This is a genomic window from Pseudoalteromonas aliena (genome assembly GCF_038155085.1).
GTDB classification, from domain to species: domain Bacteria; phylum Pseudomonadota; class Gammaproteobacteria; order Enterobacterales; family Alteromonadaceae; genus Pseudoalteromonas; species Pseudoalteromonas aliena_A.
The window spans coordinates 57,672-115,342 of record NZ_JBAKAU010000001.1; the positions used below are offsets into that span (position 1 = coordinate 57,672).

Here is a 57,671-nt window from a genome sequence, read left to right on the forward strand (position 1 = left end):
TTAATTCGCCTATCGCACGCGGGTTAATTGGTAAGCAAACAGATGATGCTGTAACCATTAAAACGCCAAAAGGCGACGTTGAGTACGAAATCATTGATGTTGAGTATCTTTAATATTTAGCTCACTGCAACGTTTAAATAAAAACCGATGAGACTGCATCGGTTTTTTTATGTCTTGAATAAATCACTATACTAATATCAACTCCAATAAATAGCCGATCTATTTTACTCGCTAAAGCAACCCATTTTTTGTTGTAAATCTCGTAAAGAGAACAACCATTTACATCAATTTACGCCTAGAACTGAATTTTTTTTCGACGTGAAATTTAGAACACATACTTAATGGAGTCGGTATAACAAAGGTATTCATATTGTATAAAGAGTAAACATGATGATATAGGTACATAATCACTTTATACCAATCTGCTTATATATGGGGTCTATTTAACGTTAAGAAAATTACGCTAGAACTAGGCAAAAGTTTTTATATCTAGTTGTTCTAAATAAAAAACTTTTAACGACGTTATAGTGCAATTTAATTCGTTAAATTGATCAAAGATTTATGCAGGTTGGTATTATTAAAAAGGAACACTCAATGGCTAATATACTTTATCCAGCGCCTTTAAAAGTAGGCTCTAAAATTGCTATTTGCTCACTTTCATCTGGTCTAAAAGAAAAGTATCACGGACGATTAGATATAGTGATAGACGGACTAAAACACCGTGGATACGAAGTGATCGAAGGTGAGTTTTTACGCCAGAACAAACCGCGCGAACAACTTAATGCCAAAGCCCATGCAGAGCAGTTAATGGGCTTTTTATTGGATGACGAAATAGCCGCGATTATGCCACCAATGGGCGGTGAGCTTGCAATGGAAGTGCTGCCGTTACTGGATTTTAATGCTATAAAAGCGGCAAAGCCTAAATGGCTGGTAGGCTTTTCTGATGTGAGTACTATTGCCTGTGCATTAACAGCTAAGTGCCAATGGGCTACTCTACATAGCGCAAATTTAATGCAATTACACCCTGATGAAAAAAATCCGTATAGTTTACAAATTTTTGAAACTTTGACCTACGAAGTGGGGAGTAAGTTTGAACAAGGTCCTTCATCTTTACATCAAAAAGTGAAACCCAATTATGCTCAAAACCCTGATGAACTTTTAAACCCTAGTGAGCCTACTTATTGGCAGTGCTTAAACTCTACCGATAAACGTACAATTGAAATGTCAGGTCGCTTATTTGGTGGCTGCCTCGATACTGTAGGTTTATTGCTCGATTCACCTTTTTTAGCATTACACGAATTTAAAAAACACAGCGCGCCAGAAGGGCTAATTTTATATCTCGAAAACTCAGAGCTTACGCCGACGACGGTTGCTCGATTTTTACTTTCACTCAAGCTAGCCGGTATATTTGACGATATTAATGGCCTTATTTTAGGGCGAAGCGAAATCACTCAAAGCAATTACGACGCCTTTGATTACCGCCATGCGCTTGATGTGGCTCTAGGCGGGTGTTTATTTCCGGTAATTTTTGATGCCGATATAGGCCATGTACAACCTAATTTAAATCTGGTAAATGGCGCTTCATGTTCGCTTATTGCTGATATTAATGAAGGTAAAGTACTTAAAGCCTCATTAAATACTGAGCTTTCTTAACTTTTGTTTTTGAATAACTTATAGATACAAGCGTATAATGCGCAGGCCGTAAACGTATAAGTTTACGGTAAATTCTCAGGGCGGGGTGAAATTCCCCACCGGCGGTATGTTTTACTCAATACTTTTTTGACTAAAACGAGCCCGCGAGCGCTTTATTTAATTTATTTTTACAATATTGAAAAAGTTAAATAAAGGTCAAGCAGATCTGGTGAAATGCCAGAGCCGACGGTTAAAGTCCGGATGAAAGAGAATATAGCTTATTACACTACGCCATAAATATCGATTTTTGGCGTGTGTTTTTAATGCTGTTTTTTGGCAAAACATGCAAATTTATTTTGTATGGCTTTGCCATGCCTTTCAGTGTCCTGAATCTATTTATTTTTTATTTGGAATATAATGATGATTCAGTCTTTACTTACTCAATTTGGCGAAAGCCACACCCGTGTAGAAAATGCCATAGCTGCACTGCAACAGGGCCAAGGCGTGCTTGTTGTTGATGACGAAAACCGCGAAAACGAAGGCGACTTTGTATTTTCAGCCGAGCATTTAACTCCCCAACAAATGGCCGAAATGATCCGCGGAGGCAGCGGTATTGTGTGCTTATGCATGGGTGATGAGCGCATTAAACAGTTAGACCTCCCGCAAATGGTAACTAACAACACCAGCCAAAATAACACAGCCTACACAGTAACCATTGAAGCTAAATATGGCGTAACAACCGGTGTATCAGCAGCCGATAGAGTAACCACAATTAAAGCGGCTACCGCCGACAACGCAAAACCGAGCGATTTATCGCGCCCAGGCCATGTATTTGGTTTAAAAGCGCAAACCGGTGGTGTACTTGTACGCCGAGGTCATACCGAGGCATCTGTTGATTTAATGCAGCTGGCAGGTTTAAAACCGTTTGGTGTTATTTGTGAGCTAACTAATCCTGATGGCACCATGGCGCGTTTACCACAGGTAAGTGACTATGCTAATAAACACAGTATGACCGTGGTATCGATTGAAGACCTAGTGCAGTACATTCAAGCACGCGAACTAAAAGTAAGCTAGTTCAACGGGTTATTTTGATTTAATTATAAGGCCCAACCATAAAGTTGGGCTTTTGCTATGTAAAAATGAATTTATACTTCAGTTATAAAAAAGGTTTAAACCTCTGCTAGCTAAATTAAACGAAAGGAATTACATTCATTTCAGTTTAAGTTCTGCCTTGGCTCAACGTTACTTCAATCGTTTTGCTTGTGAGTTGTTTAGACTTGCTACCACCTATTTAAACTTTGTACTATTCGTGGAATTATCGAGTACATAAATTGGCTTTGCTAAAGCTAAATGCAATTAAAGTAACTTTAGGAGGTCCTATGTGGGATGAAAGGTATAGCACTGAGCAATACGCTTATGGCAAAGAGCCAAATGAATTTTTAGCCCAGCAATATCAAAAATTACCCAAGGGCAAAGTAATAAGCTTAGCAGAAGGCGAAGGCCGTAACGCAGTCTTTTTAGCAAAAATGGGTTATGACGTTACTGCAATTGATGGCTCTAAAGTAGGGCTTGAAAAAGCGGCAAAGCTTGCCAAAGAGCACAATGTAAACATTGAGCTTATTCATGCCGATTTAGCAGAGTTTGATTTTGGCGAGGAAAAATGGGATGCGGTCGTGTCTATTTATTGCCCTTTACCAAGCGCAGTTCGCTCAGCGGTATATAAACGCGCTGTAAAAGGTTTAAAGCCAAGTGGGGTATTTTTACTTGAGGCCTACACGCCCGAGCAGGTAAATTATAATACCGGAGGCGGACCAAGTGCAGATACTAAAACATCAAAAAGCAATTTAGAAGATGATTTAAAAGGCCTCAGCTTTTTGCATCTAGAAGAATTAAAGAGAGAAGTGTTTGAGGGCTCATACCACACAGGTTTAGCATCGGTCTTGCAAGCAATTGCTAAAAAATAAAGTGTATCTGAGAGCATAGCGATAATAATAGGTCGCTTTCAAAAAAATAAATTGTTAAACCTGCTGCCTAAAATAACAATGGAGAAATCAATGCAAATAGACGACATTAGAGTGTTTGTGCCGTGTAAAAACTATCAACTATCGTGTGACTTTTATCAGGCGCTGGGCTTTAATGTTGAGCCGGCATCAGTTGATTTAAGTATTGCAACATCAGGTGAATGTAGTTTGTTTTTACAACGTTACTACAACCAAGAATTTGCTGAAAATTTAATGCTACAAGTGTGCGTATTAAACATTAACGAAGCCTTTGACACTATTAGTAAATTAACTCACTTTGATATTCGCTTTGAAGGAATAAAACAAGAGCCGTGGGGTAAAGTGATTTATTTATGGGGTCCATCTGGTGAGCTATTACATATTACAGAGCTTAATTAACCAGAACTTACATAACCAAAATTTAGGTTAGTTAACTTAAATAATGCCACTCATTTTAAGCTGGTGGCATTACCTTATTAGCTTATATTAACTTAGCTTTTCATTAAAAAATGCTAAGGTACGCTGCCATGCAAGTTCTGCTTTTTGCTCATCATAGCGCCCAGTAGAGTCGTTATGAAAACCATGGTTAGCACCTTCGTACATATGCATTGTGTACTCAACATTGTTTGCTTTTAGGCTTTTTTCATAATCAGGCCATGTAGCGTTAACGCGTTTATCAAGCTCTCCTAATTGAATCATTAAAGGCGCTTTTATGTTTTTGTGCAGTGACTCACTTGCAGGAGTGCCATAAAAAGGCACGCCAGCGCTAAGCAAATCACTATCAACCGCCGCTAAATAATTAACAATATAACCCCCAAAACAAAAGCCCACAGCCCCTAGTTTGCCGTTACTATTTGAATGATTCTTTAAAAAGTGAGCGGCGGCTACAAAGTCATTTTGAATTTTAGCTCTGTTCATAGTTTTTTGCATTGCACGGCCTTCATCGTCATTACCCGGGTAGCCACCAAGCGGGAAGAGTGCATCGGGGGCAAAGGCAATAAAGCCTTTTTTGGCTAAGCGCCTTGCTACATCTTTTACGTAAGGGTTTAACCCTCGGTTTTCGTGAATAACTAATACAACAGGCAGTTTACCTTCAATTGTGCTGGGTACTGCTAAGTAACCTTTGCCTTTACCATGGCCGTTTGGCGAATCAAATTCTTCGTAGGTGGCTTTAATATCGTCATCATTAAACGATACTTGCTCTGCAAACGCATAATTGGGCAGCAGGGCACTGGTTAGTACACTCATTGAAAAACCAAGTGCAGCTAACCCGCCAAGTTTTTTCATAAATGTACGTCTGTCCATTAAGCCGTGGGCGTATTCGTCGTACCAATCAAAGGCTTCTTGCGGGATGTGTTCAGAGGGAGATGTATTCATGGCTGTTCCTTAACTTTATTATGTATATTTATTATTTAAATACCATAACGTATTAGGGATAAAAAACGAGCAGTTTATCTCTTTATTTATCGAACCTTTTTAATGTATAAAATTAGTTATTGAGTTTTAGCTCACCTGCCTGATAACCCTTCATCTACACCCATTAAAAAATCAAGCCCCACAAACGCGAATGATATAGCAATGGCGCCTAATAGCATTAAGTTACGGTTATTCTTTTTGTAGCCAATTGTAGTTAACACGGCAAAAGCAATAAATAGAATAATTTGTACCAGTGGCATAGTTACATCCTTTTATGTGTGGGAGTCCATATAAGTGCCAAACTTACCAGCTTAAAATAATTGATTTAATGATAAAAAGCTCGGAAATCCCGAGCTTTTTTAGTAAGTTACCTAAGTGACTTATTACTCCATAGCGTCGTTGGCTACCGCGTATTTAGGGTCTTCAACAATGTTAACTTCAACTAAATCACCGGCTTTTTGTAATAACTTGGTAGACTCTGGGCTTAAGTGGCGTAAATATAACGTTTTACCTAATGCTTTATAACGTATGCTTAAACCATGTATAGCTTCAATACCTGATTGGTCGCACACTCTGGCCTTGGCAAAGTCTATACATACTTTTTGTGGGTCGTTATGTGGGTTAAACCCTTCTTTAAACGAGGTTATAGAGCCAAAAAATAAGTTGCCTGCTACTTGGTAAGTTTTTTGTGTTTGAGACTCATCACTGCATTGAATACGAATTTCTTTTGCAGAATTCCACGCATAAACTAAGGCTGAAATAATAATACCTATGCCTACTGCAACGGCTAATTCGAGTAATACGGTAATGGTTGATACCACAATAATGATAAATATTTCAGACTTTGGAACGCGGCCAAATAAGCGTAAAGATGACCATTCAAAGGTTGCAATAACCACCATAAACATAACGCCAATTAATGACGCTACAGGGATCATTTCAATTAAGCTTGGAAAAAACGAAATAAATACCAGCATAAATAAAGCGGTAGCAATGCCCGCTGCACGTCCTCGTCCGCCTGAGTTTAAACAGACCATGCTTTGGCCAATCATAGCGCAGCCACACATGCCACCAAATAAACCGCTTAAAATATTGCCCGAGCCTTGTGCCACAGATTCGCGATTACCTTGGCCGCGGGTTTGTGTTATTTCATCAATAAGCGAAAGGGTCATAAGCGTTTCAATTAAACCAACTGATGAAAAAATAAGCGCAAGCATTAGCACGGTAATTAGCGCATCGAGGGAGTCGCTATTGGTAAAATCCCAGCTAATTTGCGGAAAGTGAAAACTAGGTAATGCACCTTTTAAACTACCATCAAGCGGATCGGCAGTCTCTTTTAATCCTTCAGCTATTTTTTGCGCTTCGTTAGCGTTCCATTTAGCCATAATTTGCGCATCAGTTTGGCGCTCTAATGCTATATTTTGCGCAGCTTCACTGTATTGTCCATGAGGAATTTGATTTTTTACCGCAGCAAAGTTTTCAGTAATGATTTCTTTTTCAATCATTGAAGTACGCTGCGTGTGCACAACTTCACTAACAAGTTTTGACTCAAGCGGCGTAAATGTAACTAGGGCTGTACATGCGGTAATAGCAGCAAGGGGCGCAGGAATTGCTTTGGTATAGCGTGGTAAAAAATACGCAATAGCCATGGTTCACGCTATTAACCCCATCATGGTAAGCGTGGCTGGGCTGGTTAGTTGCATCCAATCGCCCGCGTAGGTAAACATATCGTGTTGCTTATCGTATACCACGCGAATGTTTTCTTTAAATTGCCCAAACTGCGCCATACCAATTACTATGGCTAAGCCGTTTACAAAGCCAAGCATTACAGGGTGAGGTAACAGCCTTATAAATTTGCCCATTTTAAGCGCGCCAAATATAACCTGTAGCAAACCGGTTAACACCACAGCAGCCAGTAAATACTCTAGTCCAAACATGATAATAAACGCGGTGGTTACTACGGCCATTGAGTCCGCCGCGCCCGAAATCATAGCAGGACGGCCGCCAAAAACGGCGGTAATAAAACCAATAAAGAACGAGCCATACAGCCCCATCATTGGGTCAATACCGGCAACAAAGGTAAACGCAACGGCTTCGGGAATGAGTGTTAGCACAGCGGTTAAGCCTGCTAAAACGTCATTTTTTAAATTAGCGCTGCGCTTGCTTATCAAATCAAACATAGAGTTCCTCGGGTGCATAAATAAACTACATGCCATGGCGTTTTAAGCGAATAGCAGTGTGTATTGGTGTTTTAAAATTTACGTGTATAGGGCGTGTTGATCTTTGCGGATTGAAATTTGTTCAATCTAGGGGCGATCAAATCGCGGCGCGAGGTTTGTAACCTAGTGGGCTAAGTAAAAACCGAGCAACAAAGAGTTTATCGCCCCTAGGCAGAACCCAAAGGGCAGCGTATGTTTGGCATTTATGCTACGTTATCGCCTATTTATGGGGAGTAACTACACTTCATAGGCTCTGCCTTGCCTAAAAACCAAACATACTGCTGCAAATTCAAACGCCAAAGGTCAACACGCCCTCGTTATTAGAGCTAAGTGGAAGGCACTTAACTATTAAGCGGCTCAAAACCATTGCGGTGTGAGCTAATGCTAAGCAATAAAACTATTACGCGTTAGCTGTGCTGTAAATTGAGGGCTCATAATACGCTGATAAACATAAAATAATTATATACAATTTATTTGAAACACTTTATAAAAACTATTAATAATGCAGGGCAATATGCAGGAAAATAAAAAGCTCGGCGTATTAGGCCGAGCTTTTTTGGTTGGGATATTACTTAATTTAGCTATTAGTAGGCGCTGGTTGGGCATCTACTAGTGGTGGCTTGCCACGCATTTTACGTATTAATCGCTTAGCGTCTTCTAGTGCTACGTATTGGCAAGGTATAAGTATTAAGGTAATTACCGTGGCAAATAGCACACCAAAGGCCAGCGATACAGCCATAGGTATTACAATTTGTGCCTGCAAACTCGTTTCCATAATAATAGGTAATACGCCAATAAAGGTGGTCACTGAGGTCAGTAATATAGCTCTAAAGCGCTTTGCACCTGCTTGCATAACAGCTTCTTTTATAGGCACACCCTCAGCACGCGCTTTATTTACAAAATCAACCATAACGAGGGAGTCGTTGACTACAATACCGGCTACCGCAATTATGCCAAACATTGAAAGGCCGCTCATGGTCATTCCTAATACCATATGGCCGAACATTGCACCGACCACACCAAATGGAATGACCGACATAATAATTAATGGTTGTGAGTATGAGCGAAGAGGAATGGCTAATAACGCAAATATAATCATCAGCGATATGGCAAAGTCGCGTAACTGCTCATCAGCGCTGTCCATTTCTTCTTGCACGCGTCCTGCTACATTACTGGTAACACCAGGGTAATTTTGTAAAAGGGTTGGTAAATACTCGTCAGTGATTTCTTTTACAATGGCAAAAGGTTCAACTTTATCAGTATTAATGGCTGCCCATACATTGACTGTTCTGTTTGCATTTTCACGACGAATTCTGTTTACACCATCTACAATGTTGATTTGTGCAACTTCGCTCAACGGAACCTCAGCACCTGTTGGTGTAATGATTCGTGTACTGTGTATGTTACTGATAGAGTTACGTTCGTTTTCAGGGTAGCGGATCATGACTTTAATTTCTTCGCCTTCGCGTAAAATACGCTGTGCTTCTAATCCGTAGTAACTAAAGCTTACTTGCGATGCAACATCGGCAAGTGTAAGTCCCATGCTGTAGGCGAGTGGTTTTAAATCAAGCTGTACTTCGTCGGTAGCACTTTGTAGTGAGTCGTTAACATCGCCTACACCTTCCATGCTTTGTAATTTAGTTTTTAATAACGCAGCAACTTCTTTTAGTTTGTCAGTATCCTTGCCTTGAAGTCTAAAACTTACGTCGCCGTCATCTCGTCCACCGCCAAATAAGTTATCTTCAATAGTTAACGTTTTAACTCCCGGCAGTGGTGGCATTTTTTCACGCCATAATGAGCTTAATGTAAAGGTATCGATAGGGCGTTTATCAGGTTCAATGAGTACAGCCATTAACTGTGCAGTCGTACGTCCACGAAGGCTTACCGACAGGTCACGAATCATTTTTTGACCGTATTGTGCTTCAAGCTCTTCATCTACACTAAGTAGTACCGCTTCAATTTTTTTAGCTGTTTCAAGTGTTGCATGCTCAGACGATTCAAGATTCATTTCGACAACAATACGAGGAAAGTCATGTTGTATTTTAGGGTTTGGTACAAATTTTACTAAACCGCCTGCAAACATGCCTGCACTCACTATTAATATACATAAAAAACCTATAATTACGGTATAACGATAATGTATACAATGGCCTATAAAAGGCGTGTAGTAGTTTTGAACAAACGATTTAAGACCTTTATCAACAACCATACGTACCTTGTGTAATGGGTTTTTAGGATTAGGTTTACGTGGGTTCATTGCAGCAATATGAGCCGGTAAAATAAGTTTTGATTCGATTAACGAGAAAATCAAACACAGGATAATAACGACACCAATCGCTTTAGATAATGCTGCGCCTGGGCCTGATGCCATAGCTTGTGGTAAAAAAGCGGCTATGGTAGTTAGTACGCCAAATGTAGCGGGCATTGCAACACGTTTAACACCACGGATTACGTTATCGAGTGAGTGACCGTTTTTTTCTATTTCGGCACTGGCTGATTCACCCACGACGATGGCATCGTCCACTACAATTCCGAGTACAATTATAAAGGCGAATAACGACACCATGTTAATGGTGATATCTAAAAAACCTATCGGCATGAACAAAAAGGCACCCAGAAAAGACACCGGTAAACCCATCATTACCCAAAATGCCAATCTAAGAGGTAAAAATAATGCTAATACCAGCATAACTAAAACACCACCCCATACCATGTTGTCGATCATCATATCGAGACGACCTTGCAGGTAGTAGGTTAAATCAACCATAGGTGTTAGTTTTACGCCTTGTGGTAATTTAGATTCTTTTTCGGCCATGTAATTTTTAAGTATTTTGGCAACGTCGGTAATGTCTTGATCTTTAGATGCTGCAATATCAAACATTAACGAGTTTTTACCATTGTACTTTGAATATAATAAGCCTTCTTCAAAACCATCATTAATTGTGGCTACATCGCCTAAATATATTTGTGCGCCATCAGCAAGGGTAATTAAAGGCAACTTTTCAAACTCATTACCTTTATATGCTTGTTTTTCAACACGCATAGAAATATAACCATTATCTGAACGAATTTGCCCTGCCGACATATTAGTTGAGAAGTTTCTTACTGCGTTTGACACATCTCTAAATGTTAGGCCGTATTCACGCAGTTTGTCGGGGCTAATTTCAATGCCTATTTCATAATTTAAGCCGCTAAAAAAGCTGACTAGATTAACACCCGATAAGGAAAGTAATTCATCTTCTATATCGGTACCTAGTTCTTTTAGTTGTGCATAGGTCATATCCCCATATAGCGCAATAAACATCACTTCTTGTTGAAACTTATCACGTTGAATTATTGGCCTTTCCATACCCGCAGGAAACGAGTTGATAGAATCTACTTGGGCTTTTATTTCGTCTAAAGCTTCTTGAAGGTCGTATTTTTCTTCAATTTCAACCCATGCTTGTGCATAACCTCGGTTAGAGTAGGTTATAAAGCGTTTAATGCCCTCTAATCCCTCAAGGTTTTCTTCAATTTTTATTGTAATGCCTTCTTCAACCTCTTGCGGGGCTGCGCCTGGGTATACCGCTTGAATACTTACCCAATTATTTTCAAGTTGTGGAAATGCCTGTTTACGAATTGTCAGCGCCGTTAAAAGCCCGCCAATAAGTATAAAAATCATAATTAGGTTTGCCGCAACTGGGTTACGTGCAAACCAAGCAATTAAGCCTTTTTCTGAGGTACTCATGGCGTATCCTCTTTAAGTGCTAACTGAGTTACATCGCTTTTAGGCTCAATGCCTTCTAGCTTAACCGCCATGCCTTCTGTTGGGTATTCAAGGGCAGAGATAATAAGTTGCTCGCCACTGTTTAACCCTTGGTCGGCTATTACCATGCCGTTTTGTTCACGTACAATATTAAGCGTTTTAAAGCTAAGGGTTTGATTGTCGTTTAAAATAGCAATTTTGTTATTTTTAACTAAATGGTGCGGGACAATAATCGCGTTATCGAGAGCTCGCCCTTCAATCGTGGCGTTAATGTACGAACCAAAACGAAGTGGCTTAGTGTTATCAGCATACGGGGTAGGTAACTGCGCAACTAGATAGCTCATACGGCTAGTTTGATCAACAATCCCTTCACTACGTACCACTTTGGCTTGCCACGTAGTTTGCTTGCCGGCAAATTCAGCGCTGAGCGTAACCAGTGCATCAATACCGCCATTATTTAAGTATTGCAGCTCTTTATCTGCAACCGGTAAACGTACCTCTGCAACTGCTGTCGCGCTAAGCTCACCAAATTTACTGCCTGCACTCACAACAGAGCCTAAGCTAATAGTGCGCTCATTTATAATTGCATCATATGGGGCTTTTATGTACGTACGTTCTAAGTTACGTTTAGTGCGTTTTACACGGGCTTGAGCAGATTTAAAATTTGCCATTTTTTCAGCAAGTTGTGGTTTACGTAAATAAAGCTCCGAAGCAATCGCATCGCTTGAGTCTGATTTTATACGTTCCCATTCGGCTTTAGCAACGTGAGCTTGTGCACGTTCTATTTCAAGTGCTGAACTTGCTTGTGCAAGGCCTGCTTGTGCTTCAATAAAGTCGGCTTCGTAATCATTTGGATCAATACGTGCTAAAATATCGCCTTGCTTAACAAACGCGCCTTCTACAAATTGCCCGGCTACTGAGATAACTTGCCCGCTTACTTGAGCAACCAGCTCGGTACGGTCTTTAGGTTTTACAACGCCGTACGATTTTACATCAAGAGTTATAGCATCAATGTTTACACTTTTTGCCGCAACCAGCGGGCGAGTGTCTTGCTCTGGTTTTTCTTCTGGTGGCGTTTTCATTGCTGAAAGGCCAATTGCGAGTGCAATCCCGGCAGCTAAAACCGCGATTGGTAGTAAAATTTGTTTTTTAGTAGCCACAAGGCATTCCTTCATATATTTGGTGACAAGGCAATAATACGCAATAAAGTGTTTACAAGGCGTTTGAAGATGTAACAAAGCATTACACATGTGTATTATAAATAAACAATTAGCTATGGTTTAGTGAAAATACATAACAAATTGAATAGTTTTATTAACTGAGGTTATTATGAAAACAGAGCCTATGACGTGTCGTTTAGGCTGCGGTGCGTGTTGCATTGCACCGAGTATTAGCTCCCCAATTCCCGGAATGCCAAATGGTAAAAAAGCCGGAGAGCGCTGTATTCAACTAGATGAGCGTAATTTATGTAAATTATTTGGAGATGAAAGTCGCCCTAAAGTATGTAGCGATTTTAGTGCTACACGTGATGTATGTGGGTCAACTAATGCAGAGGCTCTAGCGCTTATAACCGAGCTTGAGCAATTAACCTAGCTTACGAGGTTAATACACATATATTTACATTTAAGGTAACGCTAAGTACTTAATAAACTCAGATTGGAGTATTAATACTTCAATTAACTAAGGGAATATATGATCAGAGTTGATTATTCACAGTACTCATTAATTGAGCTTGAAGAAGCCATAAAGAGCATAGATAAAGAAAAGTACGTTGAAAATTATCAGGCTCTAATGAATGAGTATTCAAAAAGAGAAAATTACTTAGCTGCTTATAATGAACAAACCGAATCTCAGTTAGAGTCTTGTGAACAAAATATAAAAACAGCAAGTGAATTTGAACGCTTATTAGGAATATTTTTTTTTGGGCTTATTTTTGGTGCTCCAATAGGAGCAGAGGTTGATCCTAATACTTTAACTGGTTCAGATATATTTATCTCTTTGTTATTAATCACTATGTTTGGTGGTTTATTAGCTCATTCAATTAACAATGGCTGGACTTTTGGAGGTAACAATAATTTTTATATTAAAGAAGACCCTATTATGTTTACCGTTGCACAGTTAATTTATGCATGGCTTTTAAGTTTATTTTCCGCTGTTTTTGTACTCGCAGTATTTTCCTAAATTAAATTTATTAGGTACCCACCTATAAGCAGGTACCTAATGAATAAATTCCGAAAGTTTTAATTACCAACTATACGTTGCGCTTAACGTATATTGTTCACCGCGTCCTGGTGTACCTGGTATTTCTTCAAACGACTCATCCCATAAGTTGTCAGCCGCTAAAGTAATAAATAAATTGCTTAACTGAGGCGGGGTTATTTTAAACGTGAGCTGAGTAAAAAATGCGTTATCGTTGCCGTTTCTAAGCGCGTTCTTGTGTTGTGTACGCCATTCGTTGTCTATTCTAAATTCTAAAATATCAGTAGGGTTGTACACAGCGCCAAGTGTTAAACGGTGATCAGGAAAGTTTAACGCGTAAAAACTGGCATCAATATCGGCTGCGCCGTAGTTTTCTGATTTATGTAAATAGGTGTAGCTAGCAATAAGTTTTGCAGTATCAAAGTGCTTCGTAGCTAAAAATTCAAGCCCTGTGGTATCAATATCAACCGGGTTTGCAAAGCGCGCAGATGTGGAGTCAAAATTAAAGGTCCAATCGGTTAAGTTATTATCTTTTCGATAAAAAATAGTCGAGTTTAACTGCCAGCTTTGCTCTTCAAGTAATAAGCCTAGCTCTAAGTTTGAAGTCGTTTCGTGCTCAAGGTTGTAGTTACTTCTAAATAACCCGCCAGAATCGCTGCCGCCAATGGCTGTATAGCCTGCAACTTGGCTCGCCTGCGCGTATGATAAATAAAGAGTTTGCGCTGTGCCGTCACTATTTTGAGTGTTTAAGGTTATATCACCAATAGCTGATACCTTAGCATCATCACGATTTGTATCATCATACGCAGCGCCTAAACGAAAGGTAAGCTGTTGATTCGCTTTTAGCGCCATAGTGTATTCAGGCAATATACTCAGCTTGTAATACTTTCGTGAGGTAAAGTTGTTTTCAAGTGTGGTTGATTCAATCGAGTCATCAATAAATTGTGCTGAGTAATTTATAGCCAGCGCAGCGCTTTGTGCATGGCGACCCGAAAGAGCAAGTGATTTAACCTCGCTTTTATGAAAAGCTTCAAATGCACTAGGATTTTCGCGCGAGTAAATATAGTGATCGTTATGGGTACGATAATAAGCCGAAACTTCAAAATTGCTGCTTTTAGCATAGCTTTGCTTGTGATTAAGCATCCAAAGGCGGGTTTCTAAATCTTCAGTTTCGTTAACGCCAAAAGGGGTGTACAAATTAGGCCAACCAAAAAACTTATCTTGTGAGCCATAAAATAAATCGGTTTGGCTGTGCTCGCTTGCTAATTGCACGCGTGCTGAAGCGCGCGAAAAGTCATGATCGCCATTATCAATAGTGCCATCACTTTGCGAATGAGAATACTCACCTTCAAAGCCCAGGGTATAGTTAGCTAAGCTATTAAGTTGTGTGTTTTTAGCAGCGTGAATACTTTGCAGGTTAAAGTCGTTTGTGCCAGTACCAAGCGATACACTACCGCCAGTAATAATTGGTTTCCAATCAAATGAAACCGTACCTACAGTGCTGTTCATACCGTACAGTGCATTATCGGCACCGGTTAAAACATCTGGGCCGCTGAGCATTTGTGGTGCAATGGGGATTTCAGCAAAATAATGACCAGATTGCGGGTCAAGTAGAGTAGTGCTTCCGACCCTAAAACCGGTGTTTTCAAAAATCCCACCGCGTATAGTTACATCGGCTTGCGCCTCAGCCATATTACGCGATTGAAGGTCAACACGGGGGTCATATTCTAAATTAGAAATAGGCGAATCAAATGTACCCACAGGCAGTTTATTCGCAGTAGGTGAGGCTTCAACCGTTATTTGCTCGATTGAAGACTCATCAGGTAGCGTATTAGCATAAGCAAATGGGGTAACGCTGCATAAAAGTGCAGGTAATATAATGTGTGGTGTGCGATTCATGTGTTTCTCGTCGTTTTTTATTTGTAACTGCGGTTACAATTAATTTTAAAGCCCACATTTGAGCATGATAAAATAGCTAAATATAACAGCAGTCATTTTGTGCGCGATTGTACATTAATTTGTTAATCACTGCATTTGATAACCATTTACACTTCACTTATTAGGTAACATTTATAATGGATACTAAAGAACATAATACTATTTACTTTGCTGGTGGCTGTCTGTGGGGCGTACAAGAATTTTTAAAGCACTTACCAGGCGTTGTTAGCACACAGGCAGGGCGCGCCAATGGTACAAGTAAAACGACAGACGGCGACTATGATGGTTATGCTGAATGCGTAAAGGTAATTTTTGACCTAAAAGTCTTAACCCTAAATACGCTGTTTGGCTACTTTTTTGAAATTATCGACCCATATAGCATTAATAAACAAGGCGACGACGTAGGCCCTAAATATCGCACTGCCATTTATAGCAAAAGCCAAGATCATTTAAAGGTCGCTAGCAATTATATAAACAAGCGCAGTGATGCCGATAAAATTGTGGTAGGGGTAGAGCTGCTAACTAACTACGTGCCAAGCAATCCTGAGCATCAAGACCGATTAACTAATCACCCCGATGATTATTGCCACATACCGCTTGAGCTTTTATATAAATATAAAACATAAGATACGTAGGCGGGAGTTTACCTCGCGCATTTATATGTATTTATTTAAAACCGCGCGGCATAAAGCCCCGCCTACAATATAAAATGGTGAGGTATGTAGGCGGGAGTTTACCTCGCGCATTTATATGCATTTATTTAAAACCACGCGGCATAAAGCCCCGCCTGCGATATAAAATGGTGAGATACGTAGGCGGGAGTTCACCTCGCGCTATTTTTATTTCCATATGTTACCCCTAACCGTGATATTCCTTTTCCACAAAAAAAGCTCACATACTGTGAGCTTTTTAAAAACTAACTTTAAACTTACTGCTGTTTTTGCGGCGGGAAGTTGCTTAAAATTTCGCTCACTGTTTTATTAATTGATGCTTCACGTTGCTCCGGCGATTGATTTTTCTTTAATCGACCTTCTTTTGCGCCGCGCCATACTAGCTGATTTGATTCACGGTCTACAATATCAATAATCAACGTACCCACTTCGTATTCACGTGCGGTTGTATCGCGTTGAAAACCGGTACCCCAATAACCCCAATGTGGGCGGTAGTTTATATTGAAGTTGTCTACTTCAAGCTCTTTATCTACCGATGCATGATAGTTAACAAGTACATCAGCTTGCGCTGCATCAACTAATCTCATACCTAGTGTTTGGCTAAGCTCTGCGTTAACGGCAGTGCGAACACGTTTTTCCATTAGGCCATTAATTTGATAGTTATTTGTGTCTTTAGTTAAGCTGGCGTTTTCTACCCAAGCAAATGTTTTAAAATTACTAAAGTTGGCTGATTTATCGTAATCCCAATCAGGGGTTTGTGTGCAGGCTGTAAGAAGTGCTAGTGCTGCAACAAGAAGTATATTTTTCATTACGTTTGCTCCAATAAAATGCATTAATTCAAAATAACACACATAGTTTAAATGTGTATCATTTAAACGTCCTAAATATTAGTTTAATAGCCGAGCCTTAATGGCCAATTAACTGTGTTCAACTTCAATCCAATCTTTTTCATCGACCCAGTTTTGTGCGCCGTCTTTTACTGAACGAATAGGCACAATGTAGTCACAACTTATTTGTGGCTTAACTGAGGCAAATATAGGCACAAAACCAAAGCTTAGGGCGGTTTCTATAATTGCTTTTTGGTTTTGTGGGTCAATGTCGGCCGCTTCATCTATGTAAATAGGTATACGGTAAAGGTTTTGTTCCTGATCGCTTAATAAGTAACGAATAAACAACATGCCACACAATAACTTAATAGTAATACGTGTGCCGTTTGAACCTGCCGAATCTATTTTTTCAAAGTGCTCTGTTTCACCTGCGCGGTTAACCACTTCAAATCGAATATCAAATAAATCGGTAAGCGTTAAACCCGCTTTATCTGAGGCGAGTTTAATTAAGTGATCTTTCGCTTCGTTTACCGCACTTTCGCTGTACGGTTCTTGGCTAAGTAAATCAAGCGTGTCGCCTTGCTCAAACTGATGCGACGTGCTGATAATGGTATCTATACTATCAACCAGCATTTTGCGGGGTATAACGTTAATTTTAAACGCTTGCAGGTTTGAAATACGGTGCTGGCTTATGCCTTTATTAAAGCTGTTCATTTCGCGGCGAAGGCGGTCTAAATCTTCTCGCAAGCCTTTAATAGTTGCGGCCACTTCGGTAAGCGCAACGCGTGCTTGGCGTTCAACAGCGTCGCGTTCGTTATCAATATTATGAAAGGCGCTTATTAGCTTTTGGTATTTAGTATATTCGTCGTTTTCGTTGTCGAATTTAGTGATACCTGCGTTATACACATGCAAATAGGTGTTGTGTACGTTTATGTCAAAATTACGCAGCTCTTGGCAATCTTTATTAAAGTGATGTACTAGGTCGCTTAAGTTATCAAAATCGACCGTTATATCAATCATGTACGGGGTTACTTTACCGCTGTATAAATCAAGCGTGTGATCAATTCGCTCGCTCTTAACTTGGCGCAGGCGCTCTGTTTGGCGATTAATTTGCTCTTGTTTCGACTTAATTAACGAGCGGCGATCGGCAATTGAACCACTATTTTTTTGAATATCTTGCAGGTAGTCGTCAACTTGTTCGCGCTCAGCTAATAACTGCTCTTTTAGCATGGCTTGCGCTTCAACCGACTGCTGCATTACTTCAAATTGCTCTAAGCGTTTTAGGGCGCTCTCTGCGCTCATAAGTTCATCGTATAACGCGTCTTTTTCTTTTTGTTTATCGGCAACGTTTGCTGCAACATCGCGTTGTTGTTTAAACTCCTTGAGTGAATGCTCAAGTGCACTCAGCTGAGCGGTTAATTGCTCTTTGTTTTCGCCACTTTGCATTTGTACAGGAGAGAGCTTTTTAAGCTTAATGCTCGCGCCTGGTAACGTTAATACGCCACCTTTAACGTTTTCACTCAATAGCGATAAGAATTCCCCAAACGCATCTTCATCATCAATGGTTATATCGCCATTAGTGGTGGTTGCAAACGAGAGAATGTCAGGGTTTAAAATGCGCGATATTTCTTCGACTTCTTTTAACGAGAGGTCTTCGCGCATGCGGGTAAACAAATTAAACTCAAGATTTTTAAGTTGCAGCTTTAAGCTCTTAATTTGTTTTTGTGTTTCGCTAATGCGGTAGTCAAGTGTGTGTAGACTTTGCCCTTGTGCGCTGGTTATAGAGTGCGAAAGCGACTCGTAATCGTGCTTGAGCTGGCCAAGGCTGGTTTTAAGGGTGGCTTTATTTACCAGTTCAAACTCGCTTTTTAGAGCGCTGTAATCTAAAAACCATTGCTCAATTTGGGTTTGTTTGCGCTCTATATCACGCGATTGCTGCACGTATAGGCTTTGCTTTTGCTCAAACTCGTGTTTTTCGTGTTCTATGTCTTCAAGTGCAACACCTAGTTCATTTAGCTGCGCCTCTTGGTAAGTATCAAAGTCAATCAGTGCTTGGTCAATTTTAGGTGCGTACGCCGCTAATTTACCTTTAAGCACGGTCTGATTTTCAAGCATTGATTCAAGTGCGGCTATTGGCTCTTGCATTGACTCAAGGGCTTTTAGTTCGCGTTTTGAGCGATTTACTTTATCAAACGAGCGGCGCCATACTTCGTAAAAGTCGACCTTAGAGTTCGACATATGGCGTTCAAACACACGAAGCATAAAGCGTTTTACGTCGCTTGCGCCTAATTTATGTAAATTAAGAATGCGTCTAAATATTTCTTTATAAATAGAAGAGTCTTGCACATTATTAAGCGGAATCATTTTTAAGTTAATGTCGCCGTCATACGGGGTAGCGCCGCCAGTAAGTAGCGCATTTAGCTCTTGTGCTTTAAGCTCAATAGGGTTGTAATTAAGCTCTTTTAAATGGTTGAACAGCTTGGTAAATTTAATAATGGTTTTACCTTGCGTGTACTGCTCTAAATCAAGCTTTCCTTGATAACAAAAGTACTGATGCGCGTAACCGGCAATTTTACCAAGTCCCGCAACGCCAATCACTACCGAGCCATGAGGTAAGTTAGCCTCTAGTAAAATGTACGACTGATCGGATGAAAAATAAAACTTACGGGTTTCGTCTAAATCGTGTCCGTCCCATTCTGTTAAGCGCAAATCGTTAATAAGCGGAAACTGCAGGGCGTTAATAACCGAGCTTTTACCGGTGTTATTTGGCGCGCAAATAGAGCTGCTTTTATCAAGCGGAATCACACACTTTGCATAGCCTGCGGTGTTAAGTAGGGCGAGTTTACTTAGTCCGTATAGATTTTTCATTCCTCGTCCTCTGTTAAATAGGTTTCTTCGTTTACTTCCATTAGTGCATCTATATAGCGGTGAATTGGCGCTTGTAGCATAAAACCGCCTTCTACTTCGCGGGCTAAACCTAAGCGCACCATGCGCAGGTATACGTCTTTACGCAAATCAGATCCCGAAAATATCTCAAGCTGATCAAACAAATGTTTGTTAATTTGCACCAGCGTTTGCATAAGCTCTAAATCGTTTACGTTGTCAAACAATGCGCGCATTGGGTCTTTACCCGTATTAGCGTAATGCTCAATTAAAATGTAAATGGTGAGCGCAATAGCGCGAGATATTTTGCCCATATTTGGCGTACTTTCGTCGCTAGTAAAATAATAAAAGCCACGGCTGTCGTGTTTTAAATCGTTACCTAAAGCGGTAAATAGGGCGGTGTAGTCTTCTAAGTGTTGGTCAAGCTCTTGCCACATTACGTTGTCTTGTTCGCAAATATGATAACCCGCTACTAATTTTTTATTAATGGCTTGTAGGTGGGTTAGCTCGTCTAAGTTTATGTGTGTCATGGTTTATTTATCTGCCTTTGGAACTGGCTGAGGCTCTGAATTAAATGGATATAAAGAAAAGTGCTGACCGGCAATTTTTACGCGGGCTTTTTCATCGCTTTGAATTATTTTAATATCGCTGTCGCTGACTAATTTTTGGTATAAAAATAGCATTTCGTCGGCATCGAGATCTGGGTAGCTTTCGTCTAAAAATTGCAGCAAGGGCTGCGGCTTTTTGCGCTTTTTATTCAAGCGCTTAGCAAAGCTGGTTTTAACATCGTTGTAGTCAGGAATATTAGGTGTAACAAATGCAGGCACATCTTGTTGGTCTGGCAGTTGGTATTCTTCATGTTCAAATTCAACCAAGCTTGCCATGTAAGCCACAATATGACGTTGTTGGCCAAGTGAATATCGCTGCGCGTCGCTTACAAAATGTGGCTGCACAGCACTTAGCATATTGTCTACGCCATTTTTACGTACAAGCCCAAGTACTTTGGCTGCTTGGCGAGTAATTAAGTTATTACGGCGCAACTCTTCGCGTAGTGGCATAAGCATATCGGCACTTTTACGTAAGCTTTCTCGGCCCATTAAATGCATTTCGAGTATACGGGTACGTAATTGCTCCAGCATACGTTTATCGTTATATGCTTTACCTGAGCGCTCAATGTGCAGTATTTGCTTACTTATTTGCTCTTCAATGAGGATAAAACACGCATGAAACTCACCACGAATATCAACCATTTCAAGCATCGGCTCTATGTATTCATCAAACGCTTCTATTACTGCTTTATAACGCTTTTGCAGCGATTGCACAGCATTATTAGATTTAGCTTGTTCAACAATATTTAAAATTGCGTTTTCGTTGTGTGTATAGAGCTTCATTATTTTACGCACTCGATCATCCATAATGCGGCTGTAGCGGCGTAAGTCGTCAAAGTCTTCTATTTCGCCAGCGTTATCTAGGCGATTACCTAAACGAGCTAGGTCGTCGACTAATACGCTAATTTCTTGCGCTAAGCCCAAATGTTCTTCTTGCAGTAAAAAAGTAGCAAAGTCGGCAATGGCACGATTTATTTCAAGTTGAGAGGATTTAGCCAGTGGAATTAAAATATCTTGGTTTAACAAACGATTTGTTTCTTTGTAAATGCGTTCGTTTGACCATGTTGGCTGCTTTTGCTTAATCGCGTTTTGTACGTCTTTTAGGCTAAAGTCACCCATTTTAAAACGTTTAAATAATAGCGCTAATACATCCCAATGTTCATTTATGGTGTTTAGCAGCTTTTTAGCTGGGATCATAAGAGGTTACAACATCCTAGTATTTTATTGTTGAGTATTTTGTTCATACTCATTTATTACGTATTCTTCTTAAATTCACTTATATATAGTATTCGTTTTTAAGATCATTTAATAATAGTTTTTGCATAGAGGCAGTGCTAAAATTCGCGCCGAAAATAGGCACATGAAATGGAATGTTATTTGTGTGTTCTTTAAAACTATATCAAAGGTTGTTTAACTACCATGGTTTCCTCGATTATTCTAACCCTGATAGCGATTGCATTTTTACTGATCGTTATAGAAGATATTATTCATGTCAATAAAGCCAAAACCACGCTGTTTTTTGGTACGCTTTGCTGGATTCTTCTTTTTATATACCCTCTACACGGGCAAAGCCCTGATACGATTCAACATCTTTTAAATGAAAATATTTTAGAAATTGCCTCATTATGGCTATTTTTAATGGCTGCAATGACCTTTGTAGCGTATTTAAATTCAAAGGGGTTTATAGAAAATATTGTGCACCGTGTTATGCCAAAAAGTATTAGCGAAAAAAAGCTCATGTTTTTGGTGGGTGGTTTTGCATTTTTGTTTTCGTCGATTTCAGACAACGTAACAGCTACGCTTATATCGCTTGCGGTTGTTATGTCGTTAAAACTTGAACCTAAAAAGCTCGTTAAATACGCGACGCTTATTGTGTTTGGGGTTAACTCAGGTGGGGTATCGTTAATAACCGGTGACGTAACCACATTAATGATATTTTTAGATGGCAAAGTAACCATTGCTCATTTATTACTACTTATAGCGCCAGCACTTATAAGTGTTATGTTGCTTGCCGCGTTACTGTCTATAGGTATGAAAGGGCGTATTGAGTTTGCTAGTGCGGGTAAAACCCGAATAGAAAAAACCGACATTACCATTGCTGTTATATTTTTATCTACCGTAGTTAGCACACTTACGCTGAGTGTAATTTACAGCGTACCGCCTCTATTAACCTTTTTGTTTGGCTTATCAGTGATGTTTTTAGTGGCGCAATTTTTAATGCGCAAAAAAGACATAAACAAAGACATAATCGATTTTGTTCGCGATATAGAATACGACACATTATTGTTTTTTGTAGGTGTACTTTTACTTGTAGGCGCACTTAAAGAAATTGGTATGTTGAGTAAATTTACCGACCTATACACGGTAATGGCACCTGAATACGCAAACTATTTAATGGGCATATTATCAGCAGGGGTCGATAACGTACCGCTTACCGCTGCATTATTAAAAGCCGATATAGTAATGAGCCAACAACACTGGTTGTCGTTTACGTATGCAACGGGCGTGGGCGGTTCAATGCTTATTATTGGTTCGGCTGCGGGCATTATTGCCATGAGTAAAGTTAAAGCGCTTACCTTTATGAGCTACTTGCGTTTATCGCTGCATTTATTAATTTGTTACACGGTTGGGTATGCGGGCTCGTATTACATGGGCAGTTTTATTTAACTCATTAATTATTAAATGCTTGACAGCTAGACGTCTAAACGATAACTTTCAAAGCCCCGCTACTTAGTGGGGTTTTGTTTTATTAGCCACTGGTTAATAAAGCATTCAGAAGAGGTGCGATACTTAGGTACTTAATGTTAGGCGACGAAAGCCAATGATCATTAAGGAGGGAAGTACTCGCCGAGGAAAATAATGGTACGTCGTCATTGTTTTTCGGTTTATGGGGCTGAATCCTCAAAACTGTCACCAATATAGGTGGAGAGCTTCTGGCAGTGGACTTATCTTCAAGCATTCCTTTGCCAAGTTCTTCTTGTTTTATTGCGGTTTGGATACCGCGAAAGGAGACTAAATGACTACCCAATCAGCGCCACAAACAGTGCCTCAAACAGAGTTAAGCGCAAAATCAGATTACATCGTTGCCAAATTTGGCGGAACCAGTGTTGCAAATTTTGAAGCGATGAGTCGCTGCAGCGAAATTATTGTTGCAGATAAAAGCGTACGTATTGTTGCCGTGAGCGCCAGTGCCGGCGTAACTAATCACTTAGTTGCACTGTGTAAATCAAGCATTACCTTAAGTGAGCGCCAAGAACACATAAATGGCGTGCTTGCTATTCAACAAACTATTTTAGATGAATTATCGCTAGATGCCGATTTAGCGGTTGGCTTTAACGAAACACTAAAAGCATTTCAAACATTAGCTCAAGAGCCACTAACAACCGACAAGCAACACGACGAGCTACTTAGCTTTGGTGAGCGTTTATCGTCGTATTTGTTTGCTCAAGTGCTGCGTTTACAAGGTTTAAATGCCGATCGCTTTGATGTACGCCAAGTGCTTAAAACCGATAGCCAATTTGGCAAAGCAACGCCTAATGTTGTAGCCACAGCGCAAGCCGCTAAAGAGCATTTAGTTCCGTTATTAGACGCTCAAGTAATTGTGACTCAGGGATTTATTGGCAGTGATGAACACGGTCAAACCACAACGCTTGGACGTGGTGGTTCTGACTACAGCGCTGCATTACTAGCGGAAGCAATTAACGCTAAAAGCGTGCATATTTGGACTGACGTAGTAGGTATTTTTAGTACCGACCCGCGGTTGTGTGCAAAAGCGACGCCTATTGCTCGTTTAAGTTTTGACGAAGCCGCTGAAATGGCAACCTTTGGCGCAAAAGTATTACACCCAGCGACTATTTTACCAGCAAGCCGTAGCCACATTAATGTGTTTGTTGGTTCTAGCCGCGAGCCTGAGCGTGGCGGTACGTGGATTGAGCGCGAAAAATCGCAGCAACCAGGTATACGCGCAGTAACACAGCGTAAAAACCAAATTTTGCTTACGCTTAAAAGCCCAGAAATGCTACTAGCAAGCGGCTTTTTAGCACGCGTGTTTACGCTATTGAGTGAATACAATATATCGGTCGATTTGGTAACCACATCAGAAATCAGCGTAGCTATAACGCTTGATAATGCACAAAACGCCTCGCGCCCAGAACTTGATCAAGAATGCCTAGATAAGCTTGCAGAGTTTTGTCATGTTTCGGTAGAAAACAATCTAACATTGGTGGCACTTATTGGCTCTGAGATTCAATTACGCCAACACGAAATGAACTTAATGAGTGTACTAAAAGACTTTAACATTCGACTAATTTGCCACGGTGCTAGTAAGCACAACCTGTGCTTTTTAGTAGAGCAAACAGAGTCAGATAACGTAGTACAGTCTATTCATAGCCGTTTATTAGAGAACGATTTTGCTGCGTAAATAATTTTACTATTAAGAAGCGGTTATACAAAATCACTTAATAAAAAGCATCGCCAGTCGGTGCTTTTTTTATGCACCACACTTACATCAAAATAAATATTGCTGTCACTGCTATCAGTTACAGTAACGCGATTACTGCTAGCACTCAGCTTTGCACTATGTAATTCGTCAAACACATTGGGGCTCAGCAGTTGTGCAATAGGGCGGCTGGTGGCTTTAGCAAGTGACTCTTTTAAGGTCCAAATTCTAAAAAATGTATCTGCTTGGGTTTGAGTATTCGTGGTTTTGGTAATAAGTGTAATTTCATCATTATGATAAAAATGTTTAGCGAGTTTTTCAAACGGGCGTTTTAAGCTTACTTTTTCAATATCAAAACCAAATTCACTTTTATCAAGATTTAGCGCAGCTCCAACCAAACCATGCGAGTGCGAAATACAGGTATTAATAACATTACCATTTACATGTATTTGCAGTTTTGAGCTTTTCTCGTCAAATTCTGTACTCATTTTATTAAGCGCTATGTGCGCATGTTGTGGCTGCGTTACTTTAATAAGGTGTTTTAGCAATAACCGCGTCGCTAAATATTCTTGCTTAGCTTGCACTCTTTTACGGCGGTTTATAATGGTTAACTCAAATGGGCTTAAGCAATCGGGCAAATTAAAGTCACTAAGCTCAAGTGTTTTAGCATTAAATAATAAAATGCTGTTACTCGCTAAAGACAAATTTGCCAATTGAGTTGAAGTAATACTCAAGGCGTTTTTAAAATAGTGTTCAGTCATAAAAGCCCTAAAGCAAAAGAAGTCGCTGATATTGTGAGCGGTTAACGCCACTAACAAAGGCTGGGTACAATTTTATTACTCAGCTGGCATTAAATATGGTTTAATTCACAACAGTCAAAATAATAACAGATTTGTAGATGTATGGCACAAGTGCGTGATGGGTTTCAAAGCCGACTCGGTTTTGTTTTAGCCGCTGCTGGCGCAGCAGTGGGTTTGGGTAATATTTGGGGTTTTCCTACGCAAGCGGCCAACCATGGCGGCGGTGCATTTTTACTGGTTTATTTTATTGTTATATTTTTACTGGCGCTACCTGCGCTATATACCGAACTTTACTTAGGTCACAAAGCACAAGTTAATCCGGTAAAAGCATTGGGCGATGCATGGCAAAACAGTAACCGTAAAGTAGGTGCTGCAGCGGGTTATATAGGCCTTGCGGGCGCAGTGGTTATGCTAAGCTTTTATTCAATAGTGGCAGGATGGATGCTCTCGTACGCTATTGAACCCATAACAACCTTTTTTGGTTTCACAGGCGCAAGCGAATTTTTACATAGCGACTCAGTACTGCGTAATTTTGTATTTACGCCGCTTATGCTTATTTTAACCGCCAGTATTATTTTAAAAGGGGTTAAATCGGGAATCGAAACTTGGTCGCGCCGTTTAATGCCACTGTTACTCGTATTGCTTATTGGTTTGATTGCCTACATTGCAACACTCGATGGCGCAAGCGAAGGCTTCGCCGCGTATTTAATTCCTGATTTTAGCCAAATACTCGAACCTAATTTAATTATTGCCGCAATGGGGCAAGCGTTCTTTTCGCTCTCACTAGGTGTGGGCTGTATGATGATTTACGGCTCGTACTTACAGCCAGATGCTAATTTACCAAAGCTCACCGCAGGTGTTGCATTACTTGATACAGGCGTTGCTTTTTTAGCTGGGTTACTTATTATCCCTGCTATTTATGTGGCGCAGCACAACGGTGTAGAGGTATTTAGTGGGGGTAAACTGATTGGGGAAGGGCAACTTATTTTCGCTATTTTACCTGAGCTATTTAGCACCATGGGCGAAATTGGCTTATTGGTTGGTTTATTGTTTTTTGTTTTAATGTCGATTGCATCGGTTACGTCAACTATATCGACCACAGAAATTCCGGTAGCGTTTTTAGTCGAAAATCACAACGTTAGTCGCACCAAAGCAACGTGGGCAGTGAGCGCCGTTGTACTTGTGTGCGCAAGCGCGATTATATTAAATTTTGATTGGTTATTTGGCTTAGTTATTATGCTATTTACTCAATACCAATTACCGCTTATGGGTTTATTTTACTTTATTACGGTAGGTTGGATGTGGCAGCGTGGTAATAAATTACACCAAGCAACAACTGGCGTACATTACTGGTTTGCTCAGTATATTCGGTTTGTTTGCCCAATATTAATGACCTTGGTATTTGCAAACGTTGCCTTTGGTTAATTTTATTTAAGCCCTAAAAATAGATTAATAAAGCGAAGTGAGTTTAAAACGCACTTCGCTTTTTTGTGCCTGTTATTTAGGTATAGCCAAGGTCTTTATAAAACCTCATTAGTAAAAGATTTACCTTCATTTACTTCAAGCGCATTTTGTATTGTTGTATTAGCAATTTCGGTGAGTGCTTCTTGGGTAAAAAAGCCCTGATGGCCTGTTACTAAAACATTTTTAAAGCTCACTAAGCGCGAGAATATATCGTCTTGATTTATTTCGTCACTGTGGTTTTTAAAAAACAGCTCCGACTCTTGCTCGTATACGTCGAGCCCTAAGTACCCTAATTTTTTAGTTTTTAGCGCACTAATACATGCGCTACTATCGAGCAATGCACCGCGTGAGGTATTAATAAGCATAACGCCGGTTTTCATTTTGCTAAATGCCTCATCATTTATTAAATGATGAGTTTGCTCGGTAAGTGGGCAATGCAAAGAAATCACATCGCTTTCGCTAAGCAAGGTGTTTATATCGGTAATAGTATAATTGCCAGGTTGTGCGTACGGGTCGCACACTAATACATTAGCGCCAAAGCCATTTAAAATGTTACACAGCGCTAGGCCAATTTTACCGCAACCTACAATACCCACGGTTTTATTGTGCAAGTTAAAACCAAGCAACCCGTTTAAATCAAAATTGTCTTCGCGTACACGGTTATACGCTTTATGGGTTTTACGGCTAAGCGTTAGCATAAGTGCAATACAATGCTCGGCTACGGCCTCAGGGCTGTAAGCAGGAACACGTAATACTTTAATTTTATGTGCTTTTGCTGCAGGTAAATCAACATTATTAAATCCCGCACAACGCAGCAAAATAGTATTTATGCCTTGGCTTGCCAGTTGTTCAATAACCGTGGCGTTTACTTTGTCGTTTACAAATACGCATATGGCATCAAACCCGCTTGCTAAAATAGCCGTTTGTTCGCTTAGGGCTTGCTCAAAATACGTTATTTTTATATCACGGTAATCGCGTGTACTTTGTTCAAAAAAAGACAGTTCGTACTTTTGAGTACTAAAAAAAGCAATGTTCATGGTAATAGCCTCGACGCTTAAGGAGTATTATTTATTACTAATACAATAAACTACTTTATAAACCGGTGCTTTAGTAACACGCATTTTATTGATTTAAATTAAGCCTTAGCCGGCGTAAGCAAAGGTATTTTTGATGATACTTTTTTACCACCTCTGGTAGCGCTTAACTTTGCAGCTTGCAGTAAGTTATTTTCTATTACTTGTATAAGTGTTTCGGGCTTAGTACGCGGTGCATAGCGTGCAACAAGTTGCCCTTGTGAGTTAATTAAAAACTTAGTGAAATTCCACTTAATAGCACGGTTTTGCGAAATACCCCGCGTATGCGATTTTAAATAATTAAACAATGGGTGCGTTTCTGGCCCGTTTACCATTACCTTGCCAAATACCTCAAACGAGGTATTAAATTGATCTTGGTAAAAGTCTTTAATGGCTAAATTATCAAGCGGCTCATTTTGGCCAAACTGGTTACACGGAAACGCAAGCACAGTAAAACCACTATCTTTGTATTGCTGATAGAGCTTTTCGAGCGCGTTTAATTGAACCGAAAAACTACACTTACTCGCTGTATTAACAATAAGGACGGTTTTGCCCTGTAACTGGCTAAGAGGAAAATTCTCGCTGTTATAAAGTGGTGCATTAAATTGATAAATACTGTCCATAGGTTACCTACTTACCTTTCCCGTTAAGGAAATTTTATAAAGACTTTCATTCGCTTTTTTATCGACCGGTTGACATAATCGAGGCCTAGTTTCTAAGTTATCAGTTAAATAGGTCATTTTTATGTCAATGAAAGTCGCATTTATAGGTTTAGGCGTAATGGGTTACCCAATGGCGGGGCATTTAGCAAAAGCAGGGCACAGCGTATGCGTTTATAACCGCACTCAAGCTAAAGCACAAACGTGGACTGCAGAACATTCAGGAAGCTTTGCACCAACCCCGCGCGAAGCTGCAAGCAATGCCGACATCGTATTTATGTGTGTTGGTAACGATGACGATTTACGCTCAGTAGTGTATGGCGACGATGGTGTTTTAGCTGGCATGCTGCCACACACAATATTAGTTGATCATACAACAACCTCTGCTGAAGTTGCCCGTGAAATAGCAGCAAAAGCTGCATCGCAAAACGTCGACTTTATAGATGCGCCAGTATCTGGCGGCCAAGCGGGCGCTGAAAATGGCGTGTTAACGGTAATGGCCGGTGGCAATGAAGCCGTATTTGCTAAAGTGCAGCCCGTTATGGCGGCATTTAGCCGTTTTAGTCAATTGTTAGGCGGCGTTGGCTCAGGCCAATTATGTAAAATGGTTAATCAAATTTGTATTGCGGGCGCAGTGCAAGGTTTAGCTGAAGGCTTACATTTTGCAAAGCAAGCTGGACTTGATGGTGAAAAAGTTATAGAAACTATTTCTAAAGGCGCAGCCGGTTCGTGGCAAATGGAAAACCGCTACAAAACAATGTGGGCGGGTGAATACGAGTTTGGTTTTGCGGTAGATTGGATGCGTAAAGATTTAGGCATTGCACTTGATGAAGCTAAAAACAACGGCGCTACTTTACCAATGACCGCAACGGTTGATCAATACTATGCCGATGTACAAGCACTCGGTGGCGGCAGATACGACACCTCAAGCTTACTAGCACGCATTGAAGCGTTGCATAAAAAATAACTATGCTTTTCGCGCGAGCAAGCTCTACGCCTACTGCGGGAGTATAAATTTACGCCTGTTTTGTAGACGCTAAGCTTGCTGGCGTGATGGGCGAAGCCCATAAAAACTCAAACAAAAAACGCGACGCTTAAATTACTATAGCGTCGCGTTTTTATATGCGTTGTATAAGTACCTCTAAACCAAATTACATGCTTTGTGCGTAGTTATACAACGCCTTTAAAATTGTAAGATTTTTTTCGCTGTCGTCATGTTCATGGGCTAGGTTTTCAAGGGTGATCATAAAGTCTTGTGCGTTAATCGACGGTTGATCTTCCCCGTGCATCAACTTGTTTTGGCAATACTGGCGCCATTGATCAAGCTCTTGCTGATTTAGCGTTTCAGGCCAGTTTCGTGCGCGGTATCTAAAAAGTAATGTATTGAATTTTTTATCTTCAAAATCTAAATTAAGGCCCGCAAGTTCCTCTGGTTTAGCATCACGAATAATCGCAAATTTAGCTTTGTCGGCATGGCTTGTAAAGCCATCGTAAAGTAAGTAGTCAACGTTAGTGGTTGCACTGTAATCGCCTTGCTCGTTAAATACTTCAGTTACTTTATCGCGAAGGTCGGTATTGGCTTTTAAAATAGCTAAGTTAGCTAAGCACTGCTCGCGGTCAATTCCTAAACGGGCGGCGTTTTCAGGTAATAACGTTTTAGCTGGGGCTAAAATAGGACACTTATTCAAATGCACTAGCTTTAAACCAACAGGTAAATCGCCCTCGGCTAAATCAACGCGTTTGGTGTATAAACGTTTGCGTAACTCTTCTACGTTTAAATCAATGAGTACTTGTGGGTTTTGAGTTAAATCAAAACAAATAACCGCGTTTTTATTAATCGGATGAAAGCTCATTGGTGCAACCCAGCTTGTACAGCCTTGTGTTGCAGGAATACGCGATGAGGTATGCACCAGCGGCGTCATATTAAATACATCAACCAACTCAGCAAGCGCTTTTTTATTACGCAGCCCAAAAAAGAAGTTATAAAGCTTTGGCTGTTTTTCTTTTATTAGTTTAGCCAGTGCAATAGTGGCGGTTACATCGCTTAGCGCATCGTGCGCAGCGGTGTGCTCAATACCGTTGGCTACTGTTAAATGCTCAAGCTTAAAGCTTGGGCTGCCATCTTCTTTTAACGGCCATTCAATACCTTCAGGGCGTAGCGCGTAACAAGCACGTACTAAATCAATAATATCCCATCGGCTGTTATTGTTTTTGTATTCACGCTCGTATGGGTCGTAAAAGTTACGGTAAAAGCTATAACGGCTTATTTCATCATCAAACCGAATACTGTTATAACCGGCAACACAGGTGTTTGGTACACTAAACTCAGCATGAATTTTTGCTATAAACTCAGCCTCAACCAAGCCTTTTTTCATCGCTACTTGTGGCGTAATACCCGTAATTAAACACGCCTCAGGGTGAGGCAAGTAATCCGCTTGCGGCTTACAATATTCAATAAGCGGCTCGCCAATAATATTTAAATCAAGATCGGTACGAACACCCGCAAATTGGCTCGGCTTATCTTTTTGTGGGCTCGCCCCCCACGTCTCGTAGTCGTGCCAATAAATTGTTGCTTGGTTTTCGTAGTATGTAGGTTCGCTCATTCTGTATCGTAGCCCTTTGTTTATGCGGGTTTTATCTGCGCTTTTATTTGTTGTTGTATCTTTGGCTATATTGTAACTCGCGCATTGTGTGTATAGTATCGTGTATAAATTTTTTGCTAACTGTGTATAAAAAATTAAATGGCGATCAGTGACACCAAATTAAGAAAGCTGCTAGGTAAAAATCAAACACCCTGCGTATTATCGCATAGAGATAGTTTAAGTGTAAGGGTATCAGCTAAGGGCACAATAACGTGGCAATACCGTTGCCGTGTTGATGCTAAGCAGGTAATTATTACACTAGGGCGTTATCCTGGGCTAAGTATTAAAGAGGCGCAAGATTATATACCTCTGTTTCAAAATTGGTTAAGTCAAGATAAAGACCCACGGCTAGAACTCAAGCTTATGCGAAACAATGCCAAGGGCTTACCCACAATGGCGGATATTGCAGTAAAGTGGTTAGATAAGAAAGTACCTGACCTAAAAGAAAAAACTCAAACTTTATACACAAACCAAGTCAGCAAATGGATTGTGCCAATCCTTAATGATGAAAACATGCCGCTTGATTTAATGACCATTAAAGATTGGATAACTTACTTTGATGACGTAAAAAAATTAGGTAGTGCTAAAACAGCCGGCACAATATTAGTGCGTATTAAATCAATAATAGGCTGGGCTGAAAAACGTGGTGAAGTAAAACCATTTAACCCAGTACTTACTTTAAATGTGAATGACATTGGTGAGCGAGCATCGGTAGGCCAGCGAGTAATGCGGTTTGATGAAATTGCAAAACTGTGGATACAAATAGAAAGCTCAAAAGCCACACCAGCAACTAAAGCATGCCTACAACTAATTTATATAACAGGGGCAAGGCAATCAGAGGTTCGTTTAGCCAAGTGGGAACATTTCGACTTTGAAAATAGCATTTGGACGGTACCACCCGAAAACTCAAAAACAAATAAAGCCATTCGCAGGCCAATATCAACCAAGATGAAAGGCATTTTAAATACGCTTGCAATGGTATACGGACGCAATGGTTATTTAATACCAGGCAGTAATCCACACAAAGCAATGACCACCCACAGCATCAATCGGTATTGTTGTCGAATGTGGGATCACTTGTTTACTAAGTATAAAATGCCCAAGTTTCTACCGCACGATGCACGCCGATCACTTTCAACATTACTCAGTGAAAATAGCGTAGCACCACATGTAACCGAAAAAATGCTAGGCCATACAATGCGTGGCGTAATGGCTGTTTACAACAAACATGATTGGATAAAAGAACAGGCAGATGGATATGAGCTTTATTGTCAGTTAATAGACAAAGCAATAGAAAATGAGCTTGTTAATAGTTAAAGTGGCTGCAAAGACTAACTGGACTAATAGTGATAATTTAGCCTTTGTAATTAATTTAAATAAGATTTATCTAGAGGAAGCGTATGTCTGGTGATTTTGAGAGGTTAAAAGCATTCCATCAAGTAGAGTCATACTTAACGGAGGAAACAAAATGCTTGTTGATAAAGGAATTAAACCTTGAAAATGCAAACTTAGAGCAACGATTACCAGGACTAAGAGTAGAAGATGAGTTCGCGCTAATCCTACATTTCTTTCACAACTGTAAACATATAATTTCTATAGATGAAACTGCCTCAAAATTAACTGATGAATCTAATCAAAGTGATTTTATTGTTCATTTTAAAAATGATGAAAAAGTAATGGTTGAAGTAAAAAGCACTAAAGATAATAAATTTCAAATATCTAAAAATAATTTAGAAAAAAGAAGGTTATTTGCTGATGATTTAGGCTATGAGCTATATATCGCATTAAAACTTAACGGCTATTGGATGCTATTTCATACTGATTATTTAATTAAAAATAACTGTAGAATCGAATTAAGCCAAGACATAAATAATTCAATATTTTTAACAAAATTAAATGCCAAAATGCATATAATTCCTGCAGGAGTTAAAGTTGAAAGTACCTATAGCCTAACAGAAGATGACAATCTAGGTGTTAAGCATGAAGAGTATGGGGAGTTAACTTCAATTAAGTTATATTACAAAGATGTTTTACTTTTTGAAGTATCTTCCCAAAATAAAAAACATTTTCCGATATGTATGCTTTTTGAATTATGGAATGACATGCTTTTAGAAAATATAACTTTTGAAAGGCTTGACGATCTAACAACAAAATCTATTAATGAAATAAAGAATGAGCTCATGACATTAGACTATAAATATTTTTTATCTACAATAGAACATATGTTTAATGTACATAACAGAAGACATGAACCATCGTCATTTTTAAAGTTATTAGCATCTAACATAGATGTTTCGCTAAATAAAAAAAGGTTAGAAATATTACTTAATGAATTAATTAAATTAGGAGTTCCAATTTCTTCAGGCGTATTTTTAGCTAATAATGAAGTTAAATTTTACACATAAATACTAGGCTTTAAAAATAAAAATGATACTTCGTTAAGACAAACACTTTACTTCAATACTTTTATCCGCTTGATTTAGTGCTATGAGCCTTATCTTATTAATCAACTATAAAGAATTATAAAATGATCAATCTAATTCATATTACAAGTCCTGACCGTGCTCTTAATATTATTCATAATAGATCTTATTATACAAAGAAACCTTTTAAGAACTACGATGCTGGAATGAATTTCCTTGGTGTGCTTGGTGAGTACGCAAATACACAGCCAACTAGAGGATCCAAAATACACTGTGAGTGGAGTGGCGCTGTATCCGAACCACTAACGTATGACGCCTATGATTATCATACTCCAAACATCCTTTTTGATTTTAATGGGTCTGGAGTTCACTTTCCTAATAATGATCCTAGATACTTTTTACCTTATAACTCGGGGAACTTGGTAATAAAGCGTATTGAATTAGAGGATAAGTTTGATGAGGAGGCGTTGATTGAAAAGTGGCTTGAAATCAAAGGCGGGGCTTACCCATACTTACAAAAGATTAAGTTTTTGAAAAAATACCTTCTAAAGAATGCACTACGTTATTTGCAGGACATAAATAAAAAACTTGCTTCAGAAGAGGTTACAATATCTGTTAAATATGGCTGAAATTATTGTCCACTAAGCCCGCTTATAGAGAGTGATTTCGTTCATGGCACATTTTCCACTACACTTTAGCCTATATACTATGCTCTATTTAATAAAAATACATATTGAGTAGAGCGCCCATGAAAATAGTTTTCTCTATACTATTTGTAGCATTAATAATTTATTCCCATGTTTATAATTTTCAACAGAAGATACTTTATATCAGTGTGGATTCTTTTAATTTGTTGCCTGGTTCGGATGAATCAGTCGTTGTTTCATTCGGTAAAAATCAAAACGACTTCCATGCTTTTGCTATAAAAAAGAAAGATATAAAGCAAGGTGTTGAACTTGTATCGAAGTCAAAAAACAATACCAGCTTTTCAGTATTTGGAGACGTAAATGGTGAAGCGCTTGTTCGGTCTGAACGCTTAGAGACATTTGCTAAAGTTAATTTAGTTAATAAATTACATATAATTAAAGCTCAATTTAACTATTCCTTTTTCTTTTGCATCTTTAAGTGATTAAATATACAGTTAAATATTAAGCTTAGAGCAATGGTAAAAATAACTAAAGGAATAAGAATGAACAATAAATATGGCTTATCATTTATATCAGATGAAGATCTCTTTAATCATGTCAAAGAAACGATAGAGAAATATAGGTTCACAATCAATCTTAAGGAATTCAACAAAAATCTGGTTGATCCTATCAAGTTGACATTCGACTCTAAAATTTATAACAAATCAATTGAAGAAATAATCGAATCAGAGTCACTCAGGCAGATAGACAAATCTAATACAAATCACATCGGTTATTTTCATCAAAATATATTTAAATTTTTTGATGGCTGGATAATTCCTGATAAAGGCTTTGATGCGATAAATGAAGATAAAAAGTTTTTTGTAGAGATGAAAAATAAGCACAACACAATGAATTCATCATCAGCTCAAAAAACTTACATTAAAATGCAAAACAAAATTCTCAGAGATGATGAGTCAACATGCTACTTAGTGGAAATTATAGCAAAAAATAGCCAAGATATTACATGGAAGATAAGTTTGGATAGCGAGCAAGTCTCGAATAAAAACATTAGACGTACTTCTATCGATAAATTTTATGAAATAGTCACTGGCGAAAATGATGCATTCAAAAGTTTGTGCGAGCAAATACCAAAAGTAATCAGTGACGTAATTGAAACCGGCGAAATTACTGCCACAAGTAATACTGTATTTGATGAACTTAAAGCGTTATCCCCAGATTTACTAAAAAGTATTTATTTACTGTCATTCAAAAAATACCAAGGCTTTGATGACTTAAATCTAGTAAAATAGCCGCATGTTGGCCTTTACTCTTTTTAATTTTACGAAGGTACGGTGCAAAACAAGTCATAAAAGGCCAGAAACTTATCTGGCCTTTCGCAATCTTAACTACAAGAACTAGTTATTGTTTTTAGTACTGAAATATAAATAAGATCACTTTTATCTGGCCCTAGATACATTTTTCTGTATACTTACACAGTTGTTTTAATAGCGGTAAAGTGCATGCTTAATTTAGAAAAATCCTCAAATAGTTTTAGTGCAGAGTTGTTAGCAGATATACTTTCTCTGCCTAAACGTTCTATCGAATCAAAAATCAATAAAGGTGAACTAGTCCCTTGTCCTAAAACTAATTTAATTCCGATCGAACAAGTATTACATTTCAAAGAAATCAAAAGTTTTCTTGAATCTAAGTGGGATGAAGAAGAGAAAATTAAGCCTTTACGTAACTATAATATGATAGAGCTTTTTGCTGGAGGCGGTGGTTTGGCTTTAGGCATGGAAGCAGCTGGTTTTAATAGCGTGTTACTTAATGAGTTAGATAAACACGCATGCAGCACTTTACGACACAACAGACCAAATTGGAATGTTGTTGAAGGCGACATATCACAAGTAGATTTTACAGAAATTAAAGAGTCAGTTGATGTTTTAACGGGAGGCTTTCCTTGTCAAGCTTTCTCTTATGCTGGTAAAAGTTTAGGGTTTGAAGATACAAGGGGTACGTTGTTTTTTGAGATGGCGAGAGCAATAAAAGAAGTAAACCCAAAAGTGTTCTTGGCAGAAAATGTTAAAGCGCTTTTAAAGCATGAAGATGGTAGAACGCTCGATGTAATCAAAAATATAATTGATGAGCTTGGCTACGTACTTGTAGAACCGAAAGTTTTAAAAGCGATCTTCTATAAAGTACCACAAAAGCGAGAGCGTCTTATTTTAGTGGGTATTAGAAAAGACCTTATTGATAAAGCTGACTTTAGCTGGCCTTCGCCGTATAAAAAAATATTAGCATTAAAAGACGCATTTTATAAAGGAGAGTTATTTAGTTCTGATGTTCAAAAGTCACCAGGACAAACATACCCCGAACGTAAAAAAGAAATTATGGATCATGTGCCACCGGGTGGCTATTGGAGAGATTTACCTGATGAACTTCAAAGAGAGTACATGAAGGCAAGTTACTTTTTAGGTGGCGGTAAAACAGGAATGGCACGAAGGTTGTCTTTATCTGAGCCTAGCTTAACCTTAACCACTGCACCAGCCCAAAAACAAACTGAAAGATGTCATCCATTAGAAACTCGACCTCTACAATCTAGGGAATATGCACGAATCCAAACATTTCCAGATAATTGGGAGTTTCAAGGCCCACTATCAGCAGTATATAAACAAATAGGCAATGCCGTACCAGTAAATATGGCTGCTGCATTAGGCCGTGCTTTAGTAAGGTTACTAAACGATATTGAATGCTCTAAAGTTAATAGCTAAGTGTTTCCATTAACTTAACGGTATTGTTCATTACCCATCTTTTATCAATAGCCCCCCAAGATCGAATTTCATAGTAGCCGTTCTTGGGAGCGCCTATAAAAGCGCACTCTATATCTAACTCTTCCAGTGCAGAGATTGTATCTTGCGCTGTTCGCCGAGGAATTTCAATTTCGCTCATTATTTTAGGAATAGTATTAAACCCACTCTCAATCAAGCTAGCGATTAATAGCCTTCTATAAAAAGAGCTCTTTGTTTTACTTATTTCCATAATGGATATGTCTCATATGATTATTGTTTTCATAGTGATTAATTTTTCATCGCGAGGGTTTTAAATTTTACACTTACCTTAAAAGTTTCTGATCAAAACAATAGGAATACATTTTTGAATTAGAACCAAAGGCTGAATTTATTAACTTATTCTGTTCATTAAATTCCATGTAAGAATGAATCTCATTTGTAGAAAGGATAATTCCAATGCTACCTATCTTAAAGTCACTAGAACTTTTGATGAAAACAATATCTAACGGCTCAAATAGTGCATATTTAATAATTAGTTTTTTGAAAGCCTCTTCATTTAACCTAGGGTTAAGGCAATAAAGTAATATAAGCACTAGCTCTTCATCTGATAACTGTGCTCTCAAAAGATTGCTATATTTAATTTCAGTCTTGGGATTGGAAAAAGCATCGTCAATCATTTTGAATGCTTGGTATAAGTTTCTGAAGTAGATATTGATATCTTTACCTTCGTAGGTATAAAACAACTCGAAATAATCTATAATATTTCCTTCGTCTGAAATTTCATTAATAAATCTGACTATTGAAGAAAAGGCTTCTGCGCCATGGCATTCACCTTGGCTTTTAATAGAGCTAATTTCAAGTTGGCTTGAAATTTTAGAAAAGCAACTGTTAGCATTAAATCTAATTTTATCTAGAGTTTTACTATGTAATTCCAGCATATTAAAAAAGGTAGTCTCAAAGCTTTGTATTGCTAATAGTTTAGCTTGTTCTTTTAGTGCCTCTGATGAGTTTGCAAGTTCGTTACGGGTAAGAGTAAGTTCCTCATTACTTACTCGCAATGCTGTTTCGTTTTGTTCAATAGCTTTGGTGCCTTGCTCTATGGCTTTTTCACTTTGCTCTAGCGCTTTTTTATTTTGCATTAATGTATAAGCAATTAAAATTAAGCTGAGTAGGGCGAACGTGGGGTTTAGTACACCACCAAAAAAATCACCAACTGCACCCCAGTTACCAATATTAGATGCGAAACCTAAACCAAAGTGAGAGATGAAAACACCAATAGCGATTGATGCTGCGATGGTGGCCGCTATGCAGATAACTATTATAAGCTTTTTCATGCTATTCCTTACTCTTAAATGTATCAAGATTATTTTCTTTTTTAAAACACATCTATTAGTCCTTTATTTTTACTAATGCTTTTAAAGCGACTTACCCGTAAATATTACTTTCCCAACCAACGTACAGTTGCCATTAATCGGTATTAATTGCTCTGGCCAGTTGGGGTTGGCGGCTTTTAGAAATTTGTGGCCACCTTCGATTATGAGTTGTTTAAAAGTGGCTTGGTTGTCGTCGTCTAGGCGGGCTACTACGTACGAACCGTGGATGCATTCTGCTTCAGGGTCTACAAAAATCAAATCTCCCTCATCAAACTTTGGCTCCATGCTAATACCTTGCACTTTTAAAACAAAGGTTAGATCACTGCAATTAACAGGGCACATATAACGCTCTGCGTCGTAGGCTTTTATCTCGGTTATGTCTGACCAAGCACCGGCTTGCACCCAGCTGATAAGTGGGGCGGTAGCTTTAATTGTTGGCCCTGATGCAACATTACTACTGTTTTCACCAATACCAAAGCGTAAATACTCGGGTGTACATTGGAGTGCTCGCGCTAATGATTCTATGTTGCGCGGGTTTTTAGTATCACCTTTCTCTAATTTTTGAATCGAGGTTTGCGCTGTGCCGACGAGATCAGCCAGTTGGTATTGGGTTAACCCTAACGCTGTGCGGCGTTCCTTTACTCTTTTTGCAATATCCATATTAATCCTCTTAAGTAATTTAATAACTATAAGTAATCTATTCGGAAGATTATCACAACTTTAAGTTATCACAGTCAAATTACTTATTCGGGTTTTTTTGATTACATAAAGTGATAAATTAAATTGACAATCACTTTTAGGGATCATAAGATTACTTAAAGTAATCAATCGTGAGGTGTATATGTCATCTATTGAAAAAGCAGTAAGTCTAATCGGTGGGCAAACAAGATTAGCTCGCCTTTTGGGTACTCAACAAACCGCTGTTTGGAACTGGGTAAATCGACACAGTCAAGCCCCAGCGAAATACATTCCGCGTATTTCAGAACTAACTAACGGTGAAATATCGGTAAACGATTTACTGGCCGATCATCAAAAAAGCAAAAAGGAAGATGCAGCATGAGCACTGAACAACAAATTATTTTATTAGATATTCACCCAGATGCAAAAGCTGTGTTGTTTGCACTACTGCAAGAAAACATTCAGTTGCGCACGGAGCTTGAAGAGCAAAAAGACCGCTTAGTAAACACCCGTGAGGCAATGGAAGTGATGGGTTGTGCTCACGCTAAGTTTTGGAAACTTAATAAGTTAGACAACTTTCCAAAGCCAGTTCAGTTTGGCAAAAGTAATTATTACCGCATAAACGAGCTAATAGCGTTTAGAACACAGCATCAAAAAAGCGTAAATAACTAGGAGCAAACCATGGCAAATGCATTAGTTAAACAAACCAATAACGCACAACCAGCGCCATTAAAAGCAGTAGAAGGGCGGCACATACCAAAAGGCCTTGCTGAAATAAAAGCATTGATGGGCACCGACCGTCATACCCCTGAACATGTTTATAACCGTGTGCTAACCCACAATGAACGAGCAATTATTTGCTTTACTGCGGGTATTCAGCCAATGCAGCAAAAAGACAATTTTCGTGATTATAACGGTGAAGTTCGAATAAAAATTCACAAAGCTATTTTGCAGTTGCAAGCGCTGGTTAAAGCATTTACCGATGCCAACGCCATGGCACCAGCTAAGTTTATGAAAAACGCCCCGCGTGAAAATACCAGCAACGACTATTCACACCTAACAGTTAGTTCGCACTAAGGAACGGCTATGACTCCCGATCAACTAATCAACCAAGACAGTGGCAATGTTGAGTTTTATACGCCCGCTAAAGTTTTGAAGTATGTGCACCAAATGTTCCCCGTTATTGATTTAGACCCTGCAAGTTGTGCGGTTGCTAACAAGTCAGTAAAAGCGACGTGTTACTTAACCAAAGATGACGATGCATTAACACGCAATTGGATAGCTAATACTGTTTGGTTAAATCATCCATTCAACAAAGGTGAAATAACATGCAAACCTAAGTGCGTTAAAAAAATATGTAACGACCCTACTTACAGCAAGTACCGTGGCCATTGCATTACCGAAGACATAGCCAGCAACGGCGATTGGATTGACTACTACTTAGATCAATATGCACAAGGTAACTTTAAAGAAGCAATGAACATCACCTTTGTTAATAGCTCAGAAGCATGGTGCCAAAAGCTACTAAACGCAGGTTTAAGCTGCTTTATTGATGGCCGTACACATTTTAACGATGCACAAGGCAATGTAAAAAAAGGCGCACCCAAAGGATGTTTTATTACTTACCTTGGCAATAGAACCGCAGAGTTCCGAAAGATATTTTCAGCGCTTGGAGTCGTGAAGTAATGAAACTACACCCAAAAGCAAAAGCGGCGCTTAGGTATCACAACGCACACAGTAAACAGCGCGATATAGAAAAATGTGACTTTTCAAAAGCTGCACATGCCATTAGCGTCCTAGAAGAGTACGCGCCGAAAATTGCAAAGCGTATTAGTGCAATCTACCGCGAAATGCAAAGTGGCTGGTTTCTTTACTTAGGTGCAGAATTTTTAATCCATCTTGAGAGCAAACGACAAACAATAGAAGAGGCTGAGCGTGCAGATGCTTGGCTTAACTACTCATATAAAGAATACATGATTCAAGATCATCACAACGTAAAACATGTAGATGTTTTTCACAAAATAAACGACATCCCGTTTTAACCCCAAAGGAACACTAAAAATGACCACTATCAAAGACCAAGATCTATTTAAAAAACAGAATTTAGTAAGAAATATCATTGAACACGCTATCGACCAAGCCAATTTTACTATTCGCAATTTAAACAAGCGCCCAACAGTTGCCATGCTTATGGAGTGTGAAAACTGCCTAACTGACTTTTTGCCAATATTGAGAATGATTGTTGATATACATGATGTATACGCGCCAGTTTACGACCAAATGCAAATCGCGTTAGATGCCGCGCAAATTCACGGCGAGCCTAAAATTATTGAAATAGAGCTTAATTAACAATGAGCTTATGGCCCATAACACACTTTGACGTATGCACAGCGGCTTTAACTATGGTTAAGGCCGTTGACGACATTGAACACCGCACAACATTAATAAACGGCCTTGGCCGTTTTACTGCGTACAGCCAATATAAACTGGTTAAGCAGTACATTGCCAAAATTACCCAACCGAGTAACGCCTGGTATAAAGACGAGCCCATAAACCCAAGCGAAAAAGCAAACGCTTGGTTTTATGATGTGCTTAAAACCGCTCAGCACCGCATTGATGTAACCAACCTAAAACTAAGCAAACCAGCTAAAGCAACACTTAAAAAAGTGCATAACAATAATATTCATAATTTTATTGTAAAAGACATTATAGAAGGCGGTCGCGCACCTAGCATACAAGCCAGCTTTGTGCGCCAAATAGCCAGTAATATGGAGTTTGCACACAAGCAGCGCAACGTAAAAAAGCCACAACCCGCCCCAAGCCAGCATTTACAGCAGCAGGTTGGTGAGCAGGTGTCTAAATCGGCTATGTCGGTTATTAATGCAATTGACGACGCAGAAGAAGTCGCGTTTGTTTACGACTGTTTAAGCAAAGTGCCTAAACCACTGCAAATGCGTGTAGCTAAGCGCTTTATTGATAAATACAGCGCCAACCTTAAAAACGCAGGCCAAACACAAAAAGAAACAAACGCGCAATATAACGAACGACTCATTAATGCCAGCCGTAAGCACTACGATTTTACGGGCAACAACACAGCACAAAGCAAAGCACAACTTACTGTTACGGTAATTCGTAAGCAGCAAAAAGCTAACAGCTGGTTACGCCGCACGGTAAAAACATTAGCGCCACGCTTAAAAATACTTAAGCACATTACAGACACCATGCCATTGCCTTGGCACATATTAGCCAATGCAGATAAAACCAAAAAACATGCCAATGTATTGGCTATGCAAGTGGCCGAAATAATCGCCGACCTTGCAAAAGAACAGCCCACGTGGGATGCAACCGACATACACGCAAGCGTAAACGAATACGCCGCACAATTTACTGTGCAGTTACAGTTTGCTGAAAAGGGCGATTACTTAACCGTCCCCGATGCCGAAGTAGCCCTGTTAAAAGCCCAAGATCATAAATGGTGGGCTCGTAAACTTAAAACTATTCGTAGCCGTTACCTTGAGCATTTAGAAATTGCCACCGGCGAAGTGGGCCGCGATTTATTTACCAGTACCGATAAAAAAGGCGCAAAAACAACTAAGCGCCGTGGCATTAGTGCGTACTGCTCTAAACAAGCCGTGGCGGAATACACCACAAACCGCGAACGCGGCCAGCGCTACCTAGAGAGCCTAGAATTAGTAAACGAACAAAGCGATGTTATATCGCTAATGAAAGCGGTTGAAGCAGGCGTTGCCAATCCTGAAAACATGCGTAACGAGCTAATGCTACGCATACGCGAAACCGAAGAACTCGCCGACGAAATGGGCTACACCGGTGGCTTTTATAACATTACAGCGCCGAGTCGTTTTCATGCAAATTCGCCTACGTGGGATGGCTCAACCCCAAAAGATGCAAGCCTTTACTTAAACAAACTGTATTCGCAAGCCCGCGCAAAATTAGACCGCCTTGAAATACCGTACTTTGGTATTCGTGTAGCCGAGCCGCATGCAGATGGTTGCACCCACTGGCACATGCTTTTGTGGATGCCAGCACGTTACTACGACCAAGTTAACCATTTACTGCGTCGCTACTTTACCCGCGACGACCGCGAGGTATTTTTTCAGCGTTTTAAAAACCGCAAATCATTACGCGCACGCTACACAAAAGCGCGTCGTATTTGGGGTTTAAATAAATCTAAAGGCATTTACACCCGCGAACCTAAAAAAGACTACACACCAAGCGGCCCACGTTATACCGCCATTAAAATGTTACCTGCAAAAGAGGGTAAAGACGGCAAAAAAACAGGCGGGGCAGCGGCTTATGTTGCTAAGTATGTAAGTAAAAATATAGATGGCTTTGCACTGGCAAACGAGTACGACGCGGAAACAGGTGAAAAGCTAACCCAAGCGGTTAACCCGGTTAAAGCATGGGCCAGCACGTGGGGCATTAGGCAGTTTCAATTTCAAAAATCACCCTCTATCACTATATGGCGCGAGCTGCGCCGAGTGCGCGAAGAAGTGCAAGGCAACGAGCAATTAGAGCAAGTTCGCCAAGCTGCCGACCAAGGCGACTTTAAAACCTTTGTTACTTTAATGGGTGGTTTTGGTATTGGCCGCGATGCACGCTTTAAACCTGCATACCAACATACTGAATACGGCAATCAATATGCCGAATTTACTAAAACCCTAAAAGGCGTTGAAGACACCTTTGGGCTTTGCACGTTAGTTACTCGCGTTCATACCTGGTCTAAGCAAGTTATAGGCACCGCAGCAAATAACAACACCGCTGCAATTGATGGGCAGGATGCCAACAACGTCGGCGCAGCCGACCTACCTTGGACTAGTGGGAATAATCGTACGCCTTTAGCTGTAAGGCATACAGACGAATTATTGCTAGATATGATCGGTTTTACTAAAAAACAGATCGCAAGCGTTAAAAAGGATCTGTTAGCTGGTAAGCGGGTTAAAAATAACGGCCTTATTTACCTAATAAAAGACGGCCATTTAGTCACATTAGACGAAAAAGCGCAGCGCCAAGAGCAGCGCCGCCTAGCTATTGACGAAATAGCCCGCACCGAAGCCAAAAAAGCCACCCCAGCAGCAGACGAGCAAACATCAGTGCCGTGCAAAAATAAGATCAGCGACTTTACCCCTGCACAAATAAGCACCCTTAACCAAGGCGGTATTGTGGTTATTGGTAACCGTGTTTATCACCTGCAAGAGCGCGAGCTGCACAGCTTTGAAAAGCTAGACATGGCAAAACCTAAAAAGCAAATAACGCTAAACCCAACAGAGCAACAAATTGCATATGCCCGTGAGCTTTACGACTTAGCCACAATGTATGCCGAACTTGATGGCCGAACCGCACCATCAAGCACTCAATTTAAACACGGTCATGCTGATTTAATTGGCGACCTTGAAATGGCTAGGCTTGTTCTAGCTGGCGAAGCATCAGCAATCAGCGATAACGATTGGTGGTCACTCGATTTAATGGCGTAGGAGAGAACATGACGATTCAAATTTCAAACGTACTCATGCCAAAGGCATGTATTAGTTGCCAGGCGTTTTGCCCAAAAGGGTATGCAAAGGATCAGCATAGCCCGTTTATTACTAAATTCGACAAGCCCGCGCCTAAAACCCAATACGGGCAATGCGGTAAAACCGATAACAGCGTATTTGCTACGGAAATTTGCACCGGCTACCAGCAAGAACCTAACGCCGATGTATTTGCAGTAACCAACAGACCACAACCAAAAAAGCAGGAGAACAGCCATGGCCACAGGTAAAGTAAAAGCGGGTGACGTTTTCAACAATTGGACAGTATTAAACGAAGATCGTCGCAATCGAGGTGTGCAGCATTTTATGTGTAAATGCGTATGCGGCATCACTCGCGTAGTACGAAAAGATAACCTAGGCCTAGTTCAAGGTTGTGGCTGTGAGCGAAAAACTTACAAAGCCCGCACTGGTGAAACCAAACCACGCAGTAAAAAAGCACGCATTGTGTCACCCAAATCAGTAAGTACACCTAAAAAAATATCACATCATGAAAACCAAGAGCCACGCCCGCAATACCAGCAGCGCAGCAAATCACCCCGCGAACTGTTAGAAGAGCGCTTAGCACAAAAGCAGTTAGAAAAAGAATTAAGCGAATTATGGTGATCAATGAAACCAACCGTTAAACGCCGCAACTGGGTGTATCACTCAGTTGTTAAACCAAAGAAAAGCGAGCAGAAAAATGAAATTAAAAAATGAAAGCATTTGGATATTAAGAGGGTTTTATTTATGTATTGGATTTAATTTATGCGTCGCGCTTATTCAGCTAATTGTCAATGTGACTAAAAGTTTTATTTAATTAACAAAAAGGAAACGCATCATGCACCAACAAAATAAACCACTTGATAAAGGCCGTGTTGCCTGTATTGCTGAAAAATACCAGCAAGGCAATACCACCAAAACCGCTACGCCACATTAGGCCGCGCTACTAAATGGCCTAGCAGCAACCCGCAAGGTGGCAGCGATAGCGTAGAGATAGAGCTCGACACAATGTCCATTAACCACCAAGGCCCGTTAAAGCTGTATATTTTTTGGGATAGCGAAAACCAGCAAAACCAAGACCAAAGCTAAGGTTATGCACCGCAGCAACCCGCGCCACAACAGCAATATGGCAGGCAGCGCCAGTAAAAAAACACCACCCACAAAAAAGCCCGCATAACGCGGGCTTTTTAATGGCTAATGTTTAAATGGCTAAAGCCCAATTAACTCTAATTGTTCTTCACGCGGTAAGTTTTTAATAAGTGAAGCTGCTAATTGTGCAGTGGTTTTACAGGGTGGATTTAAGAAGTGATCAAACGATTGGGTAATACGGAACGTAGCCCCGCACTCTTTTGTATTAGTACACGAACAATATAAATTAACCACATGGGCGCTTTGCTTTTCGCGTGATGTAATTGTTGCTTTAGCTTCGCAATTCGGACAAGTAACCCGCGCCATAATAACCACCAATTGTTAATAAAATACACTGTTATTATATACAGTGGTTTTGTGCATAACAAATAAGCATTTAATTATTCGCTATCAAAAGAGTTGCTTGCATGTTAGGTTGAAATTAAAACAACTATTAAGGGAATAAAATGAACGAATTCGATGAGTTTATTAAAGCGGTTATTGAGAGAGCAATTGATGATAATACTACTTGCTCTGAGCTATTAGCTGAAAGCGACAAAGTATATTTTAAGCTGAAAGTTACACCAAAAGATGGTGTTGGTAATGTTAGGGAACTGAATGTAGTTTATTCCAGCAATAGTTCACATGATAACTTGATAAAACACAAAGAAGAGTTAAATGTATACTTAAAGAAAGGAACTGAATCTTCAAGCTTTATTTCACAAACAGTACTTAAATTAAATTCAGAGATAGATAGCTTTATAAAAAGCCAAGAATTTCGTCACACAATATATATCTGACATAATTATTAAAGCGCTAGCTCCTAACTAGCGCTTTTTTATTGCTGATATTTAACTTTACGCATTCGGCTCTAAATCAAAATTTAGCTGCAATTTACTGCCCATTTCAGGGTCCCTTGCCACTTCATCACTCATTAATTTAATAAGCATTTTAGTCTCGTTTTTAAAATACATAGCATCGTATTTAGTCGGGTCGCCAAGGCCGAGCCGCTAAGTGTAGCTGAGAACTAAAAGGGCGAAAAATTCACTCCTCCTCGCCTTCCGCTTTCGTGCAAAAAACGCGTTAAATTGACAACCTCAGTGACACGCCATTAATCGCCAGCCAGCGCAGTAAAAGGATCTGTAAGTAACTTTAAAAGGATCGCATTGTCAAAAAGTGACAATGCTTGACAATAAAGTGACAAAGGAAAGGGTATGTGAAACATTGTATTTTAAAGTTGTATTAGTTGAGCCTATGACAAAGCGGAATAATTAAAATTAATAGTTATTTTTTTGTTCTTTCTTTTGACTTAGTTTTGTAATCTATCTCTAAGTTACATACAATAATATTAATTATTCTCGATTTATCCAATAATCCAAGAGATTCACGTGACTCGGTTAACTTAAATTTAATACTATTTTCAGTGTTATTGATAAACTCATATGCTAAATCATTATTTTTTTGATATGTTTCTATGGAGTTTCTTACTTTGGATGCTAGGTTTTGGAAGTTTGAATCATAAGAAAATAAAATTAAGAATAGTTCAATGTTTTTATTTTCTGTTAAGTGTTCGTTTTCGCTATAGCGAGAGAAAAGCTGATCAATTCCATTTCTTGTTTCTTGCTCATAGTTGACATTAGAGTTTTTATTTGATCTTAGCAACTTTGACTCAACAAGCCCAATAGTACTGCTTCTTAAATTGATACGAATATCTGAACGCCCATTTCCAACTGTTGATTCATTGTGAACAGTTATGCCCTTGTTATGAGCATATAAGCATCGAAGGGTGCTCGCTAATATTGCAGACAAATTTTCTTCACCAAAAGCAGAGTCAATATTCTTTTTGTTGTTTTTTGATAATATATAAAGAGCATTGTTTCTCTTTATTTCAGAAATACCAGTAATTATATTTTTATCAAGGTTTATTGATAATTCTATATTATTCAAATAAATTCTCAGTATGTCACTAATCATGTTTATGACCTGTCCGTACCTATTAGAGTCATTGTAATTAAGATGTATTTTACGTACTTTTAATCTAATGGATTTAATATCATTTATGGTTGTTTTATCTATAAACTGAGTAAAATAAAGATTCTTGTCTTTCAGTACTTTTAGGCGGTTTAATAAATCTGTAAATTTTTCATTCAAATCGTTTTCATCGTCAGCAGTATTTATTTTTCTATAAGCCAAGTCATATATTAATGCTCTACAGTGTTCTAGTGGCAGATAAAAATCAATTAATGTGAAGTACTTACTAGTTACAGGCCTGTAAGAAATAAGCCTTATCTGCGAGTTTTCTGATATTTTGAGAGGTATATTGTTGACTTGTTGGTTTATTATTATAGACGACAAGTTAGTAATGTCATTTATTGAAAATAGTTCAGAGTTATTAACTATGTGGATTTTATGTTTTAAAGACTGAATATATATAGTTATATTATTTGAACACTCACTTACCGCGTAGCTATAGTTCGATAAGTAAGGTAGGGCTTCTTTCACAATACCATTGATATTTTTATTATCTGAGTCTTGAGTTATTTTTTCTGTAATGAAGTTAATGATATCAATAACTGGATTTTTGAAAATAATTTTCTCACCGAATATCTCAGTTTCAAGAGTATTGATATTTTTTTTAATACGTTCTATATATGCTATTTCCTTTAAGTCTAATATATTGGTATTTTTTATTTCAAGGTTATTTTTCTTCCGAAAGAGGCGAAAAAGTTGGTGTTTTGAGTATCCATCGTCACGTTCTAAGAATTGCTCAATAAAAAAATTTAAAGCATTTAAAAATACAGATATACTAGGAGCAGACCGTAAGTTCATTAAATACTTAAGGTCTATCGAACATTCTAAGTCATGATCTCGAGTTAATGTGCTAATTTCCATAATTTCCATAATTTCCATAATTTTTATATTATACAATACTATTAATTTTGAGATTATACTTCATAGCATCGGGTAACTAATTAATTAATTCGATAAACTTGAAATAGAGCTAAAACTAGCTCCTAGCTAGCGCTTTTTTTATTACCGCCTTTACTTCCCCAAAACGCCCTAAACAATCTCATTAACCCAAGCGTTGAAACGGCAATCCCCACAATCACAAATTCAAAGTACCAGGGCGCGCCTTTGTAGCCCATGGCCTGCCAGCCGTTGTGCATATACGGTTGCATGGCTGGTATAAAGTGGCAAACAAATAAACCCAAAAAGAATAGAATGATCACTTCATCCATTATAGTTTTGTCGCGGTTCTTCAGCACAAGTAAGTCATAATCCGCGTCGTTTTGCTCGGCTTGCATACAACGTTTTGCTTTGGCATTAAACTGCGCAATTTTGAAATTGTTTTCAGCACGTGCTACATCGGCGGCCATTTCAGCCGCTATGCGTTTACGCTCAACATAGCCGCCGGTTAAATCGGCTATTGGGTCTGTAATAAACGAAACCAGTGTTTTTAGCCATCCCATTATTTAATCCCCCGTATAAATTTAATAAAGCTTTTAGGGTCTTTGCTAAACGATTTAATTAGCTTGTCGAACCCTTCTAAAATGTGTGGTGCTGCATATGCTGTTACGCCAATCACACCTGTTTTTAGGCTTTCGTCAAAGCCGCGCCATTCACAAAACATGGCGGCTAAGTACGCTGCAAAAATAGCAATGAGCACGTTCATACAGTAATGAAAAAACGTAAATTGCTTTTTGCTTAAATACATTTGAATAGCGGCTGCTAAAAAGCTCAACATAAATAAACGCCCCCATTGTTTAATAAACTCTGTTACATCTATCCAGCTCATGTGGCTTCCTTGGTTGTTGGGTTTAAGTCTGAATACTCAGGCTCTTTAAATTCAATATGTTGTGCGGCGGGTAGGTAATTATTAATGCCTAATACGTCTTGCTGTAGGGGCACAACTTCGTTGTTGTAATACGCGCGGGTAATTTTGTCTAAGTCGCCAAAGCCTGGGCTGTCGCCAGATGATTGGCCACTAAGTGCTTCTTGCGCGCGGTGCATGCTGAGCATGTCGTTAAGCGTAATTTTTTTAATGCGCTCAAATTCGTCTTTTGTTGATATGTCGCCCACAGGTGTAATGTTTATCGCTTTTTCAGCATCGGCTTTATTACTGCGAAAATTAAAAAACAGACTTCTAAAGTTACCCACGCCTTTGCTGTCGCGTATTGCATCTTTAAGGGCGGTTTCATCTTCATCACTTAAATTAGGGTCGGCCATTGAGAATATAAAACCCATGTGCGCGCCGTTCTTGTAATAGCGACGTCTAAATAAAGTGGCATCTTCATTTAATAATGCTGATTGAATACCGCCGTAATATTGCGGTATGCCATAAATGCCTTGCCCGGGGTCGTATTCTTTTACGTGTATTATTTCGCCCGCATTAAAGTAAACAGGCTTATGGCTGCGGTTACTTAATTGCGCATACACACCGCGTTTATCTGTATAGCGCATAGTCAACGCAGGTAAATGGCGCAGCTTAATAACTTGCCCAAATGCATTTTTAATAACCTGTAAATAGGCGTTACCGCTCCACAGCAAATCAAATGCAAACTTGCTAAGCGCTTGATGGCTTAAAAGCGGGTTAGGCTTATACCACTTTAAAATCATGTTGCGTTTAAAGTAGAGAATGGGCCCGTGTTGGGCATTCACTCGCAGCAGTTTAACCAAGCCTTGCAAATTAATGGGCGGGGCGTAAATGCCGTTGCTATCACTAAACACCCCAACGTAATCGGTTAGCCGGTTGTCTAAACAGGGCTCCGGATCGCCAAAGCTAAACGTATCGGTTACCGCTGTGCGTTGGTTGTAGTTTGGCGCGTGGCCGTTACTTACTTGTAATCGTGGTTTACTCATTAAGCTGCAATTCCTACAGATGTTTGACGGCTATGGGCGTTACCGTCGAGTGGTTCAAATAACATGGCGTGCATAATTGCCCACGCAATATCGGCATGGCCTGTTGTAGCGGTGCGGTTTGTGGCATAGGTGATTTGATCCCCTACCACTTTACGGCGAATATTAATAAACGAGCTGGCAATATTTACCGCGTCCTGGTCAAACTCAAAGCGGCGGTTTTGAATAACGTTAATGGCTTTAATTACCATGCGGTTTTTAATAATAGGGTTGTAATGAATCGGCTCGGCATTAGGGTAAAACTTAGTTATAAGCTCCCACACGCCATAGCCAATGCCGGTGGTGTCTACGCCAATATGCACAACGTTGTATTTTTCGGTGAGGTGTTTTATCTCGTTTGCCATTGCTTCAAAGTCGTTGCCGCTTAAATCAAGTGCTTCTAACAGTAAAAACTTTTCGCCTGGCTGCATGGGCGCACTTAAAATGGCAACACTTGCTTTATCGCCAAAGCGGGCAGGGTCAAAACCAATTACAACAGGGCGCAGGCCAAACGGGCGCTCGTAAGCTAAATCAAAGTCAGTCCATTTGGTTGAATCGCCCACGCAGTTCATAAGCTGTTTAAGGTTAAACGCACTGTGCGCATCATCAATAAACTTACACATAAACAAGTTATTAAACTCATCTACGCTGTATTCGTTTTCAAGTACGCCAATATCAATGCGGTTAAAACCACTGGTTACTACATCGTAAACCGTGAGCATTTGCCGCCAAATACCGTCGTCACACAACTGGCCGTTCTTCAGGTTTTTATGGCTTACATCAATAGCAAATTCAGGATCGTTACACGCTTTTGTTTTGCGGTACCATTTACCGTTCCAATGATCATACGCTTCGTGGCTGGTAACCGATGGCGTACTAAAATAGGTAATACGTAAATGTTTATGCGTTGCCATAGCCTGCGCCAAACCGCGCAGCGACTTATATTTAGGTATCCAAAACACTTCATCTATATATAAATCACCGGATTCAGATTGTGCAGTACGGGCATTGGTTGACTTAAATATTAATTTAACTGTTTTACCGCCGGCTAAATTAAGCACCATGGGTGAGCCGCTAAGCTCAACATTAAAATGCTCACGCACCAACGCCACAATATTGGCTTTAAATACCTCGGCTTGGTCGCGGCTTGCTGATATAAATATTTTATTACGGCCATTTACAACCGCATCGTAAAACGCTTCAAAGGCAAAATAGAATGTCGCGCCAATTTGGCGCGGTTTTAATATAAAGCGGGCGCGGTGGTCTTGGTTATCAAACCAATGTTTTTGGTGAGGGTAAAGTAATGTGTCTTTAAGCTCGTTAAGCATTTCAAGGGTAATGCCAGAGCAATCGTTTTTCTTGTTCTTCTTTGATTTTTTATCGTTGTTGCTATGACTGTTGCCGCCACTGTAATTGTTTGCGTTAGCGTCATTACTTGCGCGCTGTTTTGGGGCAGGGGCTAATTTACTTTTATTAAGCGCGCACAGTTGGCGCGTGCAAAAGTCGAGCTCTTTATAGTCAGCATCGTTTTTGTCGTCTTTATCGGCCAGTACATTAATGCGTTTGCTAAAGGCCATTTCGGCATTATAGCTTGGGCACATATCTTCCCATTTGCCAGCCTCAGCCCAACGGCGAACACTACGCGCACTGGGCATATCGTCAAGCTCGGCTATTTCGTCAACCGTGTAACCCTCAACCACATACAAATCTTGTGCTTTTTTGCGTATTTCTGGTCCGTAGTTCGCCATCTATTGCACCGCGTTAATTAGTTCATAGCGGCAGTGTATTCGTAATAAAGCGCTTAATCTGTCAGTCAAAAACCTGTCCATTCCTAAAAGTTAAATATAGGAATTTCAAAAAGTTAAACCGTTGGAAAGGAATAAAAAGAGGGGGCAAACTGCAATCACTTTAAAGCAATACGCTTAATTTGCACATATTTAAAAAGGGTTGTTTATGCCAGGTCAACTACGTACTAAACCGTTATCGATTGCCGCTGTAGGTATGACCGTTGACGGCCGCGAAATATCAGAGCAAGACGTAGCCGACATTGTAGAAACCTACAACCCACGTAAATACGGTGCACGCATTAATGTTGATCACGAATTTAACTGGTCAGGTTGGGCCGCTAAAAACCTGCATAACGTGGATATTCCCGGCATGTTGGGCGATGTAGAAAGCGTTGCAGCCTATGAAAACGAAGAAGGTATTGTGTGTTTATACGCAGTGCTTGCGCCCAATCAAGGGTTTGTTGAGCTAAACAAAGCAGACCAAGCGGTTTATTTTAGCATTGAAATTAAACGCAACTTTATGGGCTCAGGTAAAACCTATCTAATCGGTTTAGCCGTGACCGATTACCCAGCCAGTTGTTATACCGACCGTATCCATTTCAGTAGTAAGAGCAAGCCAGATGACACGGACGTCTCTTTATTAAAAGTTGATTTAGGATCATGTGAGCCTATCGACGCCGCCCCTAAAAAACCCTTTTTTAAACGACTATTCGCAAAGGAAGAATCCGACATGAAACCAGAAGAATTAGCCACCGCATTAAAAGATGCCCTCGGCACACCGCTTAGTGAGTTTGGCCAAAAGCTAGATGGGCTTGCCACAAAGCTTGATTCGTTTTCAACTACAAAAGCTGAAGGCGAAGAACACACTCCGTCAGCTGATGATGAAAACACCGAATTAGCTCAAGTAAAAGAAGAGCTATTAAAAACAAAAACAGCATTAGGTGAACTTAACGACAAGTTCACCAAAGCGTTAAAAGCACCTGCGGGTGACACAACCGACGCCGACGACGAACCCGAAGGCGAAGAAGGCAAATACAGTAATTTGCTGTAAGTGCATCACCTTAACATTACTTAGTAACACGCAGGAAAGCAGATGAAGACGAGAACCAAAGAATTATTTGTCGCCATTATGGCTGGCATGGCCGTTAATTACGGCGTTACCTCAATGAGTGAGCAATTCAACGTTGAGCCTACAACCGAGCAGCACTTATATGATGCGGTTTATGAGTCGGCCGAATTTTTACAGATGATCAACACCGTACCTGTTGATGACCTAGTTGGTCAATCGGTGATCATGAGTGTAGATGGTGGCATTACAGGGCGCGCCGGTGTAGAAAAAAATGACAAAAAAGAGCGACAAACTCGCGATGTATCAAAGCTTGATAAACGTGAATACCGTTGTTATCCAGTAGAGTGCGACATCCATATTACATGGGTAAAAATGGATCAGTGGTCTAAATTCCCTGATTTTCATACTCGCTATCGTAATCACGTACGCCAGGCTATTGCACTCGACATTATTAAAATTGGTTGGAACGGCACAAGTGCAGAAGATACAACCGATATTGTCGCATACCCAATGATGAACGATGTAAACATTGGTTGGCTTGAGTTAATTCGCCGCGATGCACCTGCACGCGCAATTAGCGAAGGTGCGACTAAAAAAGAAATCCGTATTGGTGCAGGTGGCGATTATGAAAACTTAGACCAAGCCGTGCACGATGCATTGCAAGGTATTCCAGAGCATAAACGTGCAAACATGGTAGCTATTATTGGTGACGAGCTTTTAGCGCACGACAAAAATAAGCTGTATGCCAAGCAAGCACACACCCCAAGTGAAAAAACCAAAATTGAACTGCAACAGGTGATTGATACCTACGGTGGTTTAATGACATATAAGATTCCGTTTTTCCCTGCACGTGGCATTTTAGTTACCAGCTTTGACAACCTAAGCCACTACGTACAAACGGGCTCAACGCGAACCAGTGTAGAAAACAACGCCAAGAAAAAACGTGTTGAAGACTACCTATCACGCAATGATTGCTACTACATCGAAGACCTTGAAAAAGTCATGTATTTTGAATCTACCAGTATCAAGTTACCAAATTCAGATGGTAGCGCCTGGGTTTAATTAACTGTTTATTAGCAGCCATTAGCCGCCCTTTTCCCTAGTTTCGGGGCGGCTTTTTTTAACCAAATTAAAGAGTGTTTTTAAATGAGCTTAGTCAAAAAATCATTAGCAAAAGCAGCAAGCAGCGTACCAACAAGCACTAAACCTAATGCGCCAACGGGTGTGGCAACAGCCACAAGCACCAATGCGCCAAGCAACGTTAATAAGCAAACCGAGTACCAGCTTTATGCAGCCGCTATCGAATCTGACTTAGCTCAGCTAAAAACATTTACCGACATAGCCGACAAAGCAACTTACAAGTCTGAAGCGTTAGATCGCCAAGATTATTTAGCCTACATAAACGAATACCGGTTAAGCGGCCAATGCCACCCAAACACCGTTTTAGCATGGGTGTTTATTTGGCTAGTTGACTTAAAACGCTGGGATGCAGTGCTTGAATTATTGCCATTTATGATTGAGCAAAAGCAACCGCTACCCACAGTGTTTAATACCAAGCACTGGCCTGCGTTCGTTATTGATCAACTTTACGATGATGCTAATTACTACCTAACAGAATCAAAACAACAAGGCTTATTTGATATTAGCTATGTACTGCGTGGCTTAATCAATACCGTTAAAAACCAAGATTGGAACGGCCTTGAAGTGGTGGGCGGCAAGTTGTACGCCATTGCTGCAAAGGTTGATGCCGCTCAGCATAACTATGGTAACGCACTGTTATTTGCAGAGCGCGCCCAAGTGATTAACGACAAAGCTGGGGTAAAAGGCTTAGTCGATAAGCTAGCAAAGCAATTAAAAGCAACGGTTAACGAGTAACAGCTCCAACGCCAGTGGGCAACTTAGCACAACGTTAGCATTACTTGCTTAACGCGCGTGACTAAGTGGCGCCCGCACCTAATTTAACGAGTGTTTTTACAGGTGCAATATGAACTTAAGCGGCATGCCAAAAGCAGATTTACAAAGCACTAATGTTGATGTGCCAGGCAATGGTTATTACCCAGCATTAAGCACTGCTTATTTTCTTGAGCATTATGCCATAGCCCAAGAGTACGCCAACAAAAGCGAACTGCTTGTAGAAAAGCTGCTTTACGCACAGGCCGAAATTAACCAAGAGCTAGCAAGTGCAGTGCTTACTAATGGTGCGGCGTTAAATGCGCAACAAGTATTGTTTTACAACGCGGCGGTTTACAGCAAAGCAAAAGCTAAATTACTCGTATCAAAACTTAGTACCACACATCGCGAAAACGCAATAGCACAAAGCCAATCAGCGATTGATAACCATGACTATTGGGTAAACGAAAGCATAAACGCACTGCGTTTATTGCAAACCTTAAGCCCTAACTTGTCGGTAGAACTGTTATGAGCCAAAGCAAAATTGAGCAGCTTAAACAGCATTTAGTAAGCGTTGAATACCAAGGTCATAAGCTGGCACTCAATACTCAATTTGATAGTTGGATAGAAGGCGGGCGCATAGAGCCAAGCAGCAAAACCATTAATGGTAACGGGTTATTAGCAGCGCGGTTTTATTACTCAGGTGTGATAAGTATTAACCCATGCTCAGCACCTGCCGCGCTTATTTGTGCCTTTGCTGGGTTTTGGCTGCAAAACAATGGTGGTAGATATGACAGCACCGATATTGAATTTAGCGCCGACGTTAACGACGACAACAGCAATGAAGTAGAGCTGACTATTAACCAGTTGTGCGAAGACATAGAACTTATTCAAACAGACAACGGCCCTTTTGAATTAAACGGCCAGCGTTATGACTTTGGCGAGCAAAGTCTATGGATAGCAGAGGAATTTATACTGCAAGGCCAAGTAAGCCGTGCTTAACGTCAAATTTGATGAAGGCCAAAGCAAAGCACAATTAAAGTTTTTACTGCTTACTCCAAATAAGCGCCGCAACATTTTACGTGGTGCCATACGCGGGGCAAATAAAAGTAGTAAAGAGCGCATTACCAGGCAAACAGATTTAACAGGCAAAACATGGCAGGGCCGCGCAAACGGTAAAAAAAGAAAATGCTTACCAAGTTAAAACGCAATATGAAAGTGCGCTACGGCGCAGATAGCGCAGGTGTTTATTTTAGTGGTGGCAATAGCGGAAAAATAGCCCGTGCGCATCAAGAAGGTGTAAGCCTGGATGCTGGCAAACCAAAAAATAAAGCCGCACAAAATAAAGAAGGGCCCGCTACGCGCAATTTAGCCCGGGCATTAATAGCCGAGGGTTACACAATTCCACGAGGCAAAGGCAAGGGCAGTAAGCGCCCCAGTATTAAATGGATAACTGAGCATTTAAGCATTAACCAAGCAGGGTTTTTACTGCGCGATTTAAAGGGCAACTCAAGCAAGAGTGCGTGGCAAATTGACTTGCCAGCCCGCTCATTTTTAGGACAAACCGTTAGCGAGCAAAAACAGCAACAAAGTTTTATTTTAAACAAGGCTATGCACGTGGCGTAGCGCAAAGCAAAAGGAACGATCATGGCACAAGGTAAAGTAACCGTTGCCGCCATACAAACAGGCAGCGGCGCTACAAAACAGGTAGAGCGCAGCGTGTTGTTTATCGGTCAAGCGAGCGAGAACAATGGCAAAATTTTATCTATTAATGCACAAAGTGATTTTGATGTTGAGTTTGGCGCTGCCGACTCGCCACTAAAAACGCAAGTGAAAGCATGGCAACGCAACGGCGACGACTTAGTAAGTGGTTACGCTATCCCGCATAGCGCAGGCGACAACGTAATGGCCCTGATTGATAAAGCTATGGACCAAGACGTAAGCCCTGAAATTATTGTTATTTGTACACCGGTTACAGGCAAAGCCGAGATTGAAAGCTATCAAGCCAAAGCGCTTGAAATTTTATCGAGCCTTGCCCGTCGTGTTCGTATTTTGGTAGCAGCGCCAGGCTTGGCTAAAAAACAAAACTGGCCTGATTTAGTCACTGCATTACAGCCATTAACCGATGGCGTAGTAGCAACGCAAGTGGCCGTTATTCCTTTATTATTTGGTGACGAATTAGGCGCGGTAACAGGGCGTTTATGTAAACGCTCAGTGACGATTGCCGATAGCCCAATGCGCGTACTTACTGGTGCAATGTCACTCAT

At 39.9% G+C, this 57,671-nt stretch carries 60 protein-coding genes and 2 riboswitches (2 of these 62 cut by a window edge); of the genes, 36 read left to right on the forward strand and 24 right to left on the reverse strand.

The features are described 5' to 3' along the window. From greA to V6260_RS00285, 5 genes are all read left to right on the forward strand, one after another. A protein-coding gene (gene greA, locus V6260_RS00265; RefSeq protein ID WP_058549162.1) for a transcription elongation factor GreA crosses the window boundary here: on the forward strand, positions 1-113 show its 3' portion. 364 nt of this gene lie to the left of the window's left edge; only the last 113 of its 477 coding nucleotides appear in the window; its start codon lies beyond the left edge, outside the window; the stop codon is at positions 111-113. Between the two features lie 481 nt (positions 114-594). Next, positions 595-1,653: a S66 peptidase family protein gene (locus tag V6260_RS00270; RefSeq protein WP_341591947.1), complete on the forward strand. Its 1,059-nt coding sequence runs from the start codon at positions 595-597 to the stop codon at positions 1,651-1,653. 67 nt (positions 1,654-1,720) lie between these two features. Continuing rightward, positions 1,721-1,909, forward strand: a riboswitch (FMN riboswitch). 143 nt (positions 1,910-2,052) lie between these two features. Then, positions 2,053-2,706 (forward strand): 3,4-dihydroxy-2-butanone-4-phosphate synthase, encoded by a 654-nt coding sequence (gene ribB, locus V6260_RS00275; protein ID WP_341592571.1) that lies wholly within the window; start codon positions 2,053-2,055, stop codon positions 2,704-2,706. Positions 2,707-3,011: 305 nt separating this feature from the next. Further along, the gene (locus V6260_RS00280) at positions 3,012-3,596 is read left to right on the forward strand and encodes a class I SAM-dependent methyltransferase (RefSeq protein ID WP_341591948.1); all 585 of its coding nucleotides are present in this window, start codon (positions 3,012-3,014) and stop codon (positions 3,594-3,596) included. Positions 3,597-3,686: 90 nt separating this feature from the next. Continuing rightward, entirely contained in the window at positions 3,687-4,031 is a 345-nt protein-coding gene (locus V6260_RS00285) for a lactoylglutathione lyase (protein WP_341591949.1), read from the forward strand. An 87-nt stretch (positions 4,032-4,118) separates the two neighbouring features. Here V6260_RS00285 and V6260_RS00290 read toward each other — a convergent pair whose 3' ends face one another. The 6 genes from V6260_RS00290 to V6260_RS00315 form a co-directional block, all read right to left on the reverse strand. Further along, complete coding sequence (locus V6260_RS00290; RefSeq protein ID WP_341591950.1) at positions 4,119-5,009, reverse strand: dienelactone hydrolase family protein; 891 nt, start codon at positions 5,007-5,009, stop codon at positions 4,119-4,121. Positions 5,010-5,140: 131 nt separating this feature from the next. Then, positions 5,141-5,308: a hypothetical protein gene (locus V6260_RS00295; protein WP_158657434.1), complete on the reverse strand. Its 168-nt coding sequence runs from the start codon at positions 5,306-5,308 to the stop codon at positions 5,141-5,143. A gap of 123 nt (positions 5,309-5,431) precedes the next feature. Continuing rightward, positions 5,432-6,697 (reverse strand): SulP family inorganic anion transporter, encoded by a 1,266-nt coding sequence (locus tag V6260_RS00300; protein WP_341591951.1) that lies wholly within the window; start codon positions 6,695-6,697, stop codon positions 5,432-5,434. A gap of 3 nt (positions 6,698-6,700) precedes the next feature. After that, complete coding sequence (locus V6260_RS00305) at positions 6,701-7,228, reverse strand: SulP family inorganic anion transporter (RefSeq protein WP_341591952.1); 528 nt, start codon at positions 7,226-7,228, stop codon at positions 6,701-6,703. A gap of 616 nt (positions 7,229-7,844) precedes the next feature. Further along, positions 7,845-10,994 carry an efflux RND transporter permease subunit gene (locus tag V6260_RS00310; RefSeq protein WP_341591953.1) on the reverse strand — a complete coding sequence of 1,050 codons (3,150 nt, stop codon included), beginning with the start codon at positions 10,992-10,994 and terminating at the stop codon, positions 7,845-7,847. Next, entirely contained in the window at positions 10,991-12,172 is a 1,182-nt protein-coding gene (locus tag V6260_RS00315; protein WP_341591954.1) for an efflux RND transporter periplasmic adaptor subunit, read from the reverse strand. Before V6260_RS00315 ends, V6260_RS00310 begins: the two co-directional genes overlap by 4 nt. Before the next feature lie 169 nt (positions 12,173-12,341). Here V6260_RS00315 and V6260_RS00320 point away from each other — a divergent pair, with 169 nt between their 5' ends. Beyond that, positions 12,342-12,605, forward strand: a complete 264-nt coding sequence (locus V6260_RS00320; RefSeq protein ID WP_341591955.1) for a YkgJ family cysteine cluster protein — start codon at positions 12,342-12,344, stop codon at positions 12,603-12,605. 99 nt (positions 12,606-12,704) lie between these two features. Next, on the forward strand, positions 12,705-13,193 hold the full coding sequence (locus V6260_RS00325) for a hypothetical protein (RefSeq protein WP_341591956.1): 489 nt from the start codon (positions 12,705-12,707) through the stop codon (positions 13,191-13,193). 63 nt (positions 13,194-13,256) lie between these two features. Here the strand turns inward: V6260_RS00325 and V6260_RS00330 are convergent, their stop codons facing one another. Continuing rightward, positions 13,257-15,110, reverse strand: a complete 1,854-nt coding sequence (locus tag V6260_RS00330; protein WP_341591957.1) for a TonB-dependent receptor — start codon at positions 15,108-15,110, stop codon at positions 13,257-13,259. A gap of 176 nt (positions 15,111-15,286) precedes the next feature. Here V6260_RS00330 and V6260_RS00335 point away from each other — a divergent pair, with 176 nt between their 5' ends. Further along, positions 15,287-15,775, forward strand: coding sequence for a peptide-methionine (S)-S-oxide reductase (locus V6260_RS00335; RefSeq protein ID WP_341591958.1), 489 nt, complete (start codon positions 15,287-15,289; stop codon positions 15,773-15,775). Between the two features lie 302 nt (positions 15,776-16,077). On the opposite strand, the gene V6260_RS00340 is transcribed toward V6260_RS00335, so the two are convergent. From V6260_RS00340 to V6260_RS00355, 4 genes are all read right to left on the reverse strand, one after another. Further along, entirely contained in the window at positions 16,078-16,629 is a 552-nt protein-coding gene (locus tag V6260_RS00340) for a DUF4136 domain-containing protein (RefSeq protein ID WP_341591959.1), read from the reverse strand. A 108-nt stretch (positions 16,630-16,737) separates the two neighbouring features. After that, positions 16,738-19,515: an ATPase gene (locus tag V6260_RS00345; protein WP_341591960.1), complete on the reverse strand. Its 2,778-nt coding sequence runs from the start codon at positions 19,513-19,515 to the stop codon at positions 16,738-16,740. Next, positions 19,512-20,060, reverse strand: coding sequence for a condensin complex protein MksE (locus V6260_RS00350; protein ID WP_341591961.1), 549 nt, complete (start codon positions 20,058-20,060; stop codon positions 19,512-19,514). The genes V6260_RS00345 and V6260_RS00350 overlap by 4 nt, the downstream gene beginning before the upstream one ends. A gap of 3 nt (positions 20,061-20,063) precedes the next feature. Beyond that, a complete protein-coding gene (locus tag V6260_RS00355) occupies positions 20,064-21,335 on the reverse strand; it encodes a hypothetical protein (protein ID WP_341591962.1) in 1,272 nt (423 codons plus the stop codon). Positions 21,336-21,557: 222 nt separating this feature from the next. Here V6260_RS00355 and nhaD point away from each other — a divergent pair, with 222 nt between their 5' ends. Both nhaD and lysC read left to right on the forward strand, forming a co-directional pair. Then, positions 21,558-22,805, forward strand: coding sequence for a sodium:proton antiporter NhaD (gene nhaD / locus V6260_RS00360; protein ID WP_341591963.1), 1,248 nt, complete (start codon positions 21,558-21,560; stop codon positions 22,803-22,805). Positions 22,806-22,906: 101 nt separating this feature from the next. Beyond that, a riboswitch (Lysine riboswitch) is annotated at positions 22,907-23,079 on the forward strand. A gap of 75 nt (positions 23,080-23,154) precedes the next feature. Next, positions 23,155-24,558, forward strand: a complete 1,404-nt coding sequence (gene lysC / locus V6260_RS00365; RefSeq protein WP_341591964.1) for a lysine-sensitive aspartokinase 3 — start codon at positions 23,155-23,157, stop codon at positions 24,556-24,558. 23 nt (positions 24,559-24,581) lie between these two features. Here lysC and V6260_RS00370 read toward each other — a convergent pair whose 3' ends face one another. Then, positions 24,582-25,337, reverse strand: coding sequence for a 4'-phosphopantetheinyl transferase family protein (locus tag V6260_RS00370; RefSeq protein ID WP_341591965.1), 756 nt, complete (start codon positions 25,335-25,337; stop codon positions 24,582-24,584). Positions 25,338-25,478: 141 nt separating this feature from the next. Between V6260_RS00370 and V6260_RS00375 the strand changes: the two genes are divergently transcribed. Then, complete coding sequence (locus V6260_RS00375) at positions 25,479-26,801, forward strand: sodium-dependent transporter (RefSeq protein WP_341591966.1); 1,323 nt, start codon at positions 25,479-25,481, stop codon at positions 26,799-26,801. A gap of 95 nt (positions 26,802-26,896) precedes the next feature. On the opposite strand, the gene V6260_RS00380 is transcribed toward V6260_RS00375, so the two are convergent. After that, positions 26,897-27,877 (reverse strand): 2-hydroxyacid dehydrogenase, encoded by a 981-nt coding sequence (locus V6260_RS00380; protein WP_341591967.1) that lies wholly within the window; start codon positions 27,875-27,877, stop codon positions 26,897-26,899. Positions 27,878-27,975: 98 nt separating this feature from the next. Next, on the reverse strand, positions 27,976-28,536 hold the full coding sequence (locus tag V6260_RS00385) for a glutathione peroxidase (RefSeq protein WP_341591968.1): 561 nt from the start codon (positions 28,534-28,536) through the stop codon (positions 27,976-27,978). A gap of 121 nt (positions 28,537-28,657) precedes the next feature. Between V6260_RS00385 and V6260_RS00390 the strand changes: the two genes are divergently transcribed. Further along, complete coding sequence (locus V6260_RS00390) at positions 28,658-29,539, forward strand: NAD(P)-dependent oxidoreductase (RefSeq protein ID WP_341591969.1); 882 nt, start codon at positions 28,658-28,660, stop codon at positions 29,537-29,539. 184 nt (positions 29,540-29,723) lie between these two features. On the opposite strand, the gene sbcB is transcribed toward V6260_RS00390, so the two are convergent. Further along, positions 29,724-31,175, reverse strand: coding sequence for an exodeoxyribonuclease I (sbcB, locus tag V6260_RS00395; RefSeq protein WP_341591970.1), 1,452 nt, complete (start codon positions 31,173-31,175; stop codon positions 29,724-29,726). 138 nt (positions 31,176-31,313) lie between these two features. Between sbcB and V6260_RS00400 the strand changes: the two genes are divergently transcribed. From V6260_RS00400 to V6260_RS00425, 6 genes are all read left to right on the forward strand, one after another. Further along, positions 31,314-32,531 (forward strand): tyrosine-type recombinase/integrase, encoded by a 1,218-nt coding sequence (locus V6260_RS00400; protein ID WP_341591971.1) that lies wholly within the window; start codon positions 31,314-31,316, stop codon positions 32,529-32,531. 83 nt (positions 32,532-32,614) lie between these two features. Further along, on the forward strand, positions 32,615-33,619 hold the full coding sequence (locus V6260_RS00405; protein WP_341591972.1) for a hypothetical protein: 1,005 nt from the start codon (positions 32,615-32,617) through the stop codon (positions 33,617-33,619). A 122-nt stretch (positions 33,620-33,741) separates the two neighbouring features. Continuing rightward, on the forward strand, positions 33,742-34,266 hold the full coding sequence (locus V6260_RS00410; RefSeq protein WP_341591973.1) for a hypothetical protein: 525 nt from the start codon (positions 33,742-33,744) through the stop codon (positions 34,264-34,266). A 119-nt stretch (positions 34,267-34,385) separates the two neighbouring features. Beyond that, complete coding sequence (locus tag V6260_RS00415; RefSeq protein ID WP_341591974.1) at positions 34,386-34,766, forward strand: hypothetical protein; 381 nt, start codon at positions 34,386-34,388, stop codon at positions 34,764-34,766. Positions 34,767-34,826: 60 nt separating this feature from the next. Beyond that, positions 34,827-35,576: an Eco47II family restriction endonuclease gene (locus V6260_RS00420; protein ID WP_341591975.1), complete on the forward strand. Its 750-nt coding sequence runs from the start codon at positions 34,827-34,829 to the stop codon at positions 35,574-35,576. 210 nt (positions 35,577-35,786) lie between these two features. After that, positions 35,787-37,037, forward strand: coding sequence for a DNA (cytosine-5-)-methyltransferase (locus tag V6260_RS00425; RefSeq protein WP_341591976.1), 1,251 nt, complete (start codon positions 35,787-35,789; stop codon positions 37,035-37,037). On the opposite strand, the gene V6260_RS00430 is transcribed toward V6260_RS00425, so the two are convergent. The 3 genes from V6260_RS00430 to V6260_RS00440 all read right to left on the reverse strand — a co-directional run bounded on the left by V6260_RS00430 (position 37,027) and on the right by V6260_RS00440 (position 39,088). Next, positions 37,027-37,305 (reverse strand): helix-turn-helix domain-containing protein, encoded by a 279-nt coding sequence (locus V6260_RS00430; protein ID WP_341591977.1) that lies wholly within the window; start codon positions 37,303-37,305, stop codon positions 37,027-37,029. The genes V6260_RS00425 and V6260_RS00430 overlap by 11 nt on opposite strands. 73 nt (positions 37,306-37,378) lie before the next feature. After that, positions 37,379-38,389: a putative phage abortive infection protein gene (locus V6260_RS00435; RefSeq protein ID WP_341591978.1), complete on the reverse strand. Its 1,011-nt coding sequence runs from the start codon at positions 38,387-38,389 to the stop codon at positions 37,379-37,381. A gap of 81 nt (positions 38,390-38,470) precedes the next feature. After that, positions 38,471-39,088 carry an XRE family transcriptional regulator gene (locus V6260_RS00440; protein WP_341591979.1) on the reverse strand — a complete coding sequence of 206 codons (618 nt, stop codon included), beginning with the start codon at positions 39,086-39,088 and terminating at the stop codon, positions 38,471-38,473. A gap of 181 nt (positions 39,089-39,269) precedes the next feature. Between V6260_RS00440 and V6260_RS00445 the strand changes: the two genes are divergently transcribed. Genes V6260_RS00445 through V6260_RS00485 form a run of 9 tightly spaced genes read left to right on the forward strand, consistent with a single transcriptional unit; the run spans position 39,270 to position 45,258 of the window. Further along, positions 39,270-39,488: a YdaS family helix-turn-helix protein gene (locus tag V6260_RS00445; RefSeq protein WP_149614074.1), complete on the forward strand. Its 219-nt coding sequence runs from the start codon at positions 39,270-39,272 to the stop codon at positions 39,486-39,488. Then, positions 39,485-39,778: a hypothetical protein gene (locus V6260_RS00450; protein ID WP_341591980.1), complete on the forward strand. Its 294-nt coding sequence runs from the start codon at positions 39,485-39,487 to the stop codon at positions 39,776-39,778. Before V6260_RS00445 ends, V6260_RS00450 begins: the two co-directional genes overlap by 4 nt. Before the next feature lie 9 nt (positions 39,779-39,787). Then, positions 39,788-40,183: a hypothetical protein gene (locus V6260_RS00455; protein WP_341591981.1), complete on the forward strand. Its 396-nt coding sequence runs from the start codon at positions 39,788-39,790 to the stop codon at positions 40,181-40,183. A gap of 9 nt (positions 40,184-40,192) precedes the next feature. Further along, positions 40,193-40,792, forward strand: a complete 600-nt coding sequence (locus V6260_RS00460; protein WP_341591982.1) for a DNA N-6-adenine-methyltransferase — start codon at positions 40,193-40,195, stop codon at positions 40,790-40,792. Continuing rightward, on the forward strand, positions 40,792-41,148 hold the full coding sequence (locus tag V6260_RS00465) for a hypothetical protein (RefSeq protein ID WP_341591983.1): 357 nt from the start codon (positions 40,792-40,794) through the stop codon (positions 41,146-41,148). Before V6260_RS00460 ends, V6260_RS00465 begins: the two co-directional genes overlap by 1 nt. Before the next feature lie 19 nt (positions 41,149-41,167). Further along, positions 41,168-41,455, forward strand: coding sequence for a hypothetical protein (locus V6260_RS00470; protein ID WP_341591984.1), 288 nt, complete (start codon positions 41,168-41,170; stop codon positions 41,453-41,455). A gap of 2 nt (positions 41,456-41,457) precedes the next feature. Next, positions 41,458-44,598, forward strand: coding sequence for a replication endonuclease (locus V6260_RS00475; RefSeq protein WP_341591985.1), 3,141 nt, complete (start codon positions 41,458-41,460; stop codon positions 44,596-44,598). Positions 44,599-44,606: 8 nt separating this feature from the next. Then, entirely contained in the window at positions 44,607-44,885 is a 279-nt protein-coding gene (locus V6260_RS00480; RefSeq protein WP_341591986.1) for a hypothetical protein, read from the forward strand. Then, entirely contained in the window at positions 44,872-45,258 is a 387-nt protein-coding gene (locus V6260_RS00485) for a hypothetical protein (RefSeq protein ID WP_341591987.1), read from the forward strand. The genes V6260_RS00480 and V6260_RS00485 overlap by 14 nt, the downstream gene beginning before the upstream one ends. A 585-nt stretch (positions 45,259-45,843) precedes the next feature. Here V6260_RS00485 and V6260_RS00490 read toward each other — a convergent pair. After that, complete coding sequence (locus V6260_RS00490) at positions 45,844-46,089, reverse strand: ogr/Delta-like zinc finger family protein (protein ID WP_009838248.1); 246 nt, start codon at positions 46,087-46,089, stop codon at positions 45,844-45,846. A 140-nt stretch (positions 46,090-46,229) separates the two neighbouring features. On the opposite strand from V6260_RS00490, the gene V6260_RS00495 reads away from it, so the two are divergent. Next, the gene (locus tag V6260_RS00495; RefSeq protein ID WP_341591988.1) at positions 46,230-46,562 is read left to right on the forward strand and encodes a hypothetical protein; all 333 of its coding nucleotides are present in this window, start codon (positions 46,230-46,232) and stop codon (positions 46,560-46,562) included. Between the two features lie 484 nt (positions 46,563-47,046). Here the strand turns inward: V6260_RS00495 and V6260_RS00500 are convergent, their stop codons facing one another. The 5 genes from V6260_RS00500 to V6260_RS00520 all read right to left on the reverse strand — a co-directional run bounded on the left by V6260_RS00500 (position 47,047) and on the right by V6260_RS00520 (position 52,406). Beyond that, positions 47,047-48,663: a hypothetical protein gene (locus V6260_RS00500; RefSeq protein ID WP_341591989.1), complete on the reverse strand. Its 1,617-nt coding sequence runs from the start codon at positions 48,661-48,663 to the stop codon at positions 47,047-47,049. Between the two features lie 113 nt (positions 48,664-48,776). Continuing rightward, positions 48,777-49,232: a hypothetical protein gene (locus V6260_RS00505; protein WP_341591990.1), complete on the reverse strand. Its 456-nt coding sequence runs from the start codon at positions 49,230-49,232 to the stop codon at positions 48,777-48,779. Then, entirely contained in the window at positions 49,232-49,558 is a 327-nt protein-coding gene (locus tag V6260_RS00510) for a phage holin family protein (protein ID WP_341591991.1), read from the reverse strand. The genes V6260_RS00505 and V6260_RS00510 overlap by 1 nt, the downstream gene beginning before the upstream one ends. Further along, a complete protein-coding gene (locus tag V6260_RS00515; protein WP_341591992.1) occupies positions 49,555-50,622 on the reverse strand; it encodes a phage portal protein in 1,068 nt (355 codons plus the stop codon). Before V6260_RS00515 ends, V6260_RS00510 begins: the two co-directional genes overlap by 4 nt. Beyond that, positions 50,622-52,406: a terminase large subunit domain-containing protein gene (locus V6260_RS00520; RefSeq protein WP_341591993.1), complete on the reverse strand. Its 1,785-nt coding sequence runs from the start codon at positions 52,404-52,406 to the stop codon at positions 50,622-50,624. Before V6260_RS00520 ends, V6260_RS00515 begins: the two co-directional genes overlap by 1 nt. Positions 52,407-52,611: 205 nt before the next feature. On the opposite strand from V6260_RS00520, the gene V6260_RS00525 reads away from it, so the two are divergent. The 8 genes from V6260_RS00525 to V6260_RS00560 all read left to right on the forward strand — a co-directional run. Then, positions 52,612-53,496, forward strand: coding sequence for a GPO family capsid scaffolding protein (locus V6260_RS00525; protein WP_341591994.1), 885 nt, complete (start codon positions 52,612-52,614; stop codon positions 53,494-53,496). Between the two features lie 42 nt (positions 53,497-53,538). Continuing rightward, positions 53,539-54,576: a phage major capsid protein, P2 family gene (locus tag V6260_RS00530; RefSeq protein WP_341591995.1), complete on the forward strand. Its 1,038-nt coding sequence runs from the start codon at positions 53,539-53,541 to the stop codon at positions 54,574-54,576. 84 nt (positions 54,577-54,660) lie between these two features. Continuing rightward, positions 54,661-55,389: a phage terminase small subunit gene (gpM, locus tag V6260_RS00535; protein ID WP_341591996.1), complete on the forward strand. Its 729-nt coding sequence runs from the start codon at positions 54,661-54,663 to the stop codon at positions 55,387-55,389. A gap of 109 nt (positions 55,390-55,498) precedes the next feature. Next, entirely contained in the window at positions 55,499-55,936 is a 438-nt protein-coding gene (locus V6260_RS00540; RefSeq protein WP_341591997.1) for a phage head protein, read from the forward strand. Further along, positions 55,933-56,406: a phage tail protein gene (locus V6260_RS00545; RefSeq protein WP_182701034.1), complete on the forward strand. Its 474-nt coding sequence runs from the start codon at positions 55,933-55,935 to the stop codon at positions 56,404-56,406. Before V6260_RS00540 ends, V6260_RS00545 begins: the two co-directional genes overlap by 4 nt. Further along, positions 56,399-56,608, forward strand: a complete 210-nt coding sequence (locus tag V6260_RS00550) for a hypothetical protein (protein WP_341591998.1) — start codon at positions 56,399-56,401, stop codon at positions 56,606-56,608. The genes V6260_RS00545 and V6260_RS00550 overlap by 8 nt, the downstream gene beginning before the upstream one ends. Next, positions 56,593-57,030 (forward strand): hypothetical protein, encoded by a 438-nt coding sequence (locus V6260_RS00555; RefSeq protein ID WP_341591999.1) that lies wholly within the window; start codon positions 56,593-56,595, stop codon positions 57,028-57,030. Before V6260_RS00550 ends, V6260_RS00555 begins: the two co-directional genes overlap by 16 nt. A gap of 21 nt (positions 57,031-57,051) precedes the next feature. Next, positions 57,052-57,671 carry the 5' portion of a DUF2586 domain-containing protein gene (locus V6260_RS00560; protein ID WP_341592000.1) on the forward strand. Its footprint extends 481 nt past the window's final position, so only the first 620 of its 1,101 coding nucleotides appear in the window; the start codon lies at positions 57,052-57,054; the stop codon falls past the right edge of the window.

Bases quoted from the DNA above. Each gene is read 5' to 3' on its own strand.
- V6260_RS00270 (WP_341591947.1), top strand. From the start codon at position 595: ATGGCTAATATACTTTATCCAGCGCCTTTAAAAGTAGGCTCTAAAATT.
- ribB (WP_341592571.1), top strand. From the start codon at position 2,053: ATGATTCAGTCTTTACTTACTCAATTTGGCGAAAGCCACACCCGTGTA.
- V6260_RS00280 (WP_341591948.1), top strand. From the start codon at position 3,012: ATGTGGGATGAAAGGTATAGCACTGAGCAATACGCTTATGGCAAAGAG.
- V6260_RS00285 (WP_341591949.1), top strand. From the start codon at position 3,687: ATGCAAATAGACGACATTAGAGTGTTTGTGCCGTGTAAAAACTATCAA.
- V6260_RS00290 (WP_341591950.1), bottom strand. From the start codon at position 5,009: ATGAATACATCTCCCTCTGAACACATCCCGCAAGAAGCCTTTGATTGG.
- V6260_RS00295 (WP_158657434.1), bottom strand. From the start codon at position 5,308: ATGCCACTGGTACAAATTATTCTATTTATTGCTTTTGCCGTGTTAACT.
- V6260_RS00300 (WP_341591951.1), bottom strand. From the start codon at position 6,697: ATGGCTATTGCGTATTTTTTACCACGCTATACCAAAGCAATTCCTGCG.
- V6260_RS00305 (WP_341591952.1), bottom strand. From the start codon at position 7,228: ATGTTTGATTTGATAAGCAAGCGCAGCGCTAATTTAAAAAATGACGTT.
- V6260_RS00310 (WP_341591953.1), bottom strand. From the start codon at position 10,994: ATGAGTACCTCAGAAAAAGGCTTAATTGCTTGGTTTGCACGTAACCCA.
- V6260_RS00320 (WP_341591955.1), top strand. From the start codon at position 12,342: ATGAAAACAGAGCCTATGACGTGTCGTTTAGGCTGCGGTGCGTGTTGC.
- V6260_RS00325 (WP_341591956.1), top strand. From the start codon at position 12,705: ATGATCAGAGTTGATTATTCACAGTACTCATTAATTGAGCTTGAAGAA.
- V6260_RS00330 (WP_341591957.1), bottom strand. From the start codon at position 15,110: ATGAATCGCACACCACACATTATATTACCTGCACTTTTATGCAGCGTT.
- V6260_RS00335 (WP_341591958.1), top strand. From the start codon at position 15,287: ATGGATACTAAAGAACATAATACTATTTACTTTGCTGGTGGCTGTCTG.
- V6260_RS00340 (WP_341591959.1), bottom strand. From the start codon at position 16,629: ATGAAAAATATACTTCTTGTTGCAGCACTAGCACTTCTTACAGCCTGC.
- V6260_RS00345 (WP_341591960.1), bottom strand. From the start codon at position 19,515: ATGAAAAATCTATACGGACTAAGTAAACTCGCCCTACTTAACACCGCA.
- V6260_RS00350 (WP_341591961.1), bottom strand. From the start codon at position 20,060: ATGACACACATAAACTTAGACGAGCTAACCCACCTACAAGCCATTAAT.
- V6260_RS00355 (WP_341591962.1), bottom strand. From the start codon at position 21,335: ATGATCCCAGCTAAAAAGCTGCTAAACACCATAAATGAACATTGGGAT.
- nhaD (WP_341591963.1), top strand. From the start codon at position 21,558: ATGGTTTCCTCGATTATTCTAACCCTGATAGCGATTGCATTTTTACTG.
- lysC (WP_341591964.1), top strand. From the start codon at position 23,155: ATGACTACCCAATCAGCGCCACAAACAGTGCCTCAAACAGAGTTAAGC.
- V6260_RS00370 (WP_341591965.1), bottom strand. From the start codon at position 25,337: ATGACTGAACACTATTTTAAAAACGCCTTGAGTATTACTTCAACTCAA.
- V6260_RS00375 (WP_341591966.1), top strand. From the start codon at position 25,479: ATGGCACAAGTGCGTGATGGGTTTCAAAGCCGACTCGGTTTTGTTTTA.
- V6260_RS00380 (WP_341591967.1), bottom strand. From the start codon at position 27,877: ATGAACATTGCTTTTTTTAGTACTCAAAAGTACGAACTGTCTTTTTTT.
- V6260_RS00385 (WP_341591968.1), bottom strand. From the start codon at position 28,536: ATGGACAGTATTTATCAATTTAATGCACCACTTTATAACAGCGAGAAT.
- V6260_RS00390 (WP_341591969.1), top strand. From the start codon at position 28,658: ATGTCAATGAAAGTCGCATTTATAGGTTTAGGCGTAATGGGTTACCCA.
- sbcB (WP_341591970.1), bottom strand. From the start codon at position 31,175: ATGAGCGAACCTACATACTACGAAAACCAAGCAACAATTTATTGGCAC.
- V6260_RS00400 (WP_341591971.1), top strand. From the start codon at position 31,314: ATGGCGATCAGTGACACCAAATTAAGAAAGCTGCTAGGTAAAAATCAA.
- V6260_RS00405 (WP_341591972.1), top strand. From the start codon at position 32,615: ATGTCTGGTGATTTTGAGAGGTTAAAAGCATTCCATCAAGTAGAGTCA.
- V6260_RS00410 (WP_341591973.1), top strand. From the start codon at position 33,742: ATGATCAATCTAATTCATATTACAAGTCCTGACCGTGCTCTTAATATT.
- V6260_RS00415 (WP_341591974.1), top strand. From the start codon at position 34,386: ATGAAAATAGTTTTCTCTATACTATTTGTAGCATTAATAATTTATTCC.
- V6260_RS00420 (WP_341591975.1), top strand. From the start codon at position 34,827: ATGAACAATAAATATGGCTTATCATTTATATCAGATGAAGATCTCTTT.
- V6260_RS00425 (WP_341591976.1), top strand. From the start codon at position 35,787: ATGCTTAATTTAGAAAAATCCTCAAATAGTTTTAGTGCAGAGTTGTTA.
- V6260_RS00430 (WP_341591977.1), bottom strand. From the start codon at position 37,305: ATGGAAATAAGTAAAACAAAGAGCTCTTTTTATAGAAGGCTATTAATC.
- V6260_RS00435 (WP_341591978.1), bottom strand. From the start codon at position 38,389: ATGAAAAAGCTTATAATAGTTATCTGCATAGCGGCCACCATCGCAGCA.
- V6260_RS00440 (WP_341591979.1), bottom strand. From the start codon at position 39,088: ATGGATATTGCAAAAAGAGTAAAGGAACGCCGCACAGCGTTAGGGTTA.
- V6260_RS00445 (WP_149614074.1), top strand. From the start codon at position 39,270: ATGTCATCTATTGAAAAAGCAGTAAGTCTAATCGGTGGGCAAACAAGA.
- V6260_RS00450 (WP_341591980.1), top strand. From the start codon at position 39,485: ATGAGCACTGAACAACAAATTATTTTATTAGATATTCACCCAGATGCA.
- V6260_RS00455 (WP_341591981.1), top strand. From the start codon at position 39,788: ATGGCAAATGCATTAGTTAAACAAACCAATAACGCACAACCAGCGCCA.
- V6260_RS00460 (WP_341591982.1), top strand. From the start codon at position 40,193: ATGACTCCCGATCAACTAATCAACCAAGACAGTGGCAATGTTGAGTTT.
- V6260_RS00465 (WP_341591983.1), top strand. From the start codon at position 40,792: ATGAAACTACACCCAAAAGCAAAAGCGGCGCTTAGGTATCACAACGCA.
- V6260_RS00470 (WP_341591984.1), top strand. From the start codon at position 41,168: ATGACCACTATCAAAGACCAAGATCTATTTAAAAAACAGAATTTAGTA.
- V6260_RS00475 (WP_341591985.1), top strand. From the start codon at position 41,458: ATGAGCTTATGGCCCATAACACACTTTGACGTATGCACAGCGGCTTTA.
- V6260_RS00480 (WP_341591986.1), top strand. From the start codon at position 44,607: ATGACGATTCAAATTTCAAACGTACTCATGCCAAAGGCATGTATTAGT.
- V6260_RS00485 (WP_341591987.1), top strand. From the start codon at position 44,872: ATGGCCACAGGTAAAGTAAAAGCGGGTGACGTTTTCAACAATTGGACA.
- V6260_RS00490 (WP_009838248.1), bottom strand. From the start codon at position 46,089: ATGGCGCGGGTTACTTGTCCGAATTGCGAAGCTAAAGCAACAATTACA.
- V6260_RS00495 (WP_341591988.1), top strand. From the start codon at position 46,230: ATGAACGAATTCGATGAGTTTATTAAAGCGGTTATTGAGAGAGCAATT.
- V6260_RS00500 (WP_341591989.1), bottom strand. From the start codon at position 48,663: ATGGAAATTATGGAAATTAGCACATTAACTCGAGATCATGACTTAGAA.
- V6260_RS00505 (WP_341591990.1), bottom strand. From the start codon at position 49,232: ATGGGATGGCTAAAAACACTGGTTTCGTTTATTACAGACCCAATAGCC.
- V6260_RS00510 (WP_341591991.1), bottom strand. From the start codon at position 49,558: ATGAGCTGGATAGATGTAACAGAGTTTATTAAACAATGGGGGCGTTTA.
- V6260_RS00515 (WP_341591992.1), bottom strand. From the start codon at position 50,622: ATGAGTAAACCACGATTACAAGTAAGTAACGGCCACGCGCCAAACTAC.
- V6260_RS00520 (WP_341591993.1), bottom strand. From the start codon at position 52,406: ATGGCGAACTACGGACCAGAAATACGCAAAAAAGCACAAGATTTGTAT.
- V6260_RS00525 (WP_341591994.1), top strand. From the start codon at position 52,612: ATGCCAGGTCAACTACGTACTAAACCGTTATCGATTGCCGCTGTAGGT.
- V6260_RS00530 (WP_341591995.1), top strand. From the start codon at position 53,539: ATGAAGACGAGAACCAAAGAATTATTTGTCGCCATTATGGCTGGCATG.
- gpM (WP_341591996.1), top strand. From the start codon at position 54,661: ATGAGCTTAGTCAAAAAATCATTAGCAAAAGCAGCAAGCAGCGTACCA.
- V6260_RS00540 (WP_341591997.1), top strand. From the start codon at position 55,499: ATGAACTTAAGCGGCATGCCAAAAGCAGATTTACAAAGCACTAATGTT.
- V6260_RS00545 (WP_182701034.1), top strand. From the start codon at position 55,933: ATGAGCCAAAGCAAAATTGAGCAGCTTAAACAGCATTTAGTAAGCGTT.
- V6260_RS00555 (WP_341591999.1), top strand. From the start codon at position 56,593: ATGCTTACCAAGTTAAAACGCAATATGAAAGTGCGCTACGGCGCAGAT.